The sequence below is a fragment of the Candidatus Abyssobacteria bacterium SURF_5 genome, from assembly GCA_003598085.1.
Classification (GTDB): Bacteria; Abyssobacteria; SURF-5; order SURF-5; family SURF-5; genus SURF-5.
The window spans coordinates 1-51,235 of record QZKU01000099.1; the positions used below are offsets into that span (position 1 = coordinate 1).

General features: G+C 54.7%; 44 protein-coding genes. 24 read left to right on the top strand and 20 right to left on the bottom strand.

The genetic code is table 11. The features are described 5' to 3' along the window. Window positions 1-152 precede the first annotated feature (152 nt). Genes C4520_14070 through C4520_14105 form a run of 8 tightly spaced genes read right to left on the bottom strand, consistent with a single transcriptional unit; the run spans window position 153 to window position 6,083 of the window. Window positions 153-1,310 (bottom strand): acyl-CoA dehydrogenase, encoded by a 1,158-nt coding sequence (locus C4520_14070; GenBank protein ID RJP18561.1) that lies wholly within the window; start codon window positions 1,308-1,310, stop codon window positions 153-155. Window positions 1,311-1,335: 25 nt separating this feature from the next. Further along, window positions 1,336-2,091 carry a ribonuclease III gene (rnc, locus tag C4520_14075; protein ID RJP18562.1) on the bottom strand — a complete coding sequence of 252 codons (756 nt, stop codon included), beginning with the start codon at window positions 2,089-2,091 and terminating at the stop codon, window positions 1,336-1,338. Further along, on the bottom strand, window positions 2,060-3,301 hold the full coding sequence (gene fabF, locus C4520_14080; protein ID RJP18563.1) for a beta-ketoacyl-[acyl-carrier-protein] synthase II: 1,242 nt from the start codon (window positions 3,299-3,301) through the stop codon (window positions 2,060-2,062). The genes rnc and fabF overlap by 32 nt, the downstream gene beginning before the upstream one ends. 25 nt (window positions 3,302-3,326) lie before the next feature. After that, window positions 3,327-3,560, bottom strand: coding sequence for an acyl carrier protein (gene acpP / locus C4520_14085; protein ID RJP18564.1), 234 nt, complete (start codon window positions 3,558-3,560; stop codon window positions 3,327-3,329). A gap of 58 nt (window positions 3,561-3,618) precedes the next feature. Then, window positions 3,619-4,374: a 3-oxoacyl-[acyl-carrier-protein] reductase gene (gene fabG, locus C4520_14090; GenBank protein RJP18565.1), complete on the bottom strand. Its 756-nt coding sequence runs from the start codon at window positions 4,372-4,374 to the stop codon at window positions 3,619-3,621. Further along, entirely contained in the window at window positions 4,358-5,299 is a 942-nt protein-coding gene (gene fabD / locus C4520_14095; protein ID RJP18566.1) for a [acyl-carrier-protein] S-malonyltransferase, read from the bottom strand. The genes fabG and fabD overlap by 17 nt, the downstream gene beginning before the upstream one ends. A 29-nt stretch (window positions 5,300-5,328) precedes the next feature. After that, the gene (locus C4520_14100; GenBank protein RJP18567.1) at window positions 5,329-5,511 is read right to left on the bottom strand and encodes a 50S ribosomal protein L32; all 183 of its coding nucleotides are present in this window, start codon (window positions 5,509-5,511) and stop codon (window positions 5,329-5,331) included. A 44-nt stretch (window positions 5,512-5,555) separates the two neighbouring features. After that, a complete protein-coding gene (locus C4520_14105) occupies window positions 5,556-6,083 on the bottom strand; it encodes a DUF177 domain-containing protein (GenBank protein RJP18568.1) in 528 nt (175 codons plus the stop codon). A gap of 601 nt (window positions 6,084-6,684) precedes the next feature. Between C4520_14105 and C4520_14110 the strand changes: the two genes are divergently transcribed. The 9 genes from C4520_14110 to C4520_14150 all read left to right on the top strand — a co-directional run bounded on the left by C4520_14110 (window position 6,685) and on the right by C4520_14150 (window position 15,241). Beyond that, on the top strand, window positions 6,685-8,760 hold the full coding sequence (locus tag C4520_14110) for a sodium-translocating pyrophosphatase (protein ID RJP18599.1): 2,076 nt from the start codon (window positions 6,685-6,687) through the stop codon (window positions 8,758-8,760). 189 nt (window positions 8,761-8,949) lie between these two features. Next, a complete protein-coding gene (gene rpsF, locus C4520_14115; protein RJP18569.1) occupies window positions 8,950-9,255 on the top strand; it encodes a 30S ribosomal protein S6 in 306 nt (101 codons plus the stop codon). A gap of 30 nt (window positions 9,256-9,285) precedes the next feature. After that, window positions 9,286-9,693, top strand: a complete 408-nt coding sequence (ssb, locus tag C4520_14120) for a single-stranded DNA-binding protein (GenBank protein ID RJP18600.1) — start codon at window positions 9,286-9,288, stop codon at window positions 9,691-9,693. A gap of 45 nt (window positions 9,694-9,738) precedes the next feature. Beyond that, window positions 9,739-9,972, top strand: coding sequence for a 30S ribosomal protein S18 (rpsR, locus tag C4520_14125; protein ID RJP18570.1), 234 nt, complete (start codon window positions 9,739-9,741; stop codon window positions 9,970-9,972). Between the two features lie 172 nt (window positions 9,973-10,144). Beyond that, a complete protein-coding gene (locus C4520_14130) occupies window positions 10,145-10,588 on the top strand; it encodes a 50S ribosomal protein L9 (protein RJP18571.1) in 444 nt (147 codons plus the stop codon). 59 nt (window positions 10,589-10,647) lie between these two features. Beyond that, complete coding sequence (dnaB, locus tag C4520_14135) at window positions 10,648-12,033, top strand: replicative DNA helicase (GenBank protein ID RJP18572.1); 1,386 nt, start codon at window positions 10,648-10,650, stop codon at window positions 12,031-12,033. A gap of 40 nt (window positions 12,034-12,073) precedes the next feature. Further along, on the top strand, window positions 12,074-12,949 hold the full coding sequence (locus C4520_14140) for a 4-hydroxy-tetrahydrodipicolinate synthase (protein ID RJP18573.1): 876 nt from the start codon (window positions 12,074-12,076) through the stop codon (window positions 12,947-12,949). 32 nt (window positions 12,950-12,981) lie between these two features. Continuing rightward, window positions 12,982-13,770 (top strand): 4-hydroxy-tetrahydrodipicolinate reductase, encoded by a 789-nt coding sequence (locus C4520_14145; protein RJP18574.1) that lies wholly within the window; start codon window positions 12,982-12,984, stop codon window positions 13,768-13,770. A gap of 211 nt (window positions 13,771-13,981) precedes the next feature. After that, window positions 13,982-15,241 (top strand): MFS transporter, encoded by a 1,260-nt coding sequence (locus C4520_14150; GenBank protein RJP18575.1) that lies wholly within the window; start codon window positions 13,982-13,984, stop codon window positions 15,239-15,241. Between the two features lie 12 nt (window positions 15,242-15,253). Here the strand turns inward: C4520_14150 and C4520_14155 are convergent, their stop codons facing one another. The 4 genes from C4520_14155 to C4520_14170 are packed head-to-tail and all read right to left on the bottom strand — an operon-like array spanning window position 15,254 to window position 20,604. Beyond that, window positions 15,254-16,369, bottom strand: a complete 1,116-nt coding sequence (locus tag C4520_14155; protein ID RJP18576.1) for an ATP-NAD kinase — start codon at window positions 16,367-16,369, stop codon at window positions 15,254-15,256. A gap of 39 nt (window positions 16,370-16,408) precedes the next feature. Beyond that, window positions 16,409-17,971 (bottom strand): glycine dehydrogenase subunit 2, encoded by a 1,563-nt coding sequence (locus C4520_14160; GenBank protein ID RJP18577.1) that lies wholly within the window; start codon window positions 17,969-17,971, stop codon window positions 16,409-16,411. Between the two features lie 15 nt (window positions 17,972-17,986). Further along, window positions 17,987-19,390 (bottom strand): aminomethyl-transferring glycine dehydrogenase subunit GcvPA, encoded by a 1,404-nt coding sequence (locus tag C4520_14165; protein ID RJP18601.1) that lies wholly within the window; start codon window positions 19,388-19,390, stop codon window positions 17,987-17,989. 38 nt (window positions 19,391-19,428) lie between these two features. After that, complete coding sequence (locus C4520_14170) at window positions 19,429-20,604, bottom strand: iron-containing alcohol dehydrogenase (GenBank protein RJP18578.1); 1,176 nt, start codon at window positions 20,602-20,604, stop codon at window positions 19,429-19,431. Between the two features lie 233 nt (window positions 20,605-20,837). Between C4520_14170 and C4520_14175 the strand changes: the two genes are divergently transcribed. The 10 genes from C4520_14175 to phoU all read left to right on the top strand — a co-directional run bounded on the left by C4520_14175 (window position 20,838) and on the right by phoU (window position 31,377). Then, window positions 20,838-21,521 carry a DNA-binding response regulator gene (locus C4520_14175; GenBank protein ID RJP18579.1) on the top strand — a complete coding sequence of 228 codons (684 nt, stop codon included), beginning with the start codon at window positions 20,838-20,840 and terminating at the stop codon, window positions 21,519-21,521. Between the two features lie 3 nt (window positions 21,522-21,524). Beyond that, window positions 21,525-23,300, top strand: a complete 1,776-nt coding sequence (locus tag C4520_14180; GenBank protein ID RJP18580.1) for a HAMP domain-containing protein — start codon at window positions 21,525-21,527, stop codon at window positions 23,298-23,300. A 652-nt stretch (window positions 23,301-23,952) separates the two neighbouring features. Then, entirely contained in the window at window positions 23,953-24,876 is a 924-nt protein-coding gene (locus C4520_14185; GenBank protein ID RJP18581.1) for a hypothetical protein, read from the top strand. A gap of 64 nt (window positions 24,877-24,940) precedes the next feature. Further along, on the top strand, window positions 24,941-25,162 hold the full coding sequence (locus C4520_14190) for a hypothetical protein (protein RJP18582.1): 222 nt from the start codon (window positions 24,941-24,943) through the stop codon (window positions 25,160-25,162). Window positions 25,163-25,174: 12 nt separating this feature from the next. After that, window positions 25,175-26,470, top strand: coding sequence for a hypothetical protein (locus C4520_14195; protein RJP18583.1), 1,296 nt, complete (start codon window positions 25,175-25,177; stop codon window positions 26,468-26,470). 310 nt (window positions 26,471-26,780) lie between these two features. Next, window positions 26,781-27,794: a phosphate ABC transporter substrate-binding protein PstS gene (gene pstS, locus C4520_14200; protein ID RJP18584.1), complete on the top strand. Its 1,014-nt coding sequence runs from the start codon at window positions 26,781-26,783 to the stop codon at window positions 27,792-27,794. Window positions 27,795-28,033: 239 nt separating this feature from the next. Further along, window positions 28,034-28,984 (top strand): phosphate ABC transporter permease subunit PstC, encoded by a 951-nt coding sequence (pstC, locus tag C4520_14205; GenBank protein ID RJP18602.1) that lies wholly within the window; start codon window positions 28,034-28,036, stop codon window positions 28,982-28,984. Beyond that, window positions 28,981-29,829 (top strand): phosphate ABC transporter permease PstA, encoded by an 849-nt coding sequence (gene pstA / locus C4520_14210; GenBank protein ID RJP18585.1) that lies wholly within the window; start codon window positions 28,981-28,983, stop codon window positions 29,827-29,829. The genes pstC and pstA overlap by 4 nt, the downstream gene beginning before the upstream one ends. After that, entirely contained in the window at window positions 29,826-30,671 is an 846-nt protein-coding gene (gene pstB, locus C4520_14215) for a phosphate ABC transporter ATP-binding protein PstB (protein ID RJP18586.1), read from the top strand. The genes pstA and pstB overlap by 4 nt, the downstream gene beginning before the upstream one ends. A gap of 16 nt (window positions 30,672-30,687) precedes the next feature. Beyond that, window positions 30,688-31,377 carry a phosphate transport system regulatory protein PhoU gene (phoU, locus tag C4520_14220; protein ID RJP18587.1) on the top strand — a complete coding sequence of 230 codons (690 nt, stop codon included), beginning with the start codon at window positions 30,688-30,690 and terminating at the stop codon, window positions 31,375-31,377. Window positions 31,378-31,381: 4 nt separating this feature from the next. On the opposite strand, the gene C4520_14225 is transcribed toward phoU, so the two are convergent. The 5 genes from C4520_14225 to C4520_14245 all read right to left on the bottom strand — a co-directional run bounded on the left by C4520_14225 (window position 31,382) and on the right by C4520_14245 (window position 40,739). Further along, window positions 31,382-32,752: a sigma-54-dependent Fis family transcriptional regulator gene (locus C4520_14225; protein RJP18603.1), complete on the bottom strand. Its 1,371-nt coding sequence runs from the start codon at window positions 32,750-32,752 to the stop codon at window positions 31,382-31,384. Window positions 32,753-32,780: 28 nt separating this feature from the next. Then, complete coding sequence (locus tag C4520_14230) at window positions 32,781-34,718, bottom strand: HAMP domain-containing protein (GenBank protein ID RJP18588.1); 1,938 nt, start codon at window positions 34,716-34,718, stop codon at window positions 32,781-32,783. Beyond that, on the bottom strand, window positions 34,702-36,561 hold the full coding sequence (gene phnD, locus C4520_14235) for a phosphate/phosphite/phosphonate ABC transporter substrate-binding protein (protein ID RJP18589.1): 1,860 nt from the start codon (window positions 36,559-36,561) through the stop codon (window positions 34,702-34,704). The genes C4520_14230 and phnD overlap by 17 nt, the downstream gene beginning before the upstream one ends. A gap of 175 nt (window positions 36,562-36,736) precedes the next feature. Beyond that, entirely contained in the window at window positions 36,737-39,220 is a 2,484-nt protein-coding gene (locus tag C4520_14240) for an ATP-dependent protease (GenBank protein ID RJP18590.1), read from the bottom strand. A gap of 103 nt (window positions 39,221-39,323) precedes the next feature. After that, window positions 39,324-40,739: an acetyl-CoA synthetase gene (locus tag C4520_14245; protein ID RJP18591.1), complete on the bottom strand. Its 1,416-nt coding sequence runs from the start codon at window positions 40,737-40,739 to the stop codon at window positions 39,324-39,326. A 221-nt stretch (window positions 40,740-40,960) separates the two neighbouring features. Between C4520_14245 and C4520_14250 the strand changes: the two genes are divergently transcribed. Both C4520_14250 and C4520_14255 read left to right on the top strand, forming a co-directional pair. Then, window positions 40,961-42,250 (top strand): dicarboxylate/amino acid:cation symporter, encoded by a 1,290-nt coding sequence (locus C4520_14250; GenBank protein RJP18592.1) that lies wholly within the window; start codon window positions 40,961-40,963, stop codon window positions 42,248-42,250. Window positions 42,251-42,296: 46 nt separating this feature from the next. After that, the gene (locus C4520_14255) at window positions 42,297-44,087 is read left to right on the top strand and encodes a hypothetical protein (protein RJP18593.1); all 1,791 of its coding nucleotides are present in this window, start codon (window positions 42,297-42,299) and stop codon (window positions 44,085-44,087) included. Between the two features lie 21 nt (window positions 44,088-44,108). Here the strand turns inward: C4520_14255 and C4520_14260 are convergent, their stop codons facing one another. Next, window positions 44,109-44,903: a crotonase/enoyl-CoA hydratase family protein gene (locus tag C4520_14260; GenBank protein RJP18594.1), complete on the bottom strand. Its 795-nt coding sequence runs from the start codon at window positions 44,901-44,903 to the stop codon at window positions 44,109-44,111. A 22-nt stretch (window positions 44,904-44,925) separates the two neighbouring features. Next, on the bottom strand, window positions 44,926-46,080 hold the full coding sequence (locus C4520_14265) for an acyl-CoA dehydrogenase (protein ID RJP18595.1): 1,155 nt from the start codon (window positions 46,078-46,080) through the stop codon (window positions 44,926-44,928). A gap of 223 nt (window positions 46,081-46,303) precedes the next feature. Between C4520_14265 and C4520_14270 the strand changes: the two genes are divergently transcribed. After that, window positions 46,304-47,605, top strand: a complete 1,302-nt coding sequence (locus C4520_14270) for an MFS transporter (GenBank protein RJP18596.1) — start codon at window positions 46,304-46,306, stop codon at window positions 47,603-47,605. Window positions 47,606-47,708: 103 nt separating this feature from the next. On the opposite strand, the gene C4520_14275 is transcribed toward C4520_14270, so the two are convergent. Then, on the bottom strand, window positions 47,709-48,386 hold the full coding sequence (locus tag C4520_14275; GenBank protein ID RJP18604.1) for a DedA family protein: 678 nt from the start codon (window positions 48,384-48,386) through the stop codon (window positions 47,709-47,711). Between the two features lie 282 nt (window positions 48,387-48,668). Here C4520_14275 and C4520_14280 point away from each other — a divergent pair, with 282 nt between their 5' ends. Continuing rightward, entirely contained in the window at window positions 48,669-49,316 is a 648-nt protein-coding gene (locus C4520_14280) for a hypothetical protein (protein ID RJP18597.1), read from the top strand. Between the two features lie 10 nt (window positions 49,317-49,326). Continuing rightward, a complete protein-coding gene (locus tag C4520_14285) occupies window positions 49,327-51,075 on the top strand; it encodes a hypothetical protein (protein ID RJP18598.1) in 1,749 nt (582 codons plus the stop codon). The last annotated feature ends 160 nt before the right edge of the window (window positions 51,076-51,235 follow it).

Below are 51,235 nucleotides of genomic sequence, written 5' to 3' on the forward strand. Positions count from 1 at the left end.
AAGCATTTCCAAACGCGCCTTCGGATTCCATGACAACCGATATTTTACTCTTAAAGTCATACAGGCATTCTCAGGCAACAACTAAATCGGAGAAGAACCGAAAAAGAAAAGTATGAAACGAGGCTGAAGTGGTTCAGGCGGCCAAAGGGAATTCAAACGCCTGCGGCGTTTTCCTTAATGAGGTGGCGGGCGATGATGTTTCGCTGTATCTGATTGGTTCCTTCGTAGATCTGAGTAATCTTGGCGTCGCGCATCATTTTTTCGACGGGATAATCTTTCATGTAGCCATAGCCGCCCATGATCTGCACCGCGTCGGTTGTCACGCGCATTGCCATATCCGAAGCGAAAAGCTTTGCCATGGCCGATTCTTTGCCGACATTTGGCGAGCCGGCATCGATCATTCGAGCGGTGGCATACACAAGCGCGCGAGCCGCCTCGATCTGGGTCGCCATGTCGGCGAGCATGTGCTGAATCGCCTGGAATGAGGTGATCGATTCCCCGAATTGCCGGCGTCCGCGAGCATAGGAAATTGCCTCGTCAAACGCCCCTTGCGCCAGTCCAACCGCCTGCGCTCCGATGCCGGGGCGGGTGCTATCCAGGGTTTTCATTGCGATGACGAAGCCCATCCCTTCGCGTCCGAGCACATTCTCCTTCGGGACGCGGCAATCCTCAAAGAAAACCTCACGCTGCAGCGATGCGCGAATACCCATCTTGTTCTCCGTGCGGCCAAAACTCATTCCCGGCGTATCCTTTTCCACGATGATGGCCGTCGCTCCTCTGCTGCCGCGGCTCTTGTCGGTCATCGCAAAGACGGTATAGATGTCGGCTTCGCCCGCGTTCGTTATCCACTGTTTCCGCCCATTGAGCACGTAATCGTCGCCGTCGCTGACCGCCGTTGTCTCAATCGCGCCCGCGTCGCTCCCGGCATTCGCCTCCGTCAATCCAAACGCGGCCAGCGCCGAGCCGGATGCAATAGCCGGCAGATATTTTTCCTTCTGCTTTTCGGAGCCGGCAACCAGAATTGGCATCGACCCGAGGGCTGTGGCTGCATACGTGGTGCAAATGCCTGCACATATCCGGGCAATCTGCTCGATCGCCAGACATAAGCCGAGACAACCGTCGCCCGCACCACCATACTTCTCGGGAATGAAGATGCCGCTCAGATGCGCCTTCGCAAATTCTGTGAGGACCTCGCGCGGGAATTCAGAAGATTCATCGTATTTCGCCCGGACAGGCTTGATCTTTTCGACCGCAATTTTTTGAGCGAGCTCTCGGATAGCCTTTTGCCGATCAGAGAGAAAGTAATCCATGCTCACGGCCCTCAGGAATGAGCACTCACTGCTCTTCCATTTTCTTCAGTGCCGCGCGGGCGGCATTTTGTTGAGCTTCTTTCTTATTTCGGCCGGTGCCGATCCCGTATGGTTCATCCTTGATCGTCAAGAGCACGTCATATGTACGGTCGTGAGGGGGTCCTGATTCTCTGACTACCGTATATTTCGGCAGGGTCTGGAAGCGCATCTGTGTTTTTTCCTGGAGGATCGACTTGTAATCCATTTTCTGCTGATCTTTGTCGAGCCGCTCAATCTCATCGGAAAAATGCTGCAGGATGAATTCGCGCGCCATCTTCAAGCCGCCATCCAGATAGATCGCGCCAATGAGCGCCTCCAGCGCGTCCGCAAGCAGGGAATTCCTTTTCCGCCCTCCACCTAGCTCTTCTCCCTTTCCCAGCTTGATGAACGGGTCGATCCCGATCTTTTTCGCCGTCTTCGCGAGCGTCGGCTTGCTGACCACAGCGGCGCGCAGCTTCGTCAATTCTCCTTCCTCATATTGAGGGTATGCCTCATACAGCTCATGGCTGATGATCAACTCCAAAACAGCATCACCGAGAAACTCGAGCTTTTCATAATGTTCGCCGCGCTCCTCGGGCAGTTCGTTCACGTAGGAAGGATGGCAAAGCGCCTGATTGAGCAGGTCGATGCGCCGCATATGCACGCCGAGGAGTTTTTCCAGATCCTTCAGCTCTTTGCGCCTTTCAGAATCGTTCCCCATGACGGTGGAATTATTCAAATTTCTTGAAGATAATGGTTGCATTAGTTCCGCCAAACCCAAATGAATTGCTCATTGCATACGTGATATCCATCTGGCGCGCAACGTTCGGCACGTAGTCCAGATCGCACTCCGGATCCGGCTCCTCATAATTGATCGTGGGCGGGGCCGTCCCAGTCTGAATCGCCAGAAGAGTCGCGATCGCTTCAACTCCTCCGGCCGCGCCGAGCAAATGTCCCATATGGGATTTTGTCGAGCTCAGCGCCAGCTTCCGGGCATGATCTCCGAAAACCCGCTTCACCGCCTCAGTCTCAAGTTTATCATTGAGCTGAGTTGACGTCCCATGCGCGTTGATGTAGGAAATAGATTCGGGCGCCGTCGCCGAACTTTTCAGCGCCGCCCGCATGCAACGTGCGGCTCCCTCACCTTCGGGAGAGGGGGCAGTGATATGATAGGCATCGGCAGACATGCCATAGCCGATAATCTCACCCAGGATAACTGCTCCTCGCTTTTGAGCATGCCCCAGTTCCTCGAGCAGGATGACTCCGGCCCCCTCCGCCATCACAAAACCGTCTCGATTCCGATCGAACGGCCTGCTGGCGCGCTCAGGATGATCATTATGCGAGGTAGAGAGGGCGCGCATCGCGCAGAAGCCGCCGATTCCCATCGGCGTAAGCGCAGATTCCGTCCCGCCCGCCAGCATCAAATCCGCTTCACCGCGCTGTATGATGCGATAGGCGTCTCCAATGGCATGCGTTCCGCTTGCGCATGCGGTGCTGACGGCCGTGTTGGGGCCCCTCAGGTTGAAATGCATGGCCACCACTCCGGGAGCCATATTGATGATGAGCATCGGAATGCAGAATGGACTCAGTCGTTTCGGTCCTCTATCGAGAAGGACCAGATGCTGTTCTTCAATGATGGTCAGCCCGCCGACGCCGGAGCCGATCAGCACGCCGAACATGTCTCGATCGACCTTTTCCAGATCGATGCCGGAATGTTCGAGCGCCATCTTGCTCGCGGCAAAAGCGAATTGAGCGAAACGATCCATTCGCTTCGCTTCTTTGGAAGAGAGGAACTGGTCAGGTTGAAAGTTTTCAACAATGCCAGCTATTTTGGAAGAGAAGTCAGTCGTATCGAAGGAGGATATCCGGCGGATGCCGGAGCGGCCGGATGTGAGGGAATCCCAGAATTTCTCCAACGCGTTCCCCACCGGCGAAATGACGCCCGCCCCTGTCGCCACTACACGTCTGTTCATACGTTCGCCTGCAGATCGCGCTCCATCACAGACTCTTGATGAAGTCGATCGCGTTGCGGACCGTCATGATCTTCTCCGCCTGCTCATCGGTGATCTCGATGTCGAACTCGTCCTCGAGCGTCATGATCAACTCGACGACATCAAGCGAGTCGGCACCCAGATCGTCGATAAATTTGGCGTCATCCGTTACCTGCTCCATGCCGATCTCGAGCTTGTCACTGATTATTTCCCTGATCTTGTCCTCGCTCACATTCACCATTGTCGATATATGCTCCTTTCACCCCGGTTTTTTCCCGTCTTCCCGTCTGACGGATGACCTACATCGCTATGCCGCCGTCGGTTCGGATGATCTCTCCCGTTATGTAATCCGCGGCCGGAGAGGCGAGAAATCTGACTACTTCGGCAACATCATTCGGTTCGCCTAACCTGCCGAGCGGGATCAGCCTCAGCAACTCCTCCCGCGCCTTTTCCGGCAGCTCTTCCGTCATTGCCGTTCTTATGTACCCGGGAGCCACGCAATTGACCGTGATATTGCGGGATGCCAGCTCGCGGGCGGCCGATTTGGTGAGTCCTATGATGCCCGCCTTCGAAGCGCAATAGTTGACCTGCCCCGGATTGCCGATCATACCGACCACAGACGCGATGTTGATGATTTTGCCGCTGTGCTGGCGGATCATCGTCCGGGCTGCGGCCTTGGTGCAGTTGAACGTTCCTTTCAGATTTGTATCGATAACCGCGTCCCAGTCCGCCTCTTTCAGCCGGACCAGGAGATTGTCCGCTGTGATGCCTGCATTATTTACCAGGATATCGATGCGGCCGAATCGAGTGACGACGTCGGCGGCAAAGCTCGAAACCTCTTCGGTGTTCGAGACGTCCAATCGGAAAGCATATGCTGTTCCGCCCCGAGATTGGATTAAGTGTGCGGTCCTCTCGCCGCCCTCGAGCCTGCGGCTGCATACGGCTACGGTTGCGCCGTCTTCGGCGAGCGCCAGAGCTATGGCTTGCCCGATCCCGCGCGAGCCTCCCGTCACTATGGCAACTTTTCCCTTTAGCAGGTTACCGCGTCGCTCCATGAAAATGTTTGTACACTTGCTCCAAAGATTCGGGCGTCTCGGCGTTCAAACAGACCGCGGAACCGTTGACGCGTTTCAACAGGCCGCTGAGCACTTTGCCGGGACCGACCTCTATGAAAGTGTCGGCGCCTTCCTTGAGCATATTCGTGATTGAATGCTGCCACCGAACCGGACTGCAAATCTGCCTGAGCAAATTCTCCCTGATCTGTTCCGCGTCCACCGTGACCGCGGCCGACACATTGGGATAGAAAGCGGCGGCCGGAGCGGAAATCCTGGCAGACGAAATCGATTGCTCGAACCGCTCCGCGGCCGGACGCATCAGCCTCGAGTGAAAAGCCCCCGACACTGAAAGCGCAACGGCTCGCTTTGCGCCTCTTTTCTTCGCCTCTTCGCCCGCAAGGCGCACCGCCTCGGGCTCTCCGGAGATGACGACTTGTTCGGCCGAATTGAAATTGGCAACGTCGACAATCCCCCCATCGATCCGTCGGCAAACCTCCTCAACCATCTTATCGTCCAGCCCCAAAATCGCACACATAGTCCCGGTCTTTTGCTCGCATGCATATTGCATGCACGTCGCCCTCGAATAGACGAGGCCGACCGCATCCTCAAAATCGATTGCGCCGCCCGCCACCAGCGCAGAATACTCGCCCAGACTGTGGCCCGCTACAATGTCGGGACGCAGTCCCATCGAGAAGAGAACTTTGGATACGGCGACGCTGAGTGCAAAGATGGCCGGCTGAGCGTAGCGGGTCTGCCTCAGTGTCTCTTCCGGACCTTCGAACATTACCTCCCGCAGGTCGGATCCGAGAACATGCTCGGCCTGCTCGAGAACGCGACACGCTTCCGGATACGTGGTGCACAGAGATTTGCCCATTCCGACGTACTGGCTGCCCTGTCCAGGAAAGATCCACGCGATTTTGCCCATCACAAACCCCGTTTCCGTCAGATGCCGGATTATTTTTCAGTCGTCAATACAACCTGACGTCCCTTGTAGAATCCGCATTCGGGACAAACTCGGTGAGGAAGGGCGGGGCGACCGCAATTCGAACACGCAACGGAAGTAACCGGCTTCACCTTGCGGTGCGTCCGGCGCTTATCCCGCCGTGTCCGGGAAATCCTCCTCTTTGGCAGTGCCATCTCTCATACCTCCATTCATTACATAACATATCGGGAGAATCCGTCTATTCCCCTTGCATCCGTTTTTTCAATTCTTCCAGTTTCTCAAAAGGTGAGCCCGCGGAACGATCGTGGCAATCACATCCGCTGATGTTCAGGTTCGTCCCGCAGAAAGAGCACAACCCCTTGCAATCTTCACGGCAAACGGCCTTGATGGGAAGATTCACCAGGAGCAGGTCCCTTATCTCCTGCAGCAGATCAATTGTATCCCCGACATAATAATCGATATTCGACTCCGGCTCGATTGTGCCGTTCTCTTCATCCGGAAGCTTCTCCCTTGGCACGTACATGACGTTTACCTCAAGGTCGATCGGGATGCTCATTTTCTCAAGACACCGGCTGCAATCGGCTTCAACGGCCCCCTGCAGCCTGCCTTCGACATAAACATCGTCCTCGGTCTTCACGGCATGCCCCGTAAAAGCCAGCGGTTCATTTAATCGATAATTCGGCAAGTCCAATCCGATTTCAGAAGGATCGATCAAACCCTCCAAATCGAGACCTGCCTCGGGAATAGTATCAATTCGGAGTTTCATCTTAAATATACCCCTTGCTACAACGTAACTTCGGCGAGAATCAATAGGCGTCGCGGACAGCCTCACGGATGAGGCGGCCCCTAAATGCGACAAAGGAGCAGGAGGCGATATTCCCGCCAATATGACCCAGAAGTATCCCCCGCTGCTCCCTCAAAGCACATGGAGCGACCGCGCAAATCGGCCCCCGTACATATTCGGATCGTTCCGCCGAAGCCGAGGTATGCATTCCTTAATATGCGCCTCATGGTACCATTATTTGAACTTTTTTGTCAAGAGAGCCTGAAAGATTCTCCGGTTCCGCCGCCCGCCTTGGAAGCGGTTCTTTTTTGAGCGTTAACCGGCTTTTTCAACCTCCAATCAATTATAGCATCGTTTCGCTTCTGCCAGTGATGTTCTGATCCCCAAGAAACGCCCGCCATCGATTCTCTCTGCATCAACAGCGGCAATAAGGGCCTCTTACCGAATCCGCTCCGATCTGGATCGGCATTGACAAACTACGTTCTTTTTTGTATACTAGCGCCACATTAGGTATTCCCACCTTGTTTTTCTTTGCCCCAAGTATGTGTGAGGAGGAGAGGTTATGGTTGGAGATGTTGTGGCAATGTTGGAAAAAGGCGTATATGTTACGCTTGGGACCGGCGTGCTTGCGCTCCTGTTTGTCGGGTATCTGGCCAGCTCGACTATGAAGCTGGATGCCGGCAATGAGAAGATGCGCAAGATTTCGTCAATGGTCCAGGCGGGCGCACGAGCGTTCCTGAAGCGCGAGTATACGTACGTATTCTCTTTCGTGATCGTGATCGCGCTGCTCATCTGGTGGGCGCCGTTCATATGGCAGCGCGTGGTTCCCGACAGGCCGCCAATTGATTTAGGATGGAGAACGTCGGTCTGTTTCGTGTGCGGAGCATTGATGTCGGCGCTCGCAGGATATATCGGCATGAGCATAGCCACTCGCTCAAATTCCAGGACCACCGAAGCCGCTCGGACATCGGGCGTTAACGGCGCACTCAACGTCGCCGTCTCCGGCGGAGCGGTTATGGGCATGAGCGTGGTCGGCCTGGCGCTCTCGGGCCTGTGCATCGTATATCTGATATTCCGCGATCCCATAGCCGTAAACGGATATGCCATGGGCGCAAGCCTTGTCGCGCTGTTCGCGCGCTCGGGCGGCGGCATCTTCACAAAAGGCGCCGACATGGGCGCCGACCTGGTGGGAAAAGTGGAAGCGGGAATCCCGGAAGACGACCCCCGCAATCCAGCGGTTATAGCCGATAACGTAGGCGACAATGTGGGTGATGTGGCAGGCCTCGGCGCAGACCTTCTGGAAAGTTATGTCGAAGCGATCATCGCCAGTATCGCTATTGCCTTCTCGCTTGCCATTGCCGGCCTTATCACGCAAGATACTCTCGTTCGGCTGCAGTTGATCCCGTTCCTGATCGCCGCCGCCGGTATCATCGCTTCGATTATCGGCGTGATGTATGTGAAGGTGAGCGGCGGCAAAAACGCCCAGTCGGCTTTGTTGATGGGCACGTACGTTGCCGCCGGCCTTACGATAATCTTGAGTTTCTTCATCATCAGGCAATTTGGCGCCCCGTTCCAGGGCGTTTTCGGCACCTACTCGAAGATGGGGCCGTTCTGGGCGACCTTGACCGGCATCATCTCCGGAATCATTGTCGGGTTCACCAGCGAGTACTTTACTTCCGGCCACTATCGACCGGTGAAGAATCTGGCTGAGTCGTCGCAAAGCGGCCCCGCCATCACCGTCACCGGCGGCATGGCGGTCGGCATGATGAGCACCACCATTCCGGTCATCGTCCTGGCTGCTGCGGTCATGGTCTCCTATCACGTGTCCGGCATGTACGGCGTCGCGCTCGCCTCACTCGGAATGCTGGCGACCACCGGCATGATCGTGTCGGTTGACAGCTACGGCCCCGTGGCCGATAACGCCGGCGGAATCGCGGAAATGGCCGGACTCGACAAGAGCGTTCGCGAAATCACCGACAATCTCGATGCCGTCGGCAACACCACGGCCGCAATCGGAAAAGGATTCGCCATTGGCTCAGCCGCGTTCGCCGCGCTCAGTCTGGTGACCGCATTTATCAGTGCCGCAAAACTGCATGATGTTCAGTTGACGTCGCCCAACGTCATGGCCGGCCTGCTCATCGGCGGCATGCTGCCGTTCCTGTTCAGCTCGCTGCTGTTTGGTGCCGTCAGCAAATGCGCGTTCCAGATGATCGCCGAGGTCCGCCGTCAGTTCCGCGAAATCAAGGGACTGATGGAAGGCAAGGCCGATCCTGATCCCACAACTTGCGTAGATATCAGCACCCGCAGCGCCATAAGAGGCATGCTTCTGCCCGGCACGATTGCGATCCTTGCGCCCGTTGTCGCAGGTTTCGTTCTTGGCCCGGGCGGTCTGGCCGGAATGCTGATCGGCGCGCTTATAACCGGCGTCATGCTCGGCATCCAAATGGCCAATAGTGGCGGCGCAATGGATAATGCCAAGAAGTACATTGAAAAGGGCAACTTCGGCGGGAAGGGCTCGGATGCCCATAAGGCGGCCGTCGTCGGCGATACCGTCGGCGACCCGCTGAAAGACACCGTCGGCCCATCCATCAACATCCTGATCAAGTTGATGGCGGTAATCGCACTGGTGCTCGCGCCCCTCTTCATGGTGGTAGGATAGCAGCGCCATTTTTATCCGGGGGAGGTTCTTCCTGGAAAGGGAAAATCTTCTCCATCGCAGCGAAAGTACATCCACGGCGGGAGATAAACCGTCTTCCGCCGTGGAATTGCATTACCCGCTTGCCATGCTGTATCGTCTATGATACAATACGGTGCGGATATCTATGTTTTGTACCGGAGGTGAGACTGTTTGAAAAAATACGAGACGATCTTCATTATCCGGCCGGACGCATCGGAAGAAACGATTGCGGCGGCCATCGAGAAAGCACAGGAACAGGTGACCCGAAATGAGGGCATCATCCTGGGTCTGGAAAATTGGGGGCGCAAGAAGCTGGCTTACGAGATTGACCGCTTCACCGAAGGCATTTTCGTAAAAATGGATTTCGAGGCACCCGGCGACGTGATCGCCAAGATTTCCCGGCACTTCATGCTGAGCGAGGAAGTGATCCGGCACCAGACGATACGGCAGCAGGAGCGGAAAACAACCGCAGGCTAAGAGGGGATTGAAATCATGTCACAGCTCAGCATGATCGAACTGAACAAGGTCTTTCTTGCAGGAAGGCTCACCCAGGACCCCGAGCTTCGCTACATACCCTCCGGCGTCGCAGTCTCGACGTTGCGTATGGCCGTAAATACCACCTTCTTCCCGCGCGACGGAGAGAAAAAGGAAGAGGTTCTCTATATCGATGTCATCGTATGGCGCAAGCAGGCTGAGGCCGCCGTGCAGTATCTGCATAAGGGCTCTCCCGTCTTTGTCGAAGGACGCCTGCAAAGCCGCCGCTGGGAGACTCAGGACGGCCAGAAGCGCACATCAATCGAGGTACAGGCCGACAGAGTTCAATATATGGAATGGGCCGGTGAAAAATCGCGTCCGCAGGAAGGCGCAGGATCGCAGCAAGCCTCTCCGGATCAGAACGATGATATCCCCTTTTGATTGTTGAGCTGAGCAAATTTACCAGCATATTCAGGAAGGAAAAGCATGGCAAAACCAAGAACATTCGGGCGCAGGAAGGTATGCCGCTTCTGCGTCGATAAAGTCCCCGCCGCGGATATCGATTATAAGGATGTCCAGAGGCTGAAACATTACACAACCGAGCGAGGAAAAATCATTCCCCGCAGGATTTCGGGGAATTGCGCGAGACATCAGCGTGCCGTCACCGAGGCTGTCAAGCGCGCCCGTGCGGCAGCCCTTATGCCCTTCACCGCGGATTAATACCTCTGCAGCCCGCCTTACAGGTCAAATCCGCCGGAGAACAAGCCCCGCAACATTATGGGGCCGCCGGAAACGCCGCCGAAAGCGTTTTCGGACAGGACGCGCCGATGATGTCAATAAGGCAAGAGGGATTTGGCCCGCCGATCAATACGGAATAGTGGAAGGAACAGGAATGAAAGTAATATTGAGAGAAGACGTTCAACAACTGGGCAAAGCCGGTGACGTCGTGGAAGTCAAGGACGGATACGCACGGAATTATCTGATTGCCCGCAGCCTGGCTGTGCGCGCCGACACCGGTCAGATGAAACATCTCGAGCACGAAAGAAAACTGCTCAAGGACAAAAAGGAAAAGACGCTGAAACAGGCAAGAGACCTCGCCGATAAAATCAGCAAAACCTCGTGCACCATTGCGGTCCAGGTCGGCGAGGAAGATAAGATGTACGGATCGGTCACCTCGATGGATATCGCAAAATCGCTTGTAAAGGAAGGAATAGAAATCGATAAGAAGGATATTCACCTGGACGAGCCTATCCGTTCGCTTGGCGTCTTCACCGTGCCCATCAGGTTGGCCTCCGAAGTGGAAGCGAAATTGAAAATCTGGATCGTCAAGGAATGAGACGAGCTCCAGAAAGTAATTTAAATCCGGCACGTATTTATAGACACCGGTAGTCGGGCATGAAAGAAACCGCTGCTCCCCCTGCACGTGTGCCTCCCCATAATCGAGAGGCCGAGCAATGCGTGCTGGGGGCGATGCTTTTTGATGACCGCGCCGTCGGACAGGCGGTCGAAAAACTGCGCGATCTGCATTTCTATGATGAAGCGCACCGCCGCGTCTTCCGCACCATCTGCGAACTTTACAACAACAACTCCCCCATCGATCTGATCAGCATTTCCGAAAAACTGCGCACGGCCGGAGAATTGGAATCGGTCGGCGGCGGAACCTATCTTGCCCAATTGCTCGATATGGTGCCCACCGTCGCCCACCTGGACTACTACATGCAGATCGTGCGAGAAAAGGCCTGGCTCAGGGAACTGCTGACTGCTACAGCCGAAACCATGTCGGAGGCATACACCGAAGGCATGGAGGTCGAAATCATCCTCGACCGCGCGGAAAAGAGAATCTTCGAGATCGTCGAAAAACGGGTTACGTCCTCAGTTGCGCCCATCGGCGAATTGGTGCATCCTGTCTTTAAATGGGTCGACGACCTCTACAATAACCGGCGAGAGGTAACGGGAATCCCAACCGGCTATGGTGATTTGGACAGGCTGCTCTCCGGACTGCAAAACTCCGATCTTATTATCATTGCCGGCAGGCCGTCGATGGGCAAAACCAGCTTCGCGATCAACATAGCGCAACACGTGGCGATAAAAGAGAGAAAGTCGGTGGCCATATTCAGCCTGGAGATGGCAAAACCGCAACTCGTGCTGCGCATGCTGTGCTCCCAAGTTCGCTCGAAAGAGTTGAACCTGAGAAGCTTGCAGACCGGCTATTTTGATGCAAAGCAGTATCCGAAATTGACAGACGCAGCGGGATACCTCGCACAATCCAGCATCTTCATCGATGATTCTCCCTCGATTTCCGCAATGGAGATACGGGCAAAGGCAAGAATGCTGAAGGCGAAAAACAAACTCGATCTGATCGTCATCGATTACTTGCAGTTGATGGAGGAGGCCGGCAGGCGTCCGGAAAGCCGCCAGCAGGAAATAGCGATGATCTCGCGACACCTGAAGGCGCTTGCGCGCGAGCTCGAGGTGCCGGTTATCGCTCTCTCGCAGCTCAGCCGGGCGGTCGAGCGGCGCGAGGAAAACCGGCCGCAGCTTGCCGATCTAAGAGAATCGGGCGCGATCGAGCAGGATGCGGATGTCGTGTTGATGCTCTTCAGGGAAGAATATTATGCGCGCCTGCAGAACCCGAACAAAGAAATTTCAGAAAACCTTCTGAACAAGGCCGAGGTCATCGTGGCAAAACAACGCAACGGCCCCACCGGCATCATCGAGCTCAATTTCTTCGGGGATCAGGTGCGCTTTGAAAACCGCGTAAAGCAGGCGGAACCGTTCTAATCACAAACGACAATTACCAATCAATCAAGGAGAACATAGTATGTTTACCGGCTCAATGGTCGCTCTCGTTACTCCCTTCAAGAAGGGAAAAATCGATGAAGCAAAGATCCCGGAACTCGTGGAATATCAAATAAGCAAAGGCACCGATGTCATTTGCCCCTGTGGCTGCACGGGAGAGGCAGCCACCCTGAACCATGACGAACAGGTGTACATAATTGAAATCACGGTCGAGGCAGTCAACCGGCGGGCGAAAGTGATAGCCGGCACCGGCTCGAACAGCACCGAAGAAGCGATTATCCTCACCCGCCGCGCGAAGCAGGCGGGCGCTGATGGCGCCCTAATGATCACGCCGTACTACAACAAGCCCACCCAGCGCGGGCTCATGCTGCACTATGAGAAAGTCGCAGCCGAAGTGGATATTCCGATAATGCTCTATAACGTGCCGGGCAGAACCGGCGTCAATATGACGCCCGAAACTGTCGCCGAACTCTCCGAAATCGAGAACATCGTTGCCATCAAAGAAGCAAGCGGAAACGTGGACCAGGTAAGCGCGATCCTCAGCATGTGTGATATCACGGTCCTCTCGGGCGATGATTCGCTCACGCTTCCCATGCTCGCCGTCGGCGCCAAAGGCGTGGTGAGCGTCGCCGCAAATGTCGCTCCCGCCGAGGTGGCTGCACTCATCGATAGTTTCAATAGTTGCAACATGGAGGAAGCGCGGCAGATCCACTATCAACTGCTTCCCTTGTTCAAGGTGCTCTTCTGCGAGACGAACCCGATCCCGGTCAAGCGCGCCCTGAATATGATGGGCCTGATCGAGAACGAACTTCGCTCTCCCTTGTTCCCGCTCTCGCCTGAGAATGAGCCGAAACTGCGAAAGGTCCTCGAGGAATTGAACCTGCTGGAACTGGTATAACCGGAGGTGCGGACGTGGCGGTCAGAATAGGGATGTTCGGAGCGATGGGACGCATGGGTCGGCGCATCATCGAGCTCGCGGGCACTGACAAGGATTTGGTCGTGACGGCCGGTATCGAGTACCCGGGACATCCCGCGGTTGGCCAGCCGCTCGGAACCCTTTTCGGCAATGCAAACCTCCAGGGCAAACTGGCGGGAACTCTTCATAAAGTTATCAACGATATCGATTGCATCATCGCGTTCGCGACGCCTGAGGCCACGCTCGATTGCATCCGCGACGCACATGCCGACCGTAAACCGATGGTCGTCGGCACCACCGGGTTTACGCCCGAGCAGATTGAAGAAATCAAGCGGTTGAGCCAGCACATCCCGTGCGTCATGTCCGCCAATATGAGCATCGGCATCAATATCCTCCTATCACTGTCCGCACAAGTCGCCAGGGTCCTCCACGATGATTTCGACATCGAGATCGTTGAGGCCCATCATAATCAGAAGAAGGACGCCCCCAGCGGGACTGCGATCATGCTGGCTGAGGCGATCGCAAAAACAACGAACAGGACTCTCAGCGCCAATGCCGCATATGGAAGGTACGGAATAACCGGCCCCCGCCGCGCCAAAGAAATCGGCATCCACGCCGTCCGCGGCGGCGATATTGTCGGCGACCACACCATTCTCTTCGCCGGACAGGGCGAGCGCATCGAGATTACTCACCGGGCTCACAGCCGGGACAACTTTGCGCGCGGCGCATTGCTCGCGGCCAAATTTGTCGTGCGCCAGCCAGCCGGGCTGTACACGATGCAGGACGTCCTGAAGCTTTCTTGAAGAGGCTCCCGGCGCGCCGAGCTTGTTTGCTGATCAGCGTGTCGAGGTTCGACAGATCATCAGACGTTGAACAAGGCGAATCGAGCAGTTTTTGTTTCACAAAAATGGTTTCATCAGCGGCCCTCTCTTTGAAAGACTCCTCTTTCCGGCAGCGTTTCCCCCCGCGCTCCTCACCGCTGACCAGTAGCCCCGTAAAAAGATTGGAAGGAACATGAAAACTTCATCAACATCCAATTGGCAGATACTGAGCGCGAGCTTCCTGTGCATGAGTGTAGCGGCGGGAATAGGCTGGTTTGTCTTCCCCGTGTATATGACCACGATCGAGGAGGAACTCGGCACCAGCCGGGCGCTGATTTCTCTGGCGGTTGTGCTCTGGGCGATGGTGGGCGCAGCTTTTTCGCCGGTCGCAGGCGGCTGGATCGACAAGTATGGTGCGCGAAGAGTCATCGTGGCGGGAACCCTGGTGCAGATAGCCGGCACCCTCTTACTGGCTCGGATCACGTCTCTCTGGCAGCTTTATGTTCTCTTTATCGTGGCTGCTCTCGCAAGTACGGCGAACACCACAATCCCCGTCTCAATTGTCATTTCCCGGCGCTTCGATAGCAATCGGGGAACAGCCATGGGGATCGCCATGCTCGGAATGGGAGTGGGTGGATTGGTAATGCCGATCATAGCCAATGTCTTCCTGGAAGGGTACGGCTGGAGGGGAGGCTACAACATTTTCGCCTTCATTCTAATGGGCCTGTTGGCGCCGATCTTCTTGTGGATGCGGCCCGGACAGGATGAGCGACTTGCAACCGACGGCGGATCCCCAATCGATACGCCTGCGGGCGGGACGACAAAGACTTTGCGAAGCCTGACCGCCGCCGAAGCCGTGCGAACGAGAACCTTCTGGTTTCTCGGCAGCGGCGATTTCCTCATCGGCATCACTTTCACTTCCGTCACCGTTCATATGGTCGCATTCTCCACCGCAGCCGGTATCTCGCAGGCGGCCGCCACGACAGCGTATGGCGTCTTTCTCGCCGTCAACAGCCTCGGTATCATTCTCTTCGGCACCGCCGCCGACAAGATCAAAATCAAATGGATGATGGTAATCGCATATGGAGCGGCGGCTGTCGCCTGGATATTCCTTTTTCGGTTGCCGGCGCTCGTGCCGCTGTACGTTTTCGCTATTATTTTCGGAGTGACGGGAGGCGGCAGGACGGCGCTATGGCCGCTCGCCCTCGGTCAATGTTTCGGCGTCGCGCATCTGGGGTCGGTTCTCGGCTGGTTGAATATTCCGTTTATGATCGGCAACGCAGTCGGCCCATATATGGCTGGATATATATTCGACGCCTCAAATAGCTATAGGCTGCTGTTCCTCTTTTGCATCGGGTTTTCTCTCGTTGCGGCGGTCTTCATCTCTCGGATGCGCGATGAGCGGATCCGGCAAGTCGAGCAGGCATACCTTGTGCCGGAATCTTCCAAATAGGGCGGGGCAGGATCAGCCAATCTTATACATGAGATAGTCCTTGTATCCGGAAACGATGCGAACATACCCGCTCAAGTCTTGATTCAGAGCTTCGTCTCCGGTATCTACCAATAAAGGCCTGCCGCCCAGAGAAATGACTTTTTCCTTCGGCGCGATGATAATGATGTTGTCCTTGCCGACTCGCCGAATTACCTCCGGGCTGAGCTGCTGGTTCCCGCGCCCGAACACATGTCCCTGGCCGCCGATGATCGTGACCACGATCTTCGCGGGATTCCCCTCCGTTATCTCGAGCAGCTGCTGCTCGTTCACATCGCTCAGAACGAGCTGTCGATTCCTGATGACATCAATTCCGAGCAGCGTGTTCTTCAGTCCCAGCCGCTCCATTACAGCCCGCGTCGTTGTGCCCGGCCCAATGATATAGAAGTCGTCGGCCGTCATTCCGGCGATCACCTCGGCCGCGATCCCTTGCAATGCCGCATTTTCAGAACGGATGCCGCCGGCCTTCATCCCCTGAACGAACCGGCGTTCATCGGGCACCAGCAGGTAGCCGTACAGTCTGGCCGAAACGGCGCCGTTTCTAAAAGCCTCTTCATCGATATCCATCACCTCGGCCTCGCGGATCGCCTTCACTTTGCCGGACAGGAACATGCCGGCGACCTGGCCGCAAAGTCGCGGCGTGACGGCGAAAACGGCGGAATGTATTTTTACACCTGCGGGAATTCCCAAAACCAGTGCCTCTTGACCGATCGCGTCCAGGATATTCCGCGCGGTCCCGTCGCCGCCGGCAAAGAGGATCAGGTCAACCTGTGCGGCCGCCATCGCCGCGGCGGCTTGTTTGGTATCATCGGCCGTCGTCTTTCCGCTGCGGATCCGCCCTGCGACCGTGCACCTGAGGCCGGCCCGCCGGCATTCGTGCTCCCCCATCTCGTCAGAATATGTGAGAATCTCGACGTCAATATTCGATTGAACGAGCGCGCGAAGAGCCTCCACCGCCCGCGCGGGAGCTTCAGGCTGTGCGCCCAGTCGCCGCGCCTGTTCCAGTATGTCGGAACCGTCGGTCCCCTTGAGGCCGACCCTGCCGCCCATCCCCGCGATCGGATTGACAATAAGCCCGACTTTTTTCACCATACGAATGTTCTTGCGCCTTTACCCAACAAGACTCTGATTCTATTCAATGCCTTTCAGTTTCTTGTACATTCTCCAGGTGGTCGCAATTTTTTCCTCCTCAACAATTGCCGGCATCCAAATGTTGTGAATCGGCAGATTATAAGGCGCATTGTTGACGAGTTCCGGATTCTCATATGCTTCTTTCGAAATCTGGCGAAGGATTGCCGCAAACTCGTCGATGTCGTCCTTCGAGTACGATTCGCAAGGCTCGAGCGTGAACGGCTCGGGAACGACGTGCGGATGGTGGCTCTGAAAATAATGCTGCACCCCGTAGTCTGCCATTCTCTTCTCAACGGCGTCGGTGCCCACGCCGGTATCCTCCATCAGTTTCTCCCAGGAGTACCGCACCTGCTCCAGGCGCCGTTTTCCCTCCGCGTATTTCACGACCACTCCGGGAATCTCCCGAACCTTCTTTTCAAGATAGTTATTATTCAGGACGGAAACCTCGGCCGCTTCCCTCAGACCGTCCGCTCCGTGCTGCATGATCCAGGCATACGCTTTCAGCGCGAGCGGCGCATTCCCCAAAAACAGGCGCACGCGGCCGATGCTGTCCGGATAATCGTAATCGAGATAGTACCTTTTTCCGTTAAATTTCACGCGCGGCGCCGGCAGGAATTTTTCCAATTCCGCCGTCACGCCGATAGCGCCCATGCCGGGACCGAAGCTGCCGTGCGGCGCCGAAAATGTCTTGTGGATGTTGAAGTGGCACAAGTCAAAACCGGTCTCCCGCGCCCTGGCGATCCCGAGGAGCCCGTTGGCGTTCGCCTGATCATATGAACAGAGAGCGCCTACCGCGTGCGCCGCCTTCACGTACTCATCGATGTTCGAGTTGTAAATGCCGGTGTCCTCCGGATTCGTAATGAAAATGCCCGCGGTTCTCTCCGAAAGAGCGGCCTTCAGCGCACCCAGGTCCGGATACCCGTTCTCGCCCGGCATCAGTGTGATGACCTTGTACCCAGCCGTACCGGGAGCGGCAGCGTCGACCGGATGAGAGAAAATGGTGGTAATCACCTCGGTGCGGTTGCGGTCTCCTCTGGCCTCGTGATACGCGCGCACGATCGACGCGTTCGCATAGACGCCCTGGCTGCCGCTGCTCGGTTGAAGACTGAAAAAATCCATGCCCGAAACTTCCTTCAGGAACTGCTCCACCTGGTAATACATTTCCAGAATGCCCTGAAGCGTGCGCGGGTCCTGCATCGGATGCAGTTCCGTAATCCCGGGATGCCGCGCGGCCAGATGTTCTTGCACCTTCGGGCTGTACTTCATCGTGCAGGTCCCTTCTCCGATATCAATGGTGACATCGGCGCCCATCGTCTCCTGCGACAGTCGCATGAAATGCCTGAGCACCCGCATTTGCCCGACTTCGGGAAGGGCGGCGGGTTTCTTTCGGCGGAGACTTTCAGGAATCGCTGAAATCCCGTCGCCGACTTCGGCGGTCACGGCTTCTTCAGCCTGAGGCACCAAGATCCCGCGCTCGCCCGGGACGCTCATCTCGAAAATGATCTGTTCATCCCAGCGCGCCTGATGAAATTTGCGAAGCAACGTCTTCCTATTTCTACCCATTGCCGGAATCCTTTCCTACTTGACGGCCTTTTTCACGGCCTCAACGAGATGATCGATGTCGTCTTTCGTCATTATTTCAGTCACGCAATATAACGCGCTCTGCCCGAGAGCCGGAAAATCCTTGGACAGATCAAGCCCTCCAAAGACGCCCGCCTTCAGCAGTTTCCGGTTTATCTTCTCCACCTTCCTGCCGGTCTCATCAAAATTCACAACAAACTCCTTGAAGAACGAAGCGCTGAACAGTACCCGAACGCCATCGATTTCTCCAAGCTTTTTCGCAGCATACTGCGACCGCTGCATGATTGTCCGCCCGATCTCCTCCATCCCCTTCGGACCCATCAGCGAGAGATACACAGCCGCTGTAATCGCCCAAAGGCCGGTGTTGGTGCCGGTAAACTCATTGCCTTCCTCGCGGGTGAAATACGAGAGCTTATGAGGGAATACAACCCCAAACCCATACTCACCGTCCTCAACCGTTTCCTGAATGCCAACCACGATGTCCTTGAACTGCATCGCATGGTCCATGTCAAAACCAGTCGCGATGAAGCCCGACTGGCCGCCGCCGCACTGCATGTGGATACCAAGCGGATGCAGGTCCCCGCAGGCGATTGTCGCCCCGTAATGAGCGGGCGGCGCTAGCACTCCGAGAGAAATCGGATCGGCATAAACGATAAACTCCGCCCCGCGCTCGCGCGCAATCCTGCCGATCTCCTCGGCCTGTGCTTCAATGATGCCGAAATACGACGGATTCTCAATCAGAACGGCGGCAGTCCGGTCCGAAATCTTTGCCCTGAGATCCTCAAGATCGAGCAGGCCGCTCGTCCGGTCGTAATCGATAAGTCCAATCTTCAGCGCCGGATCGGGAACACCTTTCAGATAATTCCGCACGACCGCTTGAATCTGCGGGTGCATCGATGCCGGCAGCAGAACCTCGGTTCGACCATTGATGCCGCGCGCCATTCGCAACGATGTCGCCGCGGCCTGCGCTCCGTCATACGTCGGAAGACTCAGGTAATCCATATCTAGCAATTCGGCCATCAGGCTGACGTACTCGAACCAGGCCTGCCACTTTCCGTGGTCCGCCCAGAAGATACTGGAATAGGCGGTGAGAAATTCGCCCCGCCCGTTGATTTCGTCGCAGACCGCCGGCACGTAATGCTGAGCACATCCCGCCCCCAGAAAGTTGAGGTGGTCGCAACAATTCGCGTTCTTCCTCAGTAATCCGTCCACGTGGCGCCGGATCGAGCACTCGTCCAGGATCGGCTCCGGCATCTTCATCCTTCCCTTAAACCGCAGGTGCTCGGGAATCTCGGCGTACAGCTCCATAACTTCCTGCGCGCCGACTTCCTTCAGCATCTGCTCCTTGATCTCCCCGACGGAATTGGGGATATATGGATAAACTATCTTTCGGTCTTTCATCAGATCATCCTCCGGCTGGAATCTGTCGTCTCTGATCCTCATAAAGCGGCTTGATAGATTTCCTTGATATTTCGTTCGTTGAAGTCCCGCGGATTGTATTCGAAGAAGGGAGCGGTCGCCATCGCTTCTTCAGTTAATGTTTCAATATCGTTTTGCGAGGCGCCGTAATCCTGCAATCGATAAGAAACCTCGACTGCGTCAAGAATGTCGGTAACGCCCTCAACCGCCAGTTCCGACGCCTCCAGAGCAGTCAGCCCCTCGGTCCCCTTCCCCGTCAACTCGGCCACACGCGCATACCGCTCCGGGTTTCCCGCGCGATTGAAATCCATGACGTGGGGAAGCACAGCCGCAAGCGAGCGTCCGTGCGTGAGGTGGTACTTTCCCGCCAGCGGATACGAGAGCGCATGAACTGCCCCGACACTCGAGCTTATGAACGCCAAGCCAGCCATCGTCGCCGCCATCGACATATAATATCTGGCGGTTACGTTCGAGCCCTTCGCCCAGACCACGGGAAGATATCGCGCCGCCAACTCGAGCGCTCTTTCGGCAAACACGTCCGAAAAAGGACTCGCATTCGAAGCAACAATGGCCTCAATTGCCGTTGCAAACGTGTCGATCGAGGTGTCCACCGTGACGGTCGGCGGCATCGACAGGGTCAGCAGCGGGTCCATGATCGCCACCTCGGGAATGGCGAACTCGCTAATGATCGGCACCACGGAATGGTCCTCCTTGGATGCCACCATGATCACGTACTGACTCAATTCTCCGCCGGCGGAATGCGTCGTTGACATCAAGATCTTCGGTAAGCCGCGCTTCGGCACCTGCTCGAATCCGATGAGAGAGATGACCTCTCCCCCGTTCGTTCCCACAAGCGAGACGCCCTTGGCGACATCCAGCGAGCTTGCGCCCCCTATCCCGATCACGAAGTCGCACCCTTCAGATCGCAGCTTTTCGGCGGCCTCATCGACCAGCGGCGCCGGCGGGTCCGGCTCTACGCCGTCGTAAATCGAGTACGGTATCTCTCCTCCCGTGAGAGATTCCAGCAGAGGGCGAATCACGTTCGCCTCAAGCAGTATCCGATCCGTTACAATGAGAGCCTTCGTTCCGCCCAGCCGCTTGACTTCGCCGGCGACCGCACTCGCGCTGCTCAACCCAAAAATAATCTTTGGAGGCGAATAAAAGATGCTGGTTTTCCCGGAGATGATTTCGGACATTTAGGCTTTCCTCCTCCATTTTCCCGTGGATGAAAACTCCGAATGTAGTCGTGTATTGTATCACATTCGCCGGTCGAGCCTGTAAATAGGCCTATTCGGTTTGACCGCGGATCATACCTGCTTTGGTTCATAAGAAATTAACATTTTCTTCACATGTTCTTGATATTTTTGTAATACAATTGCGGTAACAGCTATAATATGTTGACTACCAGATGCTTTAGTGGAAGGGAAATATGGCCGGCGAACATATTCTCGTTGTCGAAGACGAGGACGACATCCTGGAACTTGTCCAATATAACCTCCGCAAGGAGGGTTATCGAGTGACCGGCGTGACCTCCGGCGAGCAAGGGCTGGAGGCAGCCGCTTCCAAGAGGCCTGACCTGATCGTGCTTGACCTGATGCTGCCCGGAATAGACGGCCTCGAAGTCTGCAGGTTGACGAAGAATAATCCTTCAACCGAACGTGTGTCGATCATTATGTTGACGGCTAAAGGAGAAGAAGCCGATATCGTCTCAGGCCTTGAGCTCGGAGCCGATGATTATCTGACAAAACCATTCAGCCCTCGAGTCCTGCTGGCAAGAGTGCGAGCCGTTTTGCGCAGGCGGGAAATACCGCCCGATGCCGGAGCAACCGTTCGGGTGCATGATCTCCTGATCCATCCGGGGCGCCATGAAGTTGCCGTTGGGGGAAAGCCGATCGATTTGACTTTCTCGGAATTTCAGATTCTGTACGCGCTGGCGCGGAAGCCGGGCTGGGTATTCACCAGAAACCAATTGGTTGATGCGATTCGCGGTGAAGATTATGCCGTCACCAGCCGCTCGGTCGATGTCCATATCACCAGCCTGCGCAAAAAACTCGGCGGCGCGAGAAAATACGTCGAAACCGTCAGAGGCGTCGGCTACAGGCTCAAGGAGTAGCCGATGCGCAAAAAGACGATCCTGCTCCAATTGTATTTCTCGTACCTCCTGATCATCCTGCTCGCACTATCGGCCGTGAGCTGGTATGCAAGCCGAACCTACCGAAAATTCCATCTGGAGGAGACAAAAAGACATTTATCGGCCGCTGCGAATCTCATTCAGGAAAGTCTCCCTCCAATTTCCGAGGGCAATCTGCCGGCTCTCGATGCCTTCTGCAAGCGAATGGCTGAAATTTCATCTACCCGGATTACAATTATCCTTGCCACAGGGACGGTGGTCGGAGATTCAGAGCGGGACCCGACCTTGATGGATAACCACGGGGACCGTCCCGAGGTCATTTCCGCCTTTACCGGGCTGGAAGGAGCTTCATCGCGTTACAGCTACACTCTCGATAAAGAAATGTTGTACGTGGCTGTTCCTGTTTCACGGGATGACGATGTCGTCGGAGTGGTCAGAACCTCTTTACCCCTCCAGGATATCAGAAAAACCATGTTTCACCTCTCGGCCGAAATGCTCGTGGCGGCAATGCTCGTGGCGGCGGCCGCAGCCGCCTTCAGTTTTGGCGTGTCTCGCCGCATCACGAATCCGCTGAGAGAATTGAAGGAAGGGGCGGAACGCTTCGCAGACGGCGATCTCGCGCATCGGCTCGCCGCTTCCGATTCTCATGAAACGGCCATACTCGCCGAAGCCATGAATCGAATGGCGGCAGAGCTTGACCAGAAGATACATGACGCCGTCCAGAAGAAAAACGAGCATGAGGCGGTGCTTTCAAGCATGAAGGAAGGGGTCCTTGCGGTCGATTCGTTCGAGCGCCTGATAAGCCTGAATCAGGCTGCCGCACAGCTCTTTCGCGTCAATCCTCTTTCGGCCCGCGGACAAAGCATTCAGGAAGTGGTTCGTAATGCCGATCTCCAGCGGCTCATCCGCAAAGCCGTGGAAACCAATGAGCCTGCCGAGACTGAATTCGTGCTCTATGACGCAGGAGAAAAATTCATTCATGCTCAAGCGGCGCCGCTTCGGGATGTAAAAGGCCGCAGCAGAGGAACTGTCGTTGTGGTCAACGATATCACGAATGTACGCCGCCTTGAGAATGTGCGCCGCGATTTGGTCGCCAACGTTTCACACGAATTAAAAACACCAATCACCTCGATCAAGGGCTCTGTCGAGACTCTTCTCGATGGCGCCATTCAAAAGCCTGATGATGCAGCAAAGTTCCTCTCCATTATCGCCAAGCAGGCGGACCGCCTCAATTCGCTCATCGATGACCTGCTCACGCTCGCCAGAATCGAGCAGGAAACCGAAGAAGAGCGCATAGAATTAACAGCCGCCAGGATTATTGATATTATCCGGAATGCCATCCAGACCTGTGAACAAAAAGCGTCGGAAAAGCGGATCGAAATCGTTTTAAGCTGTCCCAACGATCTGGTTGCCCAAATTAATCCACCCTTGCTCGAACAGGCGTTAATCAACCTGATCGATAACGCCCTCAAGTACAGCGATCCGGACGAGAAAGTAAGAATCAGCGCGGACTCTTCCAATGACGAAACAATTATCTCGGTTTGCGATACCGGTTGCGGTATTGCGGAAGAACATCTGCCGCGTCTATTCGAGCGCTTCTATAGGGTGGACAAGGCGCGGAGTCGAAAGTTGGGCGGAACCGGACTGGGGTTGGCGATTGTGAAACATATCGTCCAAGCCCACGGCGGCCGCGTCAGCGTCGAAAGCGCCCCCGGGAAAGGAAGTACGTTCAGAATACACCTGCCCAATATTCAAGGCTGAGGCGCGAATCGTTACGCGATGAAATGTATGCCCGCCTCCGCAAATTGCACCAAGAGAACGCCGCCGTCTAATTTGTTATGCTAACCGGTTGTCTCCGCCTCTGACCTCCTCAATCGCCGACATTCGCACATATTTATCCTTTTCCTAATGCAGCGATCATCTATTCTTAACACTGCCTGAGTATCCTTTTTTCAAGACGTGCGTCGCGCACTTGGCGGCAAAAGAGAAAAGGAGAACATGAAAATGAGGGCTGAAACCGGAGAATGTCGGTGGTGTGGCTGTCCCATTGTCCATCAATGCGGCCTTTGTTTCTTTTGCTTTGAGGAAAGGCTGGCGGCAGAGAATGGCGGAGAGTTAATATTCAGCATATCTGAGCAGGCTCTTGATCAGTAACAAACGTATAGTAAGACCCTGCCGAAAAGCTGTGCAGAAACAATACATCAAAACTGTCCGCAGCATCGGCTGTCCAATCAAAGATTGAATTCTCTTCAAAATATCTTTTCCTGCAACGCAGTGCTTGGGCGTCCTCCTGCATTCTTCCTGAGATTCCGCAACTGCTAATATTTTTATTCAAATATTAATGAAACCCTAATCGTTCTTTAATGGTGAGGAGATACAACTGGATATAAGAGAAAATGAAAGGGAGGAATGTATGTCTGTCGAACACGGTACGTATGTGGCTGAGGACCATTTTCACGTCGTCATTTTTCCTGATCTGTGCGATTTCCATGAAGACCAGAATTGTTTCTCTCAGAGCGGACTGCCTGTCCGTAAGAAAAGGAAGATGACAATGTGTTCCCTTGGTGACGGCTCCCCTGTTTATGATCAAATTCCGGCAAACGTTGAACATCTTGCCTCAATCGGACAGATGGTTTCGTTTGTTGCTCATGAGATGAGAAACCCATTGCAAAATATTCAGCTTGGCGTGGATATCTTGCGGATGAAGATCGAAGAAAACTGCGAAAAACTCGAGACCTTGGAACAGATCGAATACGGAGTGCATATGCTGCACACGATGGTGAAAGACCTTTTGGATTACGCAAAACCAATAGCCCTGCGTCCATGCCCCACTACGATCAGCGCGCTCATCGCGAAATCGTTGCTTGCACTGAGCAACAAGATCAACGGCATTCCGGTTCATCTCGATTTGGAGCAGGCGGACCGAGAAATTCTCCAAGACGTGGAAAAAACGCTGCAGTTGTTGATTAACTTGATGCTGAACGCAGTGGAGGCGATGCCGCGAGGCGGCGAATTGAAAGTGCGCTCTCGCTTTACCACATTGAATGGAGCAAATGCTGTGGCACTAATGATCTCTGATACCGGCTGCGGTATCAGTGAATCCGATCTGGAGCGGATTCAACAGCCGTTTGTCACTACCAAACAGCAAGGCGTCGGGCTCGGCATCCCCATCTGCAAAAAGATCATCGCGGCGTACGGCGGAACATTCCACATCACGAGCAGTGTGGGAAAGGGAACAACCGTCGTCGTGACGCTTCCCGTGCAAGCGGTCAATCCCAACCAGAACGGAAATGTTGAAGCCAACCATCCGGAAGGCTATCCGGCGCCGGTAAATTAGTAAACTCCTCACACACCCTTAATAATCCTCTAACATTCTCCAGTTATCATTACCCACTGGAAATATGATCCGCTTTTATGAAGACATAATGAATCTCTTGATCCCCCCGCTAGCCGTCCTCTGGGGATGGTCTATCGTGGCTTTCACACGCTGGAGACTCGAGAATTTGGCGCGGAAAGGAGGTGAGCCGCTTTGCGGAATGGATGATTGGGCGGTCCAGTTGTTTGTCCGAGGGACCGCTCTGCTTTTTCTACTTGTGATTGTGGTGTTGAGTTTCTGGAGCTAAGAGAGGGAGAATATGAAGAAAAGCGTTATGGCATTGTGCATCGGATTTCTTCTGCTGTCCGGCCGGGCGTACGCTCAACAGCCGGACCAATCGGAACAGCTCGAGCGGCTTCAGCGTATCGTCGAGGAGCAGAATCGCACCATTTCAGACCTCATGCAACGGCTGGAATCACTCGAAGGTGTCCAGGAAGAACAGCAAGAGTGGATTTCAGAGACCAAAGAAGCAAAGCCCGTGTGGACCGATCGCGTGAAGCTCAAGGGCGATCTCAGGTACCGCTACGAGTATATCGACTCTCTTGATACAAAAACAGGGAAGGACGAGGAGCGGCATCGCAACCGAATCAGAGCCAGGATCGGTATCGAAGCAAAAGCGACCGACACGGTAGATTTAGGCTTCCAATTGTCCACCTCGGAAGCGGGCGGCGATGAGGATCTGGGCGACCCGGTCTCGGGTAACCAAACCCTCGATAATGCGTGGTCGCTCAAGGAAATATGGGTGTCCGAAGCCTATTTCGACTGGCATCCGGCCAACGTCGAGGGACTGCATGTCCTGGGCGGAAAAATGAAACGCCCCTTCATTAACCCAAATGCCAGCGAGCTGGTGTGGGATTCCGACGTCAATCCCGAAGGCGGAGCGCTCACCTATAAGAAAAGCCTGGACTCCACCGACCTCATGGGAAACCTTTACGGCTTCTGGATCGAGGAAAATTCGGCGTCGTCGGATTCCCTGCTGGTCGGAGCACAGGGCGCGCTCAAACAGAAATTTGAAGCCTTTGATAACGGCCTCTATGCGATGGCCGGCGCCAGCTACTACGATTACGGCGGTATCGAGGCAAAAGACACGTTCTTCGATGACGGCAAAAGCTTCGGGAATACGATCCTGCCCGATGGCACATACGCCGAGGATTTCAATGAACTCGAAGTTTTCGGCGAAGTCGGCATGAGGATCAAGGAGGTCCCCGTCTCCGTGTTCGCCGATTACGTGCAAAACCTCGCGGCCGACGAAGAGGATGCCGGCTGGTCGGTCGGCTTTGGCGTCGGAAAAACAAAAGACCCGGGTTCCTGGGCATTCCGATACCTGTACAAAGAACTTGAACAGGACGCGGTCGTCGGCCTCTTCACCGACTCCGATTTCGGCGGCGGCGGAACAAACGTGGATGGCCACGAGGTGAATTTGACCTACCAACTCGCCAAAAACTGGCAACTGGCTGCGTCTTACTTTCATAACAACCAGTTCATCAGCGATGACGACGGCAGAGACGAAGAGGATTACCGGAGACTGCAGCTCGATGTCATCTTCAAGTTCTAGTAAATTTGGAACGGTCCATCTGCCAAACGGCCGCGATGGCGACTTCGCGTGCGGAGCGGGACCGGCTCCATTTAACGAAGTGCGAAGGGGACCGGAATTAAGGCGGCTGTCCTTTGCCGCCTGTCCCCGAAGCAGGAACCAGCCGCTCAATTCGGAAGGTCTTACGGTCTCAGCTTTCCTGCCGGCCTCCCGGAATACAGAATCTTAACAGAACCTTAACGAAATGCTAACAATCTCATGAGACAATAACATACAACGAAGAGGAAGAAAGGACGAAGATATGCGTAATCTATGGACAGTCGCATTAGCTATGCTTCTGATTTTCAGCGCAAGCGCAGTTGGTCTCGGGCAAGAGGTCGCCATAAACGGCGCCGGCGCAACTTTCCCCTACCCCATTTATTCACAGTGGACATACAAGTACAATCAGCTAACCGGAGTCCGAATCAATTACCAGTCGATCGGCTCCGGTGGCGGAATCGCTCAGATAAAAGCCGGAACCGTCCATTTCGGCGCCTCCGACGCCCCCCTGAAACCGGAGGAACTGGACGAGGCAGGGCTGATCCAATTCCCGATGGTGATCGGCGGCGTCGTGCCGGTCATCAATGTCTCCGGGATCGAGTCGGGAAATCTGAAGTTAACGCCCAGCCTCCTCGCGGATATCTTCCTCGGAAAGATAACCCGGTGGAACCACCCCTCACTGCTGAAAGCGAACGTCGGACTCCGGCTTCCGGATAAGGCGATCACCGTTGTGCACCGGGCGGACGGCTCGGGGACTACGTGGATTTTCACCGACTATCTGAGCAAAGTCTCACCGCAGTGGAAGGAAAGCATCGGAGTCGGCACGGCGGTCGCCTGGCCCACCGGCATTGGCGGCAAAGGCAATGAGGGCATAGCCACCTACGTCCAGCGGACAGCAGGTTCGATCGGGTATGTCGAATATGCCTATGCATTACAGAACAAGCTGGTGTATGCCCTCCTGCAAAACAAAGCCGGCAACTTCGTGGCGCCGACTATGGAGACTTTTCAGGCCGCGGCCGCCGGCGCGGATTGGAAAAACGCCCCTGGCTATTACCTGATCCTGACCGACCAGGACGGCGCCGAAAGCTGGCCCATCACCGGCGCGTCGTTCATCCTCGTTTACAAACAGCAGAGGAATGCGAAACAGGGAAAGACCATGCTTTCGTTCTTTGACTGGTGTTACAGGCACGGCGCCGATATGGCCAAAGAGCTGCACTACGTCCCGATCCCGATGAACGTCGTCGATCTTGTCAAAAACACCTGGCAGGAACAAGTAACATCGAATGGGCAGCCCCTGTGGCCATAAGCAAAAATATGGGGACAGAGACCATATTTTTATCGTTATTATTATTTTTGTTCTTGCAGTAAAGATAGAAATATAGGGATAGGGAGCGTATTTTCGTTTACAATATTTTTGTACTCCGAAAATAAAAATGGCATCTGCCCCCATATTAACTCGATAATTCCGGGTTCCAGGGCCGAATATCAAAGGAGCACCAGGGACTTTCAGCAATGAACGAGCCGCAGCCCACATACCTCGGGAAAATGGCGCCTGCGAATGAATCCTTTCCTGCTGCACTTGCCCGTTCAGGAGATCCCGTCTTCAAGTGGTTCACGATCTCCTGCGCGGGCACCATGTTGATGCTGCTCGTCGGCATCTTTGTCATCCTTGTCTGGCGATCCAACCTCTCAATCCGGAAATTCGGCTTCTCGTTCCTGCTCTCACAAGAGTGGAATCCGGTGATCGGAGAATTCGGCGCGCTCAGCAGCGTTTACGGGACGGTGGTATCGACCGTCATTGCAATGCTCCTGGCGGTTCCGCTGAGCCTCATCATTGCGCTCTTTCTGGTCGAGCTGGCGCCTCAGTCGATAAGCCGCATTATCGGAGGCGCCATCGAGCTCCTGGCGGCGATCCCCAGCATCATCTATGGGATGTGGGGCCTCTTCGTCTTTGCGCCGCTCATGGCGGATCATGTGCAGCCGTTCCTTGGAGACATCGCCGGATGGCTCCCGCTGTTTCAGGGACCCCCGATGGGGATTGGCATGTTAACCGCCGGATTGATCCTCGCCCTGATGATCCTCCCTTTCATCTCGGCCATTTGCCGCGACGTCTTTCGCATGGTGCCCGCAGTCGTCAAGGAGTCCGCGTACGGAGTCGGCGCCACTACCTGGGAAGTGACCAGAAAAGTGACGCTCCGATACGGCGCGCGCGGGATCATCGGGGGCGCCTTCCTCGGTCTCGGACGCGCACTCGGAGAAACCATGGCCGTTACCTTCGTCATTGGAAACGATCACACCATCTCGCCCTCGCTCTTCGCTCCGGCTAACAGCATCGCATCCACACTCGCCAATGAATTTACTGAGGCCTTCGACCCGCTCTACCTGAGCGCCCTGATCGAACTCGGCCTTGTCCTGTTCGTCCTGACGCTGATCGTTCAGCTTATCGCACAGATCTGGCTCAACCGCATGCGAAAAGCGGCAGGAGGTGGATTATGAGAAACCGGTCCCATAAATGGCGGCGGCGAGTCAATCTTGTAGTCCAAATTTTGTCATCGACAGCGGCTTTGGCCGGCGTGGCGGCGCTGGGTTGGATTCTCATCGAAGTGGCCGTCCGCGGCGCCGCGGCCCTTAACTTCGCGTTCTTCACTCAACTGCCCACTCCCCCGGGAATGCCCGGCGGCGGATTGGCAAGCGCCATCGTGGGCACCCTCCTGATGACCGTACTGGCGTCTCTTTCCGGGATCATGATCGGCGTGTTCACCGGCGTCTACTTATCTGAATTCGGGCGCAGCACGCTCTTTGCCTCCTCAGTCCGCATGGGAACAAATGTCCTGATGGGAACCCCCTCCATTATCATTGGAGTATTCATCTATGCGCTGCTGGTTGCGCCGATGGGTCATTTCTCGGGTTACGCGGGAGCGGCGGCTCTCGCCATCATCATAGTCCCGGTAGTCGCCAGAACGACCGAAGACATGCTCGGACTCGTGCCCAATGAACTGCGAGAGGCGGCGCTTGCAATCGGCGCGCCCCGCTGGAAAATGACGATGGGAATTGTCTTCCGCTCCGCAAAGGCCGGCCTGTTGACGGGAGTTCTGCTTGCCATCGCCCGCATCAGCGGCGAAACGGCCCCCCTTTTGTTTACCGCTCTCAACAGCCCTTACTGGCCGAAGTCGTTGACCGAGCCGACCGCAAATCTTACGGTGACTGTATTCAACTACGCCATGTCGCCGTATGCCGACTGGCAACGGATGGCATGGGGCGCTTCATTTATAATTACCGGCAGTGTGTTATTATTAACAGTAGCGGCAAGAGGTTTTCTGCTCATGAAAAGGGAAAGATGAAACTGGTGGAAAAGGAACCCAAACACGCTCTCGTGAAGCCTTATGCAGTGAAGGCAGGCGTGCCGGGAAATGCTTCTTCAACTCAAATGCAAAAAAAAGTTTCGGTGAGAGGTCTTAATTTTTATTATGGATCCCACCAGGCCCTCCACGACAACGACCTCGATATCGCTCCGAACCAGGTGACGGCGATCATCGGCCCGTCAGGATGCGGAAAATCCACCCATATCAGGGTCTACAACCGCATATATGAATTGTATCCGGACCAGCGAGCAACCGGCGAGGTCCTTCTTGATGGGGAAAATGTCCTCTCCCCGTCAGCAGATCTCATCCAGCTACGAAAGAAGGTGGGAATGATCTTCCAGAAGCCCACGCCGTTTCCGATGACCGTCTTTGAAAATGTCGCCTACGGGCTGAAACTCCACTACCGCCTGAGCCGCAGTCAACTGGCGCAACAGGTGGAAAAGGCCTTGCGCGACGCCGCTCTCTGGAATGAGGTGAAGGATAAACTCAATAAGCCGGGCTTGGCTCTTTCCGGTGGACAGCAACAGCGGCTTTGCATCGCCCGCGCAATCGCCCTCGAGCCGGAGCTCCTCCTGATGGATGAACCGTCTTCCGCAATCGATCCGGTCGCGACAGCGAAGATCGAAGACCTGATCGAAATACTCAAGGTCAATTATACGATCGTAATCGTAACGCACAACATGCAGCAGGCTGCACGCGTCTCCGATTTCACCGCCTTTTTCTATGAGGGTCGGATCATCGAGTTCGATACCACTTCGCGCATCTTCACGAATCCATCCGAAAAACAGACGCAGGACTACATCACGGGCCGCTTCGGTTGAGAAAGGATACGCAAGTATGCCCATTCACTTGCACCGCGAAATTGATCGGCTGAAAAAGAACGTCCTTCACCTCGGCGCGGTTGTCGAGGAGAACGTGTTCCGGGCCGTGAAAAGCATAGAAGACCGGGACGTAAAGCTTGCGAAGAAAGTACTCGAGGTGGACGCCGAAATAGATAAGATGGAAGTCGAAGTCGAGGAAGACTGCCTGAAAATACTTGCGCTCAACCAACCGGTCGCAATCGACCTGCGTTTCCTGATCGCAATGCTCAAACTCGACAATGATCTCGAACGAATCGGCGATCTCGCCGTCAATATCGCCGAACGATCCATCTACCTCGCAAATAATCCGCCGACCAACGTCTCTTTTGAATACCGGGAAATGACGCGGAAAACCGAAGCTATGCTCCGCAAAAGCCTCGATGCCTTGGTAAACTTGAACATCGAGCTTGCGCGTGAAGTCTGCGCCGCCGACGACGAAATCGACGCAATTGAACGAAAAATCGTCGAGCAGGCGCAAGAAGCCATTAAAAAATATCCGGACGAGGCGGACAGGCTGTTACACCACATGTTCGTCGCCCGCCACCTGGAGAGAATCGCCGACCATGCAACTAACATAGCCGAGGATGTGATCTATATGGTCGGCGGCGAGATCGTGCGCCACCGAGTAGTGAACTACTTCCAGAAACACGGCCGGAACCGCCAATAAAGCTTCACTTCAGTCCAAACTTCTGAAGACGGTACCGCAGCGTATCGCGCGAAATCCCGAGAAGCTCGGCCGCACGCGTCTGATTTCCCGCCGCCATCGAGAGCGCCTTTGAAATGAGTTCCTTCTCAACTTCCTCAAGCGAAAGCCCCGTCATCGGAAATTTTTCCGCGACCGCGGACCTTCGCGGACCCTCAACGTACTGTGAGATCTCCGGGGGCAAATCATCAATGTCGATATAGTCGCCTGTTTCCAGGATCAGTATTCGTTCAATTACGTTCTTCAACTCGCGAATATTGCCCGGCCACGGGTAGACGGAAAGCAATTGAAGGGCTTCGCTTGAAATTCCTTGTACCGACTTCTTGAACTCGTAGTTGAACTTCTCGATGAAGAACTGCGCCAGCCTCGGAATGTCCTCGCGCCGCTCCCTCAGCGGAGGAAGGTAAATGGGGATGACCTTAAGCCGATAAAACAGATCGTTGCGGAATCTGCCTTCCTCGATCGCGGCTTTCAAATCCTTGTTGGTCGCGGCAATGATCCTGACGTCAACACTGATTTCGACCGTGCCCCCTACGCGGCGGAAGCGCTTCGTTTCGATCGCCTTCAGTAGTTTTCCCTGAAGCGAGAGCGGCATGTCGCCGATCTCATCCAGGTACACCGTTCCCCCGTTTGCCAGTTCAAACAAGCCTTTCTTCTGTCCTCGCGCCCCGGTAAATGAGCCGCGCTCGTGTCCGAAGAGCTCGCTCTCGAGCAGACTCTCGGGAAAAGCCGAGCAGTTGATGTCAAGGAAGATGGACTGCGAGCGATCGCTGAGCGAATGGATCGTCCGCGCGACAAGATCTTTTCCTGTCCCGCTCTCTCCTTGCAGCAATACGGTGGAAAATTTGCTTGCGGATACCTTCTCGATGGTCGAAAAGATTTCCTTCATCGAGGGGGCTTCTCCAATCATATTCCCCAGACCGAACTGCGCCTTCAAATCGTCCTTCAGATTGCTGAGCTCGCGGCGCATCCGCGAGGTCTCCAGGGCCATCTCGATCCGAAGTTTGACATCCTCAATTTCGAACGGCTTGCAGATATAGTCGACCGCGCCCTCTTTTACCGCCCGAACGGCTGTCTTCACATCGCCCGTCCCCGTAACAATAATGAAGAGCGGATGAAAATCCCGCCTCTTCGTTTCCTCCATGACCTGGAACCCGTCGATGCCGGGCATTCGTAAATCAAGCAGGACAACATCAGGCTCGATCTCCTCGATGAGACCAAGCGCCTCTTCGCCGGAAGCAGCCTGCGTCGTGCTGTAACCCGCCTGCTGAAGATCCTTCTCAAGCGACCACCGGATAAGGTGCTCGTCATCAACAATCAGAATTTTCGCCTTATTCATCTCCATTTACCCGATACTTCCCTCGCACTCAGTTGTCCGCCCGGTTGCCCGGATTTTCTTCTCCGGCGGATATTCCGCTTGAAACCGAAGCGCGCTCTTCGCTCATTATCGGGAGTACGACCGTAAACGTGCTTCCCCGCCCGGGCGTGCTCTCCGCAAGAATTTCGCCGTTATGATCCTTGATGATCCCGTAACTGATGGAGAGGCCCAACCCTGTCCCCTCGCCGGGCTTGCGCGTCGTGAAAAACGGGTCGAATATCCGATCACGTATCTCCGGTTTTATCCCCTCGCCCGTGTCCGTTATCGATACCTGAATCGTCCTCTCGTCAGCGCCGCTTGAAACGAACAGGGTGCCGCCATCGGGCATCGCTTTGCGAGCGTTTACAATGATGTTAAGGAATACCTGCTGCAACTCATTCGGATCCCCCAGCACCGGCGGCAGGTTTTCCGTCAGCCGCGTTTCAACCTTCACCCTGTCCTTCTTCAGGTTGCTCTGCATGAATCCCAGGGTCTCCCGGACAACGTCGTTCAAACTCAGCGGGACAAAATGTTTCTCCGACACCCGAGCAAACGTCAGCAAGCTGCCGACAATCGACTTGCATCTCTGGATTTCCCGCTCCACGTAGACGAGGTTCTTCTGGAAGCCCTCGGCTTCCTCATCGCTTACGTTGCGAAAACCGCGCGCACGTACGGTCTCCGCCAGCACTTGCAGAAACGCGTAGATGCCGGCCAGCGGATTATTCAGTTCGTGGGCGATCCCGGCGGCGAGCTCGCCAACAGCCGCTAGTTTGCTCGATTGAATCAGCTTCGCCTGCGCCTCGGCCAGTTGCTCGCTTCGTTTGGCCACTCGTTCCTCGAGCGTCTGATTCCAGCGCTCCAGTTCCTCCCGATATTTTCGCAGATCGGCAACCATCAGGTTGAACGATTTGCTTAACTCCCCCACTTCATCGCTGGTCCGGACCGGAACGTACTGATCCAGGTTTCCTTCGGCAACGGCATTGCTGGCGCGAGAAAGCTCCCGGATCGGGTCAATTGTCTTCGAAACCGTCAGCACGTATATCGGAACCACAATGAGCAACATCAGCCCGACTGCAACGATGGTTGTGATCACAATGTTCCGCTTGGTCCTCGAGAGGTCATCGATCGACTCGAACACGGCCACAATCGCGTCTTTCTTGAAATTGACCACCAGCGGAGCGAGCGACATCTTTACGGAGTGACCGTCGTAATTGTATTCGGAGATATAGGGGACGCCGCTGACTATAACCTGGCTCATCAGCTTCGGAGTCACCTCCTGCCGAACCAGCGCATCGCAGCGTTCGTCGCGTGAACTGCTTTCCACCAGAATTCCGCGATGATACACTTGCAGCCGGTACGCGCCCGCCTTCTGGCAAAGATCCTGAAGAAATTCAGAATCTATTCTCTTCGAAACTGTAACGACCGATCTGCTGTCGGAGCGACCTTCGATCCGAGCCACAGCGGAAATGGCAAGACCGGGTTTACCGTCCTCGAACTCAGACACCAGCCCAATCGTTCTGATTCCAAGCATGCCCAGTCGGCTCAGCTCGGGGTTGCGCTTGGCAAAGCGCGTGCCGCTTCCCCCAATGTCGGAGTAAATCCCGTTCTCATTCAGGAATTCCAGAAGATATATGAGAATCAACCGGCTGTCGCGCGCCTCAGAGATGTGACCCGCAAGCTTCTCGGTGTCGGCGATGAACTCCGCATAAAACGCAAGACTTTTCTCCATGTCGGATACCATCTCCTGCACCAAGCGGACATCGTTGTCCAACTTCTCATTCACCCGCGCTTCGACATTCGAAGAAACCAGATCCATCATCCCGTAAATAATGAAGACGGCAATGAAGATCATCACCGCCAGGAACGGCAGGAAAATCTTGTTCTGCAGCTTGTTCCAGCGGGCAAAGTACCTGTGCATGAGCCGGTTCACGTCACTCCACAACTTCATTTGCAGACAGCGCCGATTTAGGATCCACACCGATCTCCTTCAGCATTCTGTATAAATCCTCATAATCGGCATCGGTGGTGGGCAAAAATCCGCTGGCTCCACCCAGTGAGGAAAGCGCAACTCTGCCTTCCGCATCCTGAGGCATCGCAGCAAGAAACTCCCCGATCGTTGCGCCCACATCAAATTTGGCGGGAAGATCCGATTGAATCTTGCCTTCTTTCCCAAGCGATGAATGACAATCGAAACACGGCAGATTCAGATTCTTACGGACAACAAACGCGTTGTTCGGAACGGGCGGCGATTTCTCCAGAATATGAAATGCCGATTCAAGTTCAGGATTCTCCTTCATGAACATGCGAAGAATCAGGTCTTTTGCCGCTCCGACGTCTGCCTCACGATGCAGAACCGCCAGGATGACGTCGTCATGAGTGCCGACAAAATTGGCCTGAGAAAAGTACGCCCGGTAATCCTGTATCCCCTGTTGCTTGAAATGGTAAAGCGGGAACACGTATCCGGCCGTCGTCGTCCTGCCGGCCATGACGAGACGCTTCCCGCGCATCTGCGCAAGGTTCTTGATCCCGCTGTCGGCCCTGACAAAAATCAGGCCGCGATACATGGAAATCCCGTGATAATCCGGGCGCGCAATAACGTCCACAACGTCGCTTACTGTCGTATAGGCGTAGCTGCCCAGAAAAGCGGCGTTTATCGAACCGTCTGCGAGTGCGCGGCAGACTTCAATATACGCCGAGAACAGCTTGAGCTTGACCGAAAAGCGCTCTCCCAGCTTGTGAGACAGATAATCCGCCAGCGGCTGGTATCTCTGATTTTGCACCATCACGTCCTGCTCGGGCACGATGCCGATCAGAATCTCGTAGCGCTGCGGAATATACCCGGAATTTTCGATGATGCGAGAGCCGGCATCGGAAAAAATGAAGTTGACAAACCGCATGGTGGCCACTTTCGGGTGAGGTCCGAGGACTAGTCCGAACGGCCGCAGAAACTTGTAACTGCCGTCCTTTACGTTCGATCTTGTCGGTTTTACGCCGTTCACGGAGAGAATGTTTACCCTGGGTCTTTCTGAAACAATCTCGCCAAGCGAAGTATACCCGATCGAATTCGCGATCCATTCGATGGAATCGGTTACCTGCCACGGGCGCTCCACCACGACCGCCTCGGAAGTAACAAGCGCGTCTTCCGGCAGATAATGTTTCCGGAATGCCAGCTTCGCCGAGCTGAGTTCCGGACGATCAATCACCACAATCTTCGCGTCCGGACCTCCCACCTCCGACCAATTCGACATCTTTCCGGTATAGATATCCCTGATCTGATCGATACTCAAATTGACGATGTCAAGATTTGGATTAACCGCAAAGACCAGACCGTCACGAGCCAAATGGAGATAGCGCAATGGGTTCACTTTTTCATCGGGCATCCGCTCCCGCGAGATGGCTCCGATATCATATTCCTCCTCCGTTGTCCCCACAATCGCGACGTCAGAATGGGAATCGGGCAGAAAGACAACCTCTATTTCCTTTTCCCTTTTCATGAATTCGCCTGCCAAAATCTTCAGCAGCGGCATGACAGCGGCAGAGCCTGAGACGAATACTTTTTTGTCGCGAACGGCGAGTGATCGGGCGGATGGTTCCTTTTCAGAGCACGATAGTAACGATGCCGATACAAGCGCTACCACAGCGGGAATGCAGAACGTCCACTTCAAATAATTCTCCTTGCTCGACAGATGCCTGAATTTTGTCGTTTCATTATACCATATGGGCAGAGAGTTCCAAAAGAAGGGACATTGTGCGAAAGGATACCATTTGCCGGCGTGATAAATGAAGGGCATGAGCAACAAAGACAACCATCGTCATCTTGCTCGTTGAAGTGCGCCCGCTTCAGTGCTGAACTCTTAAACTGCTTCAATCCTGAAAAAGCTCGCAGAATTCAGCTATTGCGACCCTGAATCTTATCGGATAATTAAGGAGCTTCGTTTCTCGGAGGGGATTTCTCAATGCGTCGCCTCAATTCTTATTATTGGCGACTTTCGTCTCACCGTCGCCGTAGTACTCCTTCAGCCCTCTGCTCAAAATTTCCAATCGGTCTACTACAAGACGATTCAGCGTCCCCTTCGGGTATTTCCCTGTCTTCGTCCGCGTCCCGCACTTCATGCCGGTCAAGAGCTCCAACCCCTCGTCAACGGTGTTGACGGAAAAGATGTGGAATTTTCCTTTACGGACCGCTTCGACTATCTCTTCATTCAACATCAAATCGTCCACGTTCATTCGCGGTATGAGAACGCCTTCATTCCCCTTAAGGCCTCTCGTCTTGCAGATCTTGAAAAACCCCTCGATTTTTTCGTTCACGCCGCCGATCGGCTGTACGTTCCCTTTCTGGTCTATTGAACCGGTTACCGCAAGATTCTGTCTGATGGGCACTTGCGCAACGCTCGAAATGAGCACGTACAGTTCGGCCGTAGACGCGCTGTCGCCGTCAACCTCTGCATACGATTGCTCGAAGCAGATGCTCGCGCTGAGAGTCAGCGGCTTGTCCTGCGCGTACTTGCCGCGCAGGTACCCGCTCATGATGAGCATTCCCTTGTCATGCGTGCTTCCGCTTAACTTGGACTCGCGTTCGATGTTTACGATCCCGGCGCGGCCCATCGACGTCTCAGCCGTAATTCGTACCGGCTTCCCAAACACGTGGTCGCCCGTATGATAAACCGCAAGGCCGTTGATCTGCCCGATCTTGCTGCCGGCAGTGTCAATGCGGATGCGGCCGTCATCCACATATTCCTTTATTATCAATTCAAGTTGACTCACTCGCTCGATGCGATCCTTGATTGCTTGCTGGACATGCTTCGAGCTTATGCATGCGACCTTTTCCTTTTGCCCGAGATAGCTCGCCTCACGAATCACATCGGCTACCTCGCTAAAGCGGGTGGTTATCTTTTTCTGCCTGCCCGCCTCCTCCACACCAAATTCGATTACGGCGGCGGCGCCCGTCGGATCAAGATGAAGCAGTCCCTCACGGTTGCAGAGGCTGTTCATGAAGTTCAAGTAATCCCGTATATGCTTCTGACTGTTCTCCATGTCCGGCACAAAGTCCGATTTCACCTTGAAGACTTTGCGGAAATCTTCATCGTATCCGTGCAGCATCCGATACAGGTAGTAATCGCCTACCATTACCACTTTGAGATTTATGTTAATCGGCTCAGGCTTCATTCCCGAAACGGAAAAGAACGGGAACATCCCGGTCGTCGGAATCTCGACCACTTTGTTTATAAGCGCCCGTTTCAGGGTCTTCCAGACATACGGCTCGGTAAGAGCGTCCATCGCATTAAAGACGAGGTAACCCCCGTCGGCGCGCAAAATGGAGCCGGCTTTGATCCTCATATGATTGGTCTCGGGCTCGCCGCTGCGAGAAAAGGAAGTCTCCACCGTTCCGAAAAGATTGTGGAACGTCGGTGAATTCTCAATCACGATCGGAACCCGCTTCGTTTCAGAATTATCCACGATCACATTGACCTGGTACTCCAGAAACGAGTCCTCGATCCGAATCGTCGGCAGGCCGGGCGCAGGCGCATACTCGACCGGACCGCGCTTGAACCGGTCGATATCCAAAAGCACATTGTCTTTCACCTGTTCAAGGAAATCAAGAATCTCCTCGTTTTCCCCATATTTCACCTTCAGGCTCTCTATGAAACCGTCAACCACAAACAGCGCGAAATCGCGGTCAAGTTTTTCCAATTTCTCCTTCACCTCTCGCTCAATCGCGGCGGCGGCCTTTAGTATCTCCTGCAATTGCTTGTCGTACTCGATATACTTCTTCTTGAATTCCTCGAGATCAACTCCCGTTATCTTGCCCGCATTGACTAGTGCAACATATTCTTCAACCGGAATAGGCTTCCCCTCGACCAGCGGCGCAATCCCCGATTTGGTCAGAGTGCCCACCTTCATCTGAATAAGAGCCAGGTTTTCCTGATTCAGTTTTTCCTGGAACGGCTGAAAAATATCTTCTTCTGATGCGCGCAATCGACTCACAATCTCCTCGCGACTCTCCTGGTAGTTCTCACTTTCAAATACCTTCGGTATATTCGACGTCAGAGAATCGATCAGGTCTTCCATATCTTTTCTGAATCGCTTCCCGAAGCCGGCGCGAAGCTCGATAATTCGCGGCATATCAGGCATTTTGAAATTATGCACAAAACATTTATCGTTGGGCACGCCGTTCTTGACCTTGAGCTTTTCAAGAATGAACTTCACGGTCGTCATCTTGCCCGTTCCGCTTAATCCCGCAACATACACGTTAAAGCCGGGACTGCCGATGGCAAGGCCGGTTTCCATTGCCTTCAATGCCTTTCCCTGACCGATTATCTCCATTTTCTCTTTGATATCTGCGGTGGTCTTGAATTTAAACAAGGCCGGATCGCACTTCCACCGCAACTGTTCGGGTTTCAATTCCAGGTTCTTTATTGGCATCGTCCGATATATCCCTTCCTTCTCCATATAAAAGCATGGGTAACTCACCCCGGGTGACGTTCATTCTACTCAAACCATTCAGACAGAGTCAAGTTACAACCAAAGTGAACAGTGGACTTTACCATCACCGTCATCCGCGTGCCCTTCGATGCTTGCCGTACAACACAAGCGCATTCATCGCGCGGGCGCAAGTCTCAGGCGACTCGAAGAACGGGATGTTGCCCCTCTTCAGAATCTCGAATGTTGCGGTGCTCTTGTATTCCCGCATGGCAAATGCGAGCACCGGCTTCTTGTGTTTTGCCGGAATCTCCGCAATCATGGCGCAGCCGTCGACAAGCGATTTCATCACGTCGACCGGCGTCGTCCGGTGAATCCCGCCGTAGGGAGGCATGATGATCAAGCCGTCAATATAATCCTGTTTCGCAAGCACCTCGATCGCAGCGGCATAATCCAGGTGACTCTTCCGCGCAATCAGGTCAACCGGATTCAGGAGCGGAGGCGAAAATTCGCGTACATGCTTGCGCAGTTCCTGCTGAGTCTCAGAGTGCAGGACCGGCACTTCCAATCCCATCTTCGCGCACGCTTCGGAAGTCACCACGCAAAAACCGCCTCCTCCGGATGCAATAGCAACCCGATTCCCCCGCGGAAGCGGCTGGTTTCCAAGCGCTTCCGCATAATCAAACATTTCCAGCATGTTCTCGCAAATGATGACGCCCGCCTGCCGGCATGCAGCATCGAATATGTCGGCGCTGCCGGTCAAAGAAGCAGTGTGACTTGCCGCGGCACGCGCGCCCACCGCCGTGCGGCCTACCTTGTAGACCAGCACCGGCTTGTTTGCAGTTGCCTTGCGGGCGGCCTCCAGAAAACGCTTGCCGTCGCTGACACCTTCCAGGTACAGCGTGATTGCCTTCGTCTCTTCGTCATCCGCCAGATACTCGAGATAATCGCATACATCCAGGCTCGCCTGATTTCCGGAGCTCACAAACCTGGCGAAGCCGTATCCTTTCGCCTGCGCAACGTCAAACAGATAATCTCCCATCGTTCCGCTCTGTGATATGAATGCGGTGGGACCGGGCTGTACGATTCCCCAAAAACACAGGTTCAAACGCACGGCAGAACTCCAGATGCCATTGCAGTTCGGACCCACGAAGCGAATGCCGCTCTCCATCGAGAGCCGCTTTAATTCCTCCTGCATCTGCCTGCCTTGGTCACCGATCTCGGCAAAACCCGCAGTAATAATGACAGCGCCGCCCACCTTTTTGCAGACGCACTGCCGGAATACGTCAACCGCCTGCGCCGCGTTCACCACAATAACCGCCAAATCGATCTCGGCCGGAACATCCAAAACGCTCTTGTACGCCTTGATCCCGCAGACTTGATCCTCTTTCGGGTTTACCGGATACACCTCTCCGCGAAATTGGCTCCAGTCGAGCACACTGCGCATTGTGCCGTTGCCCCACCTCTCGGGGTTATTCGATGCGCCGACCACAGCTACCGAGCGCGGACGAAATATCGGATCCAACTGTCTCTTTATCGCATAGTTCATGTGCGAGTGCTCCAATCTTTTCTGGGAAATGCGAAAGAAAGGGATTGATCACGCAATATTTTAGTTCTCTTACATCCCGACGTCAAGCCTCCACCCACAATCCTGCCGCCCAATGACTCGCAATCCGTGAACCGGCCCGTACAGAGGTTGACTTACCCGCGGAAAGTTGATAATCTCGAAAAAGAATCCCTTTCGTCCCAAAACCCGCGGAACATCTCGATATGCAAGAACCCAGAACAGGCACGAGCGGAAAAATACTCGCCGGCATCGTCATCGGGATGATCGCCGGAGGCATATGCGGATGGTTCTTCGGCGAGCGAATGGAGACCGTCAAGTGGATCGGCGACCTGTTTCTGAACGCCCTGAAGATGATCATCGTCCCCCTGATCGTGGCGTCGATGATCACCGGCATCGGAAACCTCGGCGATATTCGAAAACTCGGGCGGACGGGCCTCTATACATTTGCATATTTTCTCAGTACAACCGGAATCTCCGTGCTTATTGGCCTGATGCTGGTCAATATCTTTACGCCCGGAGCCGGGATGAATTTCGGCGAGACATATGCCCCAACTGCGGTGTTGGAGAAGGATCTTTCCCTGACCGCTGTCCTCATCGGTATGATTCCAGAAAATATTTTCGAGGCCGCCGCCAAAAATGACGTGCTCCCGCTTATCGTTTTCTCGCTCTTCTTCGGAGCTGTGACAAGTACGCTCGGCGAACGCGGCAAACCTGTTCTCGTTTTTTTTGGGGCCGTTAACGAAGCCATCATGAAAATGGTGCATATCATCCTGTATTTCGCGCCGATCGGTGTGTTTGCGCTCATCGCCTACCGCCTCGGGAAGGCGGGCGGCGGCGACTTATTCTGGGCGGCGCTGGCAAAGTTGTTCTCGTATGCGGGAACAGTCATCCTCGGTTTGTTAATGCACGCACTCCTTGTCCTGCCGTTCCTGCTCTGGCTCCTTGGCAGGCGGAATCCGGCGCAATATTCCCTTAACATGATGCCCGCGCTAACTACTGCATTTTCGACCGCATCGAGCTCCGCCACGCTCCCGCTGACAATGGAATGCGTCGAGCACCGAAATGACGTATCCAATGAATCCGCATCGTTTGTTCTTCCCATGGGCGCAACTATTAACATGGACGGCACTGCCCTCTATGAGGCGGTGGCGGCAATGTTTATCGCGCAAGCCTATGGCGTGACGCTCGGTCTTCCGGAACAGGCAATCATCTTCCTCACCGCAACCCTCGCCGCAATAGGAGCGGCCGGTATTCCCGAGGCCGGACTCGTGACAATGGTGATTGTACTGAAGTCGGTCGGCCTCCCCCTCGAAGGGATCGGGCTCTTGCTTTCTATAGACTGGTTTCTCGATCGATGCAGAACCACCGTCAACGTATGGGGCGATGCGGTCGGAGCCGCTGTCGTCGACAGAATCGCCGGAATCGGGAAAAAAGAGCAGATCGTCCGCCCGGCTGCATCCCTGCCTGTGCAGGAGCACACGATCAAGAGGTGATTCCCCATGAAAAATTCACCACTTGAATCGGAGACGCACGCGAAGTATGGCGACGGCAATCCACAGAAATAATTTCGCACAGTTCTTCTCGCGTCTTTACGATAGCCGCCTTTTCCTCCTCGCATGCTATTGTTCCTGTATCGCGAGTGCCGCATGCTTCTCCTGGCTTCTCTGGGATATCGAAGGCACCTTCAACCGTTTCCCCGACGCTTATTCCGTCTCCTATCAGACCGTCTACCTCGCTTCCGGGGCATTCGGATTTTTCTTCCTCTGGCATCTCTTCTCCGCGCTGTCATCCTGTTTGACCCATAGGCCATTCAAAACTGCTCTGGTAGACAATGCCGCGCCGTTTGTCGCCGTTGTGATCAGCTTTCTTGCGGCCTTCCCCCATCGCTCATATATAGCGGCCGAAATCAGCCGATTTCACCTGGTACATTCCCTGATAACGAGAGCCGGCGCCGCTGCCGCCGAGACCGAAATAATTTTCCTGGCCGTCGCCCTCATCCCGGCCTCTTTCCTCGCGCTGGCGACAAACCTGCACGTCCTGAAAAACCTGCGCCTCGATTTCGGCATGATTCAAATCCTCAGATGCTTCATTTTCTTGCTCTTATCGGGAGCGGCATGTGCCGGATGGGCCGGATGGAGGGAGCGGGCATTTGAACGTCGCCCCGGAGAGAACAATATTTTATTCATCATTTCTGATGCGCTTACACCATCTCACATGAGCTGTTACGGCTATGACAAGAATACGACGCCTCACATCGCCCAGTTGGCCGAAGAGGGGCTTCTTTTCAAGAATTTCATCGCCGCATCAAGCTGGAGCTTGCCTTCATATACCACCATCTACACGTCTCGCTATTTTTCCTACAGTCTGGATCCGAACGGGGACGGATGGAGGAATCCGGCTCTGAATATGGCGCAAATAATGGCTGATAACGGGTGGTACACGAAATCGTTGCTGACGAATCCGTTCGCAGCGAACGCATATCAGGCAACCGGCATCCAGGTCGACGCGACAATGGATTTCGTTTACGGCTCGGCCTTGCTTACGGACAGGGCAATCGGCCTGCTCAGAGAACATCGAACCAAACGTTTCTTCTTTCATATCCAGTACATGGACCCGCACGGCCCCTACTCGCCGCCCGAGCCCTACCGGAGCGCTTTTTTTGATGAAACCGAGCCGTGCGCCGACAGTTATGACGGCGAAATCGCCCATCTCGATTACCAGATATCGCGCCTGATCTCGGAACTCGAGCAACTGGAATTATCAGATAACACCTATGTTGTCATCACCGCGGACCACGGCGAGGGGATTGAAACATGCAGCGGACACATCTATTCCCTTGAAAATGAACTGATCAATATTCCGCTTATCATTTGGGGGCCGAAAATGCCTCGCGGGAAAAAGATCGAACAGGTCGCCGGACATGTGGACCTCCTGCCGACTTTCGTCGAGTGGATCGGCGGAAAAATGGATCCCCGCTTCCAAGGGAAAAGCCTCATGCCGCTCATCCGGGATGAGGAAGCGGAAGACCGCGTTATTTTCAGCGAGTTGTACCTGCCGCGTACAAATCCCGAATACCATTATGTCAGTGTCAGGAAAGGACAATGGAAATTGTTGACGGGTGACCCCAAAGGCGACGCTCTCTATGATGTCAAAACAGACCCTTCTGAGGATATAAGTCTTGTGGGACAGGAGAGCGAACCTCTCAAATTGTTGAAGACCGAAGTCGAACGCTTCAGGAACGGGATTGAACGGGGGCCGCTCTCCCTGCAAGGAGGAGCTTTTTCGAAAGAAGAAAAGGACGCGCTCAAGGCTCTCGGATACGTCCAGTGATTCTCTCGCGCGCTTAGTGGATTACTTACCCTTGAACTCGGGTTTGCGCTTCTGCATGAATGCCATCGGCCCCTCTACCGCATCCTCCGATTTGTACACCGGCGTCGCAAGCCGGGTCTCGCGCCTAAACGCGTCTTCGAGCGGCAGGCTGAGGCATTCGACCGCCGACTGCTTGATCGCTTTCACTGCAAGCGGACCATTCTCGGAAATGCGTTGTGCAATACGCTCGGCAGTCGGCATCAATTCCTCCGGCGAAACGACGTAATTCACCAGCCCGATTCGATGAGCCTCGCGCGCATCGATCTTCTCGCCCGTCAATAAGATTTCCATTGCCTTGCAAAACGGGATTTGCCGCGGCAGGCGCACCGTCGATCCGCCTGCGGGAAAAAGACCCCAGCGCACTTCCTGCAGCGCAAAGAAGGCCTTTTCCGAGGCGATACGGATATCCATCCCAAGCAGCATCTCTAATCCTCCCGCGATGCAGTAGCCGTTAACCGCTGCCACAATTGGCTTCCAGAGATCAAAATCCCGCAGCATCGCCGATTGGAATATTTTAGCCACCTCGCCCGTCAGCAAACCCTCGATCCCCTCGGGAGAGGCGGTAATTCGCGGGATCAACGTGGCGAGATCGGCGCCCGCGCAGAATGAGTTGCCGACGCCGGTAACAATGGCGACCAGCAACGACGGATCATCCCGAAAGTCGATCCAGGTCTGCCCAAGTTTCTCAAGCGTCTCGGGATCGAGCGCGTTGCGCGCTTCGGGCCGGTTCAGCGTTATGTACGCGATGTTGCCCTTCTTCACATAATCTACCGACATTGCCCTCTCCCCTGTTCCGGAACTATTGAAGCAGCAGCCTGCCAATGATCTCGCGCTGGATTTCCGACGTGCCTCCGCCGATGGGGCCGATCCGCGAATCGCGCCACAGCCGCTGAATCGGGTATTCCATCATATAACCATATCCGCCAAAGAGCTGAAGCGACTGATTGATGACACGATTGGACATCTCGCAGGCGAACAACTTGCACATGGCGACTTCGACGTTGCAGGGCTCCTGTTCGATATGCATCCGGATCGTGTTGTACACTAACTGGCGCGCAGCCTCGATCTCAGTGGCCATATCCGCGATCTTGTGGCGAGTCACCTGAAACTTTGCAATCGGTCTCCCGAATTGGACGCGGTCCTTCGAATACTCGATCGCAAGGTCGAGCGCTTTCTGGGCTTCACATACGGCGCCGATTGCCATATATAAGCGCTCCTCCTGAAAATGGATCATGATCTGGTAAAAACCCATGTTCTCCTCGCCAAACAGTGCGCTTCTCGGCACGCGCACATCCTCGAAAGCGAGTTCGGCCGTGTTCCCGGAGCGCCAGCCCAGCTTGTCAAGGTCCCGGCTGACCGTGAAACCCGGTAGATTCGTGTCAACAAGAAAGAGGCTGATGCCGGCGTGCCCCTTCTCCTTGTCGGTTTTGGCGGCCAGGATGATGAAGTCGGCGATTCCGCCGTTCGTGATGAATATCTTGCTGCCATTGATGACGTAGCTGTCACCGTCGAGCACTGCGGAGGTTCGGATCGAGCCGACATCCGAACCTGCATTCGGTTCCGTCACCCCCAAACAGCCGATGACCTCGCCCCTGACGCCCGGCACAAGATACTTCTGCTTCTGCTCCTCCGTTCCGAGCATCGAAAGATACGGCAGCACGATGGTGGCATGCATTCCAATGGAAGCAGATACGCCGGCAACGTTGCAGGCGCCCATCTCCTCGCCATAGACGATCGTGGAAACGAAGTCGCCGCCCGCCCCGCCATATTCCTCGGGAATGTTTAGGCCCAGGAAGCCCAATTCGCCAAAACGCTTGAACAGTTCCCGGTGAGGAAAGCCGCCCCGCCGATCCCACTCGTCGGCATGCGGAGCGATTTCCTTTTGAAGAAAGCTGCGAACCGAGCGCCGCAGCATTTCATGTTCTTCAGTGAAAATAGGATGTTGTCTGCCCACGGTCCCTCCCGCTTGCGTATTCCCTTAGTTCCAACTCAACTAATCGCCTTCAACAGTCTGCGCAGACTCAAATGTATACCAGCTTTTAAGCATATGTCAAGCATCTCAAAGCAGAATTGGATGGTCATTGACTAAGCGCAAGGGCCGGTGATAGAATGGGCCCCTTATCCGAAACACGGCGATCCATTCCTCATCAAAACAGAAAGTTCTCAACCAGATCCCGATGACTTCCGAGGCTTCGACAAAGGCGCAATCAATCACGCCGGGCAGGATGGCCCACATCACGCTCGCCATCCTCTTTGTCATGAACCTCCTCAACTACATCGACCGGAGCGTGCTCAATGGCATGCTGCCGCTCATCAAGGATGAATGGGCACTTTCAGACCGCGCGCTCGGGATGCTGGTATCGGCCTTCATTTTCACCTACATGATTTTCTCCCCCCTTTTCGGATGGTTGGGCGACCGGTATGCGCGCAAGTGGATTGCCGGCGCCGGAGTGGCCGGTTGGAGCATTACCACTGCCGCATCGGCTCTCGCACAGAATTTTGCGCAACTATTCGGATTCCGCCTCCTCCTCGGGGTCGGGGAAGCGAGCTATTCGACGACTGCGCCCACCATCATCACCGACCTGTATCCCCGCGAGAGCCGCTCCAAAATGCTCGCCTTTTTCTATGTCGCAATTCCCGTCGGGTTCGCCCTCGGCTACATTCTGGGCGGCGCGCTCGGCGTTCGCTTCGGATGGCGGCCCGCTTTTCTCATCGTCGGACTTCCGGGCCTTCTGATGGCGCTCGCGATTACGTTCATCCGGGAACCCGTTCGCGGACAAAGCGAAGCCGTAAGTGAGGAAGAATTAGCCCAGTATTTGAAAACCAAGCTTCCGCTCAAGGCTTACTTTGACCTGGCGCACATACCTTCCTATGTATTCGATACTATCGGTATGACCTTGATGACCTTTGTGACCGGCGGCCTGGCGGCATGGATGCCGACTTACTTCTATCGAGTCCGTGGACTCTCACTCCAAAATGCCGACCTCTACTTCGGTATTGCCACACTGGCGGCCGGCATCATTGGAACATTTTTCGGCGGCTGGCTTGCAGACCGGCTTCAGAAACGGTGGGAGAGCGCGTATTTCCTCGTATCCGGAGCGGGATTATTGCTCAGCGTTCCCTGTGCGATTATCGCCCTCACCGCCCGAACTCCACTCGTATATTGGCAGGCGGTTTTCTGGGCCGAGTTCTTCCTGTTCGTCAATACCGGCCCGTCCAACGCAATCATTATCAATGTGACCATGCCGAAAATGCGCGTTACCGCATTTGCGCTCAACATCTTCTTCATTCATGCCCTCGGAGACGTCATCTCGCCGGTACTCGTCGGGTGGGTGTCGGACCTGACGAATCTGCACTTTGCTTTGCTGGCCATCATGCCGATCGTGATGGCGCTCAGTGCGGCAGCTTATCTGATGGGCGCGCGCCACCTCGTTCGGGACTCGGAGCGCGTGCTCGAACGCATACGGACATCATCTTAAGAAGAAAATGCTTCGAGGAAAAGTGAAAGATTTTGAAGGTGAGTGCTGCAAGACTTCAACGCGGCAAGCGATCAATAATGAGACGTTTGGCGCTGTTCGAATCTCAATCCTCAGGGCACGCGGCCCTCTCAGCGACGGCATCCGAAGACTTTCTGCGGGAGCGAACGAACTCGATTATACCCGGCAGGATCGAGATGAAGATGATTGCAAAGATCACCAGCGAAAAATTGTTCTTGACCACCGGCATATTCCCAAAGAAATAGCCGCCCAGCACAAAAAGCAACACCCAAAACGTTCCGCCTAAAACGTTGTATACGATAAAATGGCGGTAGTTCATGCTCCCAATGCCGGCCACAAAGGGCGCAAATGTCCGAATGATAGGAATAAATCTTGCCAGGACAATTGTCTTGCCCCCGTATTTCTCATAAAACCGATGAGTCCGGTCAAGGTGCTCCTTGTTCAGGAATCGCGAATTAGTCTTCGTGAAAACTTTCGGACCGGCCGCATGACCGATCCAGTAATTAGCGGTATCTCCAGCGATCGCCGCAATGATCAAAAGAATCAGCACCAGCTTTACATCCAGCGAGCCGAGGGCGGCCAAAGCGCCTACGGCAAACAACAGCGAATCTCCCGGAAGAAACGGCGTGACCACAACGCCGGTCTCGAAAAAGATGATGCAAAAGAAAATGGCATATGTCCAGTTGCCGAAATTCTTGATGACCACATCCAGGTGCTTGTCCAGATGCAATATGATGTCAAAGAAATATTTGATTAATTCCATCAAGCCCGCCCTTACCATAGAAGATTTTGTATCTGATTCAGAGATGTATTTTACCATAACCGAGCGCCAGGCAACAACCTCATTTCCCGCTTTGAGGGCGGGCGTTCACTTTGATAGAATGGATGTGATACTAACGGCCCTGTCCCGATGTCAGAATCGCATGAAGAAAGAATTACTATTGCAGAAATCCGATCTCTACTATTTCTATCGTCCGTTGACATATATCTATGCCGGAATTAAAGGAATGCGCTTTCACATTGGCCTTCACAACAGATCAAAGCCATGATTGCGGAAATTGTTCCGGGTACCTATGACGCACTAGGAAAACAGGTCTCGCAGCCGAGAAACAAGCGTTACCATGTGCTCTTCGCTCCAACGCTCCCTCTTGGCCGTTATCTCAATCGACCGTTATCCGTAAAATGTTCCAATCTCGATGAAGTCCATTGCTTCCTCAGGCAATGCCGATATGTCTCAGACCTAAAACAGTTCGGACAAAGGGATTATTGGATGCCGCCCGAGGATTTCGAGATCAAGAAAAAAGGAGATTGCGAGGACTTCGCCCTCTGGACCTGGCGGCAACTGATGGCTCTGGGCTACGAAGCTCGCCTCGTCTTGGGCACGCGAGGAAGATACGGATCGGGCCACGCATGGGTCACTTTTACTGATGACGAGCGAATCTTCCTCGTTGAACCATGCCTGGCGTGGCTGAGCAAAAAACTGCCCCGCTTCTCTGTTCTCCGATATAAACCGGAACTCTCTGTCACATATAGCGGTGATCGCTTGCGGTATTTTGAACATCAAGAATCTCCTTATGATCCTGCGTTTCGCGAGGCTTTGCCGCTGATCTGCGAATGGATTGCATTCACCGGTAAATATTCCCATAAAATCGTTGCCCGTAGAATCCGGACTTACATTTCGCAAATAAAATAAGGGGAAAAAGATGAATACCAATACATCCTTTGCGTCCTCCCGGCCCCCATCACAAACCCTTCTGATCACGGGCGGCAAAGTCCATGTCATGGATGGCGTCACTCCCCCGGCCGAAGCGATTGTTTTGAAAAACGGCCGCGTGGCCGGAGTTGGCTCTTCAGAGGAGATGAAAAACCTCGCAGGGTCCGCGGCTGAACCCCTGGACATTCATGGTTGCTCGGTAATGCCGGGCCTCATAGACACGCATCCTCACCTCCTCCATTTCGGAGCATTGAGTTATCCACTCGCCAATCTGGCGGACGCGCAGTCGCATGAAGACATCGTCCAGCAAATACAAAAAAAGGCGTCTGAGACTCCGGCCGGAGAATGGGTGATGGCGACCCCCGTGGGAGAGGCTCACTACTTCATTCGCCGTTCCTATCGCGACCTGAAGGAGCGAAACCTCCCCCAAAAAAAGGTATTGGATCGCGCCACTACACAACATCCGGTGCTCATTCAGGCGTGGGCGCCCGTGATCCCGAACGTGTGCGCCCTCAATAGCCTCGGGCTCCGCACTCTCGGCATCACCAGGGAAACTCCCGACCGGGTGGAGAACGTATGGATCGAGAAAGACGCGAACGGAGAACCAACGGGCATCCTTCACGGGTCGGTCAACCTCTATTACACCAATGATTCTTTCATCGATTCGCTCTGGAAGCAGATTCCGTTTCTCAATCCGGAATCGATTTTCCCCGGTACCCGCGGAGCGATGGCCGAATACAACCGCATAGGCGTCACAACGGTCTATGAGGGACATATGATGAGCCCTGCGGAGATCGAGATATATCGAACGCTCCGGGAAAATGACGAGCTGACCGTGCGTGTGCTTACCGCACTCGAATCCGAGATCTACGGGCTCCCGTGGGCATTACCGCTTTCGGATGAGGAGTTCGAGGAAAACCTGAAGCTTGCGCTCTCCATGACAAACACGAATGACGATTTTCTCCGCTCAAACGGAGTAACCATCTCGCGTGGCGGCCCCTGTTGGCCCGGCTTTCTGCGAATGCACGAAAGCTATCCCGGCCCCTACGAAAAACCCACACGCGGATTCACTTTCGTCTCCGGCGAAAAGGAAGCGAGAGCAATTGAATTCTGTGCCAGAAACAAGCTGCGCCTGAATTGCATCAATACCGGCTATCGAGACCACGATGAGTTTTTGGATCGCGCCGAAACCCTGCTCGCCGGCTTGAGCGAGGCCTCCCGCGGCTGGATTCTGCAGCACGTTTATCTGCTGAAGCAGGAACATGCAAGGCGCTATGCACGCCTCCGATTCCATGCGACAACAAGCATGTCATTCTCCTGGGGAAAAGGAGACCTGATGAGAAAACGCTTCGGAAACGACATCCTGCAGGACCTGATCCCCCTGCGAAGGCTCCTAGATGCCGGACTTGTCGTCGGCTGCGGAACCGATTGGGGACCAAAAAACATTTTCGAGCACATACAGCTTGCGCAAACCCATCGCTTCTGTGGAAGCGGAACCTGTAATCTCGGGCCGGCGCAGCCGGTCACTCGGATGGAGGCCGCCCTCATGTGGACCCGTGATGCCGCGCGTGTTCTCGATTGGGAAAACATCGGGACGCTTCGCCCAAGCGATTACGCCGATCTGATTATAACCGACCGTGACCCCCTCACGTGTGATCTGGATGATTTGCCGCAAACAAAAGTGGTGCGAACATTCCTTGGCGGCCGCACCGTATATGACGACGGCACGCTCCCTTGAAACTGAGCGACGGAAGACCATTATCGGATTCGTCATCAGCGACCAAGTGAATCGCGGGTGCCGCCCAGGGCTTACGCATCTAAATTCCGAGTAATTTCTGTAGGAAAGTTTGATCGAGGGCGGCTTTTGTTCTTTTTCTTCTGAGTGATAGCTTTGGTGT

Excerpts from the sequence above, each read along its gene's own strand:
- phoU (RJP18587.1), top strand. The coding sequence starts at position 30,688 with ATGCCCATTCACTTGCACCGCGAAATTGATCGGCTGAAAAAGAACGTC.
- fabD (RJP18566.1), bottom strand. The coding sequence starts at position 5,299 with ATGGGCAAAATCGCGTGGATCTTTCCTGGACAGGGCAGCCAGTACGTC.
- C4520_14070 (RJP18561.1), bottom strand. The coding sequence starts at position 1,310 with ATGGATTACTTTCTCTCTGATCGGCAAAAGGCTATCCGAGAGCTCGCT.
- C4520_14130 (RJP18571.1), top strand. The coding sequence starts at position 10,145 with ATGAAAGTAATATTGAGAGAAGACGTTCAACAACTGGGCAAAGCCGGT.
- C4520_14170 (RJP18578.1), bottom strand. The coding sequence starts at position 20,604 with ATGTCCGAAATCATCTCCGGGAAAACCAGCATCTTTTATTCGCCTCCA.
- rpsR (RJP18570.1), top strand. The coding sequence starts at position 9,739 with ATGGCAAAACCAAGAACATTCGGGCGCAGGAAGGTATGCCGCTTCTGC.
- C4520_14110 (RJP18599.1), top strand. The coding sequence starts at position 6,685 with ATGTTGGAAAAAGGCGTATATGTTACGCTTGGGACCGGCGTGCTTGCG.
- pstS (RJP18584.1), top strand. The coding sequence starts at position 26,781 with ATGCTTCTGATTTTCAGCGCAAGCGCAGTTGGTCTCGGGCAAGAGGTC.
- dnaB (RJP18572.1), top strand. The coding sequence starts at position 10,648 with ATGAAAGAAACCGCTGCTCCCCCTGCACGTGTGCCTCCCCATAATCGA.
- C4520_14105 (RJP18568.1), bottom strand. The coding sequence starts at position 6,083 with ATGAAACTCCGAATTGATACTATTCCCGAGGCAGGTCTCGATTTGGAG.
- C4520_14160 (RJP18577.1), bottom strand. The coding sequence starts at position 17,971 with ATGGGTAGAAATAGGAAGACGTTGCTTCGCAAATTTCATCAGGCGCGC.
- C4520_14280 (RJP18597.1), top strand. The coding sequence starts at position 48,669 with ATGATTGCGGAAATTGTTCCGGGTACCTATGACGCACTAGGAAAACAG.
- C4520_14175 (RJP18579.1), top strand. The coding sequence starts at position 20,838 with ATGGCCGGCGAACATATTCTCGTTGTCGAAGACGAGGACGACATCCTG.
- C4520_14240 (RJP18590.1), bottom strand. The coding sequence starts at position 39,220 with ATGGAGAAGGAAGGGATATATCGGACGATGCCAATAAAGAACCTGGAA.
- C4520_14190 (RJP18582.1), top strand. The coding sequence starts at position 24,941 with ATGATCCGCTTTTATGAAGACATAATGAATCTCTTGATCCCCCCGCTA.
- C4520_14155 (RJP18576.1), bottom strand. The coding sequence starts at position 16,369 with ATGGTGAAAAAAGTCGGGCTTATTGTCAATCCGATCGCGGGGATGGGC.
- ssb (RJP18600.1), top strand. The coding sequence starts at position 9,286 with ATGATCGAACTGAACAAGGTCTTTCTTGCAGGAAGGCTCACCCAGGAC.
- C4520_14165 (RJP18601.1), bottom strand. The coding sequence starts at position 19,390 with ATGAAAGACCGAAAGATAGTTTATCCATATATCCCCAATTCCGTCGGG.
- C4520_14230 (RJP18588.1), bottom strand. The coding sequence starts at position 34,718 with ATGAAGTTGTGGAGTGACGTGAACCGGCTCATGCACAGGTACTTTGCC.
- C4520_14260 (RJP18594.1), bottom strand. The coding sequence starts at position 44,903 with ATGTCGGTAGATTATGTGAAGAAGGGCAACATCGCGTACATAACGCTG.
- phnD (RJP18589.1), bottom strand. The coding sequence starts at position 36,561 with ATGCCCTTCATTTATCACGCCGGCAAATGGTATCCTTTCGCACAATGT.
- pstC (RJP18602.1), top strand. The coding sequence starts at position 28,034 with ATGGCGCCTGCGAATGAATCCTTTCCTGCTGCACTTGCCCGTTCAGGA.
- C4520_14150 (RJP18575.1), top strand. The coding sequence starts at position 13,982 with ATGAAAACTTCATCAACATCCAATTGGCAGATACTGAGCGCGAGCTTC.
- C4520_14100 (RJP18567.1), bottom strand. The coding sequence starts at position 5,511 with ATGGCACTGCCAAAGAGGAGGATTTCCCGGACACGGCGGGATAAGCGC.
- pstB (RJP18586.1), top strand. The coding sequence starts at position 29,826 with ATGAAACTGGTGGAAAAGGAACCCAAACACGCTCTCGTGAAGCCTTAT.
- C4520_14195 (RJP18583.1), top strand. The coding sequence starts at position 25,175 with ATGAAGAAAAGCGTTATGGCATTGTGCATCGGATTTCTTCTGCTGTCC.
- C4520_14250 (RJP18592.1), top strand. The coding sequence starts at position 40,961 with ATGCAAGAACCCAGAACAGGCACGAGCGGAAAAATACTCGCCGGCATC.
- C4520_14255 (RJP18593.1), top strand. The coding sequence starts at position 42,297 with ATGGCGACGGCAATCCACAGAAATAATTTCGCACAGTTCTTCTCGCGT.
- C4520_14180 (RJP18580.1), top strand. The coding sequence starts at position 21,525 with ATGCGCAAAAAGACGATCCTGCTCCAATTGTATTTCTCGTACCTCCTG.
- C4520_14225 (RJP18603.1), bottom strand. The coding sequence starts at position 32,752 with ATGAATAAGGCGAAAATTCTGATTGTTGATGACGAGCACCTTATCCGG.
- fabG (RJP18565.1), bottom strand. The coding sequence starts at position 4,374 with ATGGAGCGACGCGGTAACCTGCTAAAGGGAAAAGTTGCCATAGTGACG.
- C4520_14270 (RJP18596.1), top strand. The coding sequence starts at position 46,304 with ATGACTTCCGAGGCTTCGACAAAGGCGCAATCAATCACGCCGGGCAGG.
- C4520_14245 (RJP18591.1), bottom strand. The coding sequence starts at position 40,739 with ATGAACTATGCGATAAAGAGACAGTTGGATCCGATATTTCGTCCGCGC.
- pstA (RJP18585.1), top strand. The coding sequence starts at position 28,981 with ATGAGAAACCGGTCCCATAAATGGCGGCGGCGAGTCAATCTTGTAGTC.
- fabF (RJP18563.1), bottom strand. The coding sequence starts at position 3,301 with ATGAACAGACGTGTAGTGGCGACAGGGGCGGGCGTCATTTCGCCGGTG.
- C4520_14140 (RJP18573.1), top strand. The coding sequence starts at position 12,074 with ATGTTTACCGGCTCAATGGTCGCTCTCGTTACTCCCTTCAAGAAGGGA.
- acpP (RJP18564.1), bottom strand. The coding sequence starts at position 3,560 with ATGGTGAATGTGAGCGAGGACAAGATCAGGGAAATAATCAGTGACAAG.
- C4520_14285 (RJP18598.1), top strand. The coding sequence starts at position 49,327 with ATGAATACCAATACATCCTTTGCGTCCTCCCGGCCCCCATCACAAACC.
- C4520_14145 (RJP18574.1), top strand. The coding sequence starts at position 12,982 with ATGTTCGGAGCGATGGGACGCATGGGTCGGCGCATCATCGAGCTCGCG.
- C4520_14185 (RJP18581.1), top strand. The coding sequence starts at position 23,953 with ATGTCTGTCGAACACGGTACGTATGTGGCTGAGGACCATTTTCACGTC.
- rnc (RJP18562.1), bottom strand. The coding sequence starts at position 2,091 with ATGCAACCATTATCTTCAAGAAATTTGAATAATTCCACCGTCATGGGG.
- C4520_14275 (RJP18604.1), bottom strand. The coding sequence starts at position 48,386 with ATGGAATTAATCAAATATTTCTTTGACATCATATTGCATCTGGACAAG.